The sequence below is a fragment of the Arthrobacter sp. ISL-48 genome, assembly GCF_018613805.1.
Classification (GTDB): Bacteria; Actinomycetota; Actinomycetes; order Actinomycetales; family Micrococcaceae; genus Arthrobacter.
On sequence record NZ_JAGGPL010000017.1, the window covers coordinates 1 to 48,893 of the forward strand.

A 48,893-nucleotide genomic window follows, 5' to 3' on the forward strand; every position below is an offset into this window, starting at 1 on the left:
GGCGACGGCAACGGCGACTGGGAAAACTCACGCCCATCGAATATGAAACAATCAACCGGACCGCGCTCACAGCGGCCTAAAACCCCGAGTCAACAAAAGCCGGGGCAGTCCCTATCGTCTAGCCGGCAGAGCGGCTACGTACCCCTGTGTAGGCGCAGCCACAAGGGGGGATGCGGACAGCGTCCGCATCCCCCCTTGTGATGACATTCGCGTTACTCCCCCCGGCCGTAAACCCAAGCTGCCATGAGCACTCGTCCAGATGGCAGAGAAGCTAGGCTACAAGGATTGAGACCACCGCTGCAGCAGAATCTCCACCAACCTGCCCACCAGAGTTCTGCGCTACGGCGACCTTTGCGGATTCCCGTTGCCGTGCACCGGCTTCTCCGCGCAGTTGTTGAACCAGTTCAAAAATTTGAGCCGTGCCTGTAGCGCCAATCGGGTGCCCTCTGCTGAGCAGACCGCCGCTCGGGTTTACAGAGATTCTGCCGCCAAGGTCCGTTGCTCCACTACGCAACAGTTCCGCCGCATCCCCGGGTGCACAGAACTGCATGACTTCGTAATTAATCAGTTCGCCAGGGGCCGATGCATCGTGAACCTCTGCCACATGGACTTCTTCGGGCCCGATCGAAGCTGACTCGTAGGCCGCTTTAGCGGCCCGGGACGAAGCGTTTGGCTTCGACGGATCCGCTGAGCCCGAAACAAGTGCTGAGCTGGCCACCCACACTGGCCTGGATCGAGACAACTTGGATGCCACACGCGAGGAACAGAGGATTACCGCCGCTGCTCCATCGCCGATTGCAGAGCACATAGGAAGCGTCAAGGGTTCGCTGATCATCCGGCTTGCCAGCACTTCCTCGACGGTCGTCTCTTTGCGAAACTGAGCGAAGGGGTTGAGCGAAGCAGCATGGCGACTCTTGACTGTTATCCGCGCAAAATCGGCTGGTGTCGTCCCCGTGGCGTCCATATACCTGCGAGTACGTTCCGCGTAGATGTCCATAAAGATCGAACCGCTGCCTGTGCCGACGTGCGAGGGCAGTTCTTCTTCCTTGTCTACCGCCCCTCCGAACGCTGCGATAGAGACGGTCTTATCTGCATGGCTCAGCTTTTCAGCTCCCACTGCCAATACGATATCCGCCTGGCCACTTGCCACCGTCTGCCACGCCAGATGGAACGCTGTGCTGCCGGTAGCGCAAGCGTTTTCCACGTTGATTATGGGCTTGCCCATGAGGCCGGTATTCCTCAGCGCGGCTTGGCCCCGGATCATCTCCTGCCCAGTGATGGTTCCAGACGCTGAGTTGCCAAAGTAGATACGGTCTACTTTGTCCGCACCGATTCCGGCATCCTCCAGCGCTATTCTCACAGCTTCCTCGGAAAGACTCTTCACCGATCGATCAAGAAACTTCCCAAAAGAAGTCATTCCAATTCCAGCGATCGCTACGCGGTCGGTCATAGTTACTCCCATTCACACTCTCGACAAAACGAAAAGGCTCCGCTACGGTGCGGGTCCTTTGCTCAATTAGCCTTGACCCACTCTAGCACTTACTGGTCAGCAATCAAGTGTCTTCAAGATTTGCTCAATACGAGGGGCTGCACCAAGGCGCCCTCGAGTCATCAGTTCTGATGCCAGGCGATGAAGCGTGTTTACCCTCGCCAGCGGCCAGGATCATCATGCTTCCCTGTGCGACGATCAAGGAAAGCGTTTCGCTTAGGCATCCTGGACGAGAGGCTCGGCTGCGACGCCGACAAGTGCCTGCTCGATCTGCGGCACACTCCAGCGGCTACCGTTCTCGAATGTATCTACGACCCGCCATCCTTCATACACTCCAATCAGATCACCCACCACGCGGAACATGTGGCCGGAGAAGGCGCAGCGCTCGGCCGCCAGGAACGCTACCAGCGGCGAGATATTTCCCGGGTGCCAGCTATCAAAATCCGTGTCGGATTCCGGCTCGGCCACCCGTTCACTGAGCCCCGGAGTGGACAGAGTCAAGTGGGTCCGCGCCGCTGGCGCAATACAGTTAACCCGTACGCCGTACCTCTTTAGCTCCTTCGACGCGACCTGCGTCATGGCAGCGATCCCAGCTTTCGCTGCGGCGTAGTTCGTCTGACCTGCCCCCGGCTGAAGCCCCGCGGCCGAGGAAGTATTGATAATCGCCCTGTCTGCGTCCAACCCCAATTTTGATTGGTTACGCCAATACGCAGCCGCGTGCCGGCTGACAGCGAAAGTGCCCTTAAGATTGACGTCCACCACCGAGTCAAACTCCTCCTCGGTCATGTTGATCAACGTCCGATCCCTCATGATGCCCGCGTTGTTCACCACCACGTGGAGGTCGCCGAATTCGCGTGTTGCGGTTTCGACCAGCCGCTGCGCACCGAGCCAGTCACTGACGCTGTCAGTGTTAGCCACGGCTTCCCCGCCCGCAGAGATGATTTCAGCAACCACATCATGCGCCGGACCATTGTCCGCGCCTGCTCCCCCGACGTCATTTACAACTACCCGCGCACCTTCCACCGCAAACAGCAGGGCGTGCTCGCGGCCGAGACCTCGCCCGGCGCCCGTCACGATCGCAACTCGTCCATCCAGAACACCCATAAACCGACTCCAATTCGTTCGATTGTTCTTGACCACTCAACTCTGAAGCGAGATGGTCTTTAAGCTAACCTGCGTTAAGACTAACTGTTAACACAATTGCGTCATCGCTGAACCAGCTCGACGGAAATCAATGCTGACTTGTCGGAAGTTGGTGCTGCGAAGTACATCCCAAAGTTGTAACCAAAATTCACTGTTTATCACGCCCCAATGACCTGCATGGGGAATTTCAATTCAAATAACGAAACATTATCTTCGCGGAATCATTTACGCATTACGATGGGTTTGGGCCCGTGTAATTTACCTGGTCGGCAGGAACGTGGCGCCACGTGTTTCCCTGTGCCACCTCCTCCAAGTAGTGGGCTGCAAGGCCGACCGACCGAGGTGCCACCAGGAAGATTCGCGTCGTCTCCCAGGTGAACCCGAGATCCAGAATGAGGGCTGCAATCGCGCCATCGACGTTCGCAGGAATCTTGCGCCCAACCGCTTGGCTCAACTCGTATTCCAGGTGAGTCAGCAATGACGAGTGATGGGAGAAGACCCCTTCCTCCTTGGCGATACCCATCAGAATAGGAAAGCGCGGATCCGCACCGTGTTGCGGATGACCAAACCCCTCAAGGGGGGCTCGCCGCGCCCTGCTGTCAGCCACAATCTCCTTGGCGGCTCGCTGCAGCGATTCGTCGGTGACCTCACCGTCTTCGGCTATCTGATGTACAACCGATTGCAACTTCAATGCCAGTTGTTGACCGGCGCCACCCTGGATGTCCCCGAAGGTCGTCACTCCGGCTGCAATCCCCACTTGAAGGGGAACCCCGTACGACGCGAGCATTCTGGTGACCGTACTCGACGGCGATATTCCGTGTTCCATCACCGAGACAAGTAGGGCATCAAGAACTCGAGCCTGACCAGGTGTTGCACGATTCCCGGTAAGGACCAGGTACATCATCTCAGAATATGAAGTATTCCCGATCAGCTGGCTCAGCCGGTGCCCCCGAATAATCACATCATCCTTCTCGACCTCCCCTATGGCAGTTTCCCAAGCGTTGGTATCCCGTGTAGTCATTCGATTTCCTCTGTTGTAGTTTTCCTGCAGTCCAATAGCTTGAAGTAACGAATGCTCGGACGCGACCGCTTTTTCGATATTGCGCACCGTCGCCAACGCGGAAGAATATCGCCTGCTCGGCCCACACTCCACCGTTCCGCGCTGCAATTCCCCTTCGCCGTCCTTGAAACGCGGACTCATGAAGCTCCGAGAAGGAGCCAGTCGCGCCTCGTGGACCTACCGCCCCTTCCGACCATGTTCCGACCGGGTTGGGAACGATGCTATTCAATGCAGAATATCACTTACTGATCAGCAATCAAGTGTTCGAGGGATGTGCAGGGCTTCACTATCCGGGACGGTTGGTTCGGCGAGCGTGTCATCAGGCCCAGGACGGAGTTACAAGGCCGGGACCAACCAAGCTAAATTGGGCCTCAATAGAGGCCACCACTGGAGGAGCGGTATTCACCGAACATCCGGTACGTGAACCGGGATGAGGCCAGCGCATCTGCCAACGCCACGGTTCCATGCCGGAGGTGCTCGCCTGCGGCACCCGGGACCCTCGGCCGGGCCATTCCGCCCAACAAGAACCTGGTCGCCAATAAAGACATACTGATCGCGGGAACTGCACGACCCACGCATTGAGTCGGCGAATGTCAACACCTACCCGACCCAGCTTGTCCTTCCCACAGGACTCAAAGGTCGAGCTGTGGAATTGGATCAGCGTCCAATCGGTAAATTTCTCCCGCCCGTAACGAATGTCGGAACCATAGGAAATGAAAGCTGCAGGCTATCGGGCGGGCCTGACTGAGAAGCCCATGAAACGGGGCTACTCCAAGAATCGCACAAAATGGGGAAGCTCATGTTGAGCATTGTCGGTGGCACGTTCGAAAGCTGCCTGTCCGATGACTACTACCATCTATGAAGCGACGCCGTCAGCCACGTCCCGGCATAGCTCCTCTTGAGGGTATCTTCACCATGGTTAGGCTGGATTCCGACAGTTGCCGGGTGGCGTTAACGACGTAGGCGGCCGGCCTACTCGCCCAGGTGTCAACTGTTCTCCACCTGCAGACTCTTGATGCCCGCCTTTCAACGCCAAGTCCGACCTTGACCTGGAAAATGGACTCTTCCTTGGCGGATACTGCGATATCTTCGTGGTATGGCTCCTTCAACGCCGGGCATCGACAAGTCCTCGCCAGGGGCCGCCCCTAACCCTGCAGCATCCCACGGTTCCGGAGTGCCCACCTCGGGACGCGTCGAGCGGCTCATGCGAACCAGACTGCGCGGCGCCGCAGACGGCACAGTACCGGAATGCACCGGATCGATGATCACTGGAGTCTGGTGCCTGGACCGCGAAGGGCGACCCACAGCATTGACAGCCGCTTCCTTGTTGGACCAAACTCTCGCTACGTCTCTCCGCGCTGCCGCCCCGGAGCTTACTTGGATGGTCACGACGGAGCTGCAACTGAACTTCCTGGTGCCCCCACCTATTGACGGCGTCGTGCTGGAGGCCTGGACCAGAAGCGGCTTCGTTGATCAAAGGGGAGGCGTGTCTTTTGGCACCCTACGTGGACCGGACGGAACGGAACACGTACACGCCGTTGGCTGGTTCCAAGCGGTGGGGCCGTCCCCAGCCGGGGCACTCGACCACTTCCACAGTATGGGCGCGTTACCATTAGGGCCCGAGTCCAACGTCTCTTTGGACACGTTGCTAGGCATGCGCAGTCAGGCGTGGAGCGCTGCAGACGAGAAGCCAGCGAATGACGAGGGCTTCCTCAGGGGGCCTGATTTCCCGGTGATCCATGAGTTCATGAATCGCAACGGGACTGTTCACGGAGGGGCAATCACCATGATGGCGGGACTTGCTGCCAAGGCGGCCATTCCGACGCCTGAGAATTTCGATCTCCAGTCCTTGCGGATGGTGTTTCTTCGTCCGTCCACTGGACCAATTGCTACGCGGGCACGAATCCGACATGCGGGCCGTTCCCTGTACATCGTGGATTTGGAACTGTTCAGCAGCCGTACGACTCCAGGAAGCACGACATCACGTGCATCAGACACTGACATGCGGGAGGACCTTGACAAGGCCTTCGAAAGCAAGCCAATCGCGCAGGCCCACGCAATCTTCCGTCCGGCCCGCTGAACGGCCCGGGGTCACGGCCTGACGGGCCACTAAGCGTCCGGATCTCGTTGAGCTCTACAAGTAGGGCACCGTGATTAACGGGCCACGAATGGAGATGGCCTTGGAGCGACACCTTATTGGGTATGTTTCATGCCCCGGGCGCCTCTTCTATTTGGTGACCTTGCCCATACGGCTTGCTATGGGCCTGGTAAACAGCGGTTTGATCAGGAACCAAGCCGCAGCGATGACGAGCAGGGAGATCAGGAAGATAACAAGGCCCCACCAGTCCACCATGTCCCGTGAGCCATACATGTGGTTTAGGTTCTGTAAAGCTCCGGTGAAGAACACCAGGAACACATGCACCACCGTAAACGCAACGAAATAGAGCATCACCGGAAAGTGCAATGCCCGGGCCCAATCCACCGGGTAGATCCTAGTGAGACGCTCAGCGCGCTCAGGCCACCAGGTGGACATCCGGACGCCGCTCACGACCGCCAAAGGGGCGGCGACGAACACAGTGACGAAGTATGCCATCACCTGCAGGGCGTTATAGTGCACCCAACCGTTTTCGGCAGGCCAGTCAAGCGAGGCATACTGAACGGCCGCTGAGAGCATGTTTGGGAAGACATCCCAGCTCATCGGTACGATTCGGGTCCAGTGCCCGCTGACAAGTAGCAATGCGACGAAGATCATCCCGTTCGCTACCCAGAGCACGTCCAAACTCTGGTGCAGCCACTGGGACAGTGATACTTTTTTTGGGCTATTGCCCTTCGGGGAGAAAAACGAGTTCTTCTTCGCCGTCCAGTAGCCAGGAGGCTTACGCTCCGTACGCACCTGGAGACCGGTGCGGATGATCAGCACGATGAAGAACATGTTGAAAAAATGTTGCCAGCCCAGCCATGCCGGGATTCCGACCGGAGCGCCTTCCGGCTGCCACGCGTGCCCGCTGTAAGACATGACGAACTGCTGCACACCCTCAAGGGTGCGTAGCCAGCGCGCGCCGAACACCACCAGTAGTCCCAGAATTATCAATACGGCGGTAACGACGGCGGGCTTCCGCCATCCCGGGCCAGCCACGTTCCCCTTACTGACGGGGCCGCCCCGGGCGGCTCCCTTCGTGTCGAGGAGACGAGTCGAAGAGGTCGCTTTGGCCGCCGGTGGGAACAAACTCGTCTGGGCGGCACCAGAACCGCCCCGTACCGCGGAATCAGTCGATGGCCGCGCGACCCCCTCCCCTCCGGCCGTATGGGGGGGAGCGCCCATCCGGCGCTTGCGTGCAGGAGTATCATCAGCAGCGGACTTCGATTGCTCGTTTTCCTGTGCAGCCCGCTCCGATGGCAAGTCCATTCCCTGAAGCTGCTTTTTGTCGATCAACGCCGTGACGTCATCGCGGGTCTTTGGCGACGTCATGGCCGTCTCTGCAACCAGCGAATCGCCCCGCTGTTGTTGCTGCAAATGCGTCTCTAAACGCTCCGCAGGCACGGGCTCGGCGTCTGCTCGCTCAGGGGCTAGCGGCGTGTATCCCGCCATGCGGCGCCGTTTCGGGGGCTGGCTGGGGTTTGGCTCGCTAGTCATAGATTTCGGTCCTCTAGCTGGGTATCAATTTCGGGTTCAGAAGCATGGAAGGCCTCCGTCGGACCACAATTTATGGTCCTGGGTGGGCAACTGCCGGTACTGGTCAGCTGCGTCGGTTGTTGATCTCTTCGATCAGCTGTGGGACCACAGTGAACACGTCCCCGACGATGCCGAAATCGGCGACGTCGAAGATCGGAGCATCCTCGTCCTTGTTGATAGCAACGATCGTTTTGGAAGTTTGCATCCCTGCCCGGTGCTGGATCGCCCCAGAGATTCCCAGCGCCACATAAAGTTGAGGGGTTACGGTTACGCCAGTTTGACCCACCTGGTAGGACTGCGGCACGTACCCGGCATCAACGGCGGCACGCGAGGCACCCACCGCGGCACCTAGCACGTCGGCAAGTTCCTCCACCACGCTAAACGCCTCCTTCGAACCAACGCCGCGTCCGCCAGAGACAACGCTCTTCGCCCCTCTCAACACTGGTCTGCCTGGTTTCCCCGCGGCCTCGGTGACCTCATCGATCGTGGCTCCGGTGGCCGTCTTGGTTGCTATCTGCGCGATCGTGATTACGGGAGATGCGACGGCCACGGCCCCGCCCTCAATGGAGCCCGGACGCATAGTAATTACCATCAAGCCACCTTCCACGGTCGACTCGGTTGTGAAGTCGCCGCAGAACACTGAATGGGAAGCAATGATTTCCTGGCTCTCCTCGTCGAAGCGAACCGCGACCGCGTCAGCGGCTACGGAACCGCCGGCCACAATTGCGAGCCTGCCTGCCACAGCGTTGGAATCGTTGGTCGCCGGTATCAACACCAAGCCAGCCCCGTACTTATGTACCGCGTCTGCCATGGCACCGACCTGCGCGGACCCCAGTTCGGTGGCCGCGTTCTCCGATTCGGCTAGGTACACATGGGTCGCGCCCAAGGTCCCCAAATCAGCGGCTAAGTCCCCGGACCGCCCTGAGGCAGTAACCGCCACCGCTACGGGCGTGCCGAGGTCGGCTGCCAGCCTGAGCAGGCCAGCGGCAGTGGACTTCGGCGATCCCTCGCGGGTTGTCTCGATCAGGACCAGAACGTTTCCGGTGTATGCCATGGTGTTTTCCTTCAGCTGTATGACTTCTGTATCAAAAGGGGGTCGCTCACGTTCAGATGAGGCGGTTCGCCGCCAGGAACTCGGCTAGCTGCGCTGCCGCGGTGCCGTCGTCGACAACCTTCGGTCCGGCCTGCTTGGCAGGGCGGGCCGACGCCGAGACCATCACCGATGCGACTTCCGGAGTTGCTGCGATTCCCAGATCAACAAGTGACCAAGTGGTTAAAGGCTTCTTCTTCGCCGCCATGATCCCCTTGAAGTTCGGAAAGCGGGCATCCGCGGACTTCTCCGTGACCGATACCACTGCTGGCAAACTCGATGACAAGCGAAAAGCGCCGCCGTCCACCTGGGCCCAACCCGACACGGCATCCGCGTCGATCACGACCTCGTCCAGACCCGGAAGTACAGGCCACGCCAGGATCTCGGCAACCATTGCTGGGACCATTCCGCCCCGACCGTCCGTGGCCGCGTTGCCGGCGAGGACCAGATCCACCCCTCCGAGCTTTCCGAGGGCGGCAGCCAGCACTCTCGCTGTCTGCACCATGTCGGAACCCGCCAGGGACTCGTCCGAGACCAAAACGGCGGAATCCGCGCCCATCGACAACAGCTTCCGGAGGCTCTTACCCGCGTCCTCCGGCCCCATTGCAACCACCACAATTTCGGTATCTTTGCGCGAATCCTTTAGCTGAAGGGCGTTCTCCAGAGCCCGTTCATTGATCTCGTCCGGCACGGGCTCTGACGCACCGCGGTCCAGCATTCCGGATTCAAGGTCGATCTTACGATCAGACCACGTATCCGGAACCTGCTTGGTCAACACAACGATCTTCATGGAGAACCTTCCTCGGGGCTATTGCTGCCGCTTTCGTAATCCAATTTACGGGGAGTTAGCGAAAAAAACTAGTTGTTCGACAACTATTTTCTTAGATCCAAAGGCGGTTTGTATCGAGTCGCCAAGGGGCGCGGAGGATAAACGGCCGCCAGCGTCAGGTCAACGGCTAAGGAAAGCCGGAATGAGGAATTGGGCCTCTTCGGTGGCCATGCGCTCACCGATGGTCGCAGCCTCGCGTGTGCCCACTTCCCCGCGCGAAAGGCCGCGGCTCTGACGCAGCAGCTTGCGGACATCGCCGAGTGCACCAGGCGCACCGGCAACCCAAGCGGCGACCACCTCTTGAGCGCGGGCAATTGGGTCTATAACGACTTCTGTAACAAGTCCCTGGCTGAGCGCCTGACTGGTGCTCAATGGCCGCCCGGATAGGGCAAAGGCCAAGGCGCGGTGCAGCCCCATGGCCTGCGGCAAGCTGGCGGAGGTGCCACAGTCTGGAGTCAGGCCAATGGAAGGGTAGGCAAACACAAAGCTTGTACCTTCCGCTGCGATGATAACGTCGGCGACCAGCATGATGCCAAGCCCACCACCGGCAACGGCCCCGTGCACGGCCGCCACCACAGGCTTCTGCAGTGATTCCAGAGCCTGAACAGCCCCATCAATTGTGGTCGCAAGCTCAGTCAGGAATTGACCTTGGTCTGAGGACTCCGCGAACGCGGAAATGTCTCCACCGGCACAGAAACGCTTGCCGTTACCGGTCAGCAAGACCGCCTTGACCGCGTCGTCCTCCGCCAAGCGGCTGACCGCCTCTCCGAGCGCTATGGCTAAGGGCATATTTATTGTGTTGGCTGCCTCCGGGCGATTGAGCTGCAGGTGTCCGACGCCACCGGCAATAGTCAGAGTTACTGGCTTTGGCATCAGATCCTCCGGAAGAGTGCTGCTAGTGCCTGTCCTCCGCCGATGCACATGGTGACGATTCCCAGTTCCAGGTCCCGGCGTGCCATGTCTTTGGCAAGACGTAGCGTAAGGATGGCGCCGGTGGCACCGACTGGATGCCCCAGGGCAATGGCTCCTCCGTAGGGATTGACCTGGGCCGGATCGAGGTCGGCGTCCCGGATGACAGCGACAGCCTGTGAGGCGAAAGCCTCGTTCAGTTCAATCGAGCCGATATCCTTCGGGGTGGTGCCGGTCTTCTCGAACAAGGACCTCAGAGCCAGTGTGGGTGCGTACCCCATGAGTTCTGGATCCATGGCGGCCGTGGCCACGGCCTCGAGACTAACCAAACCCTTCAGGCCACGCTCGGCGGCCGCTGACTCACGAGCCAGAACGAGGGCCGCGGCGCCGTCGTTGATACCGGATGCATTACCTGCCGTGACGGTTCCCCCAGCGGTAAAGGCTGGACGCAATCCCGCCAGGGTCTCCATGCTTGTCTCCGGCTTGGGGTGCTCGTCCTTCTCGGCTGTGAAGGGCTTTCGACCTGCGACAGTGACTGGCGTTATTTCCTCCGCAAATGCGGCCTGAGCCGCAGGCGCAGCGGCGCGGCGCTGAGATTCGACAGCGAACTCGTCCTGTTCCTGGCGTGAAACATTGTATTTGCTGGCTACGTTCTCGGCGGTGACTCCCATGTGAATGCCATGCAAGGGGTCTGTGAGCATCATGAGAGTGCCGTCGCTAAGGGAACGGTCGCCAAGACGGTAGCCCTGACGCGCGCTGAAGTCGTAGTACGGCATCCTAGTCATGGACTCGTTTCCACCAGCCAAGGCAAAGTCAAGCTGGTTCCACTGCATTTCCATGGCTGCCGACCAGATGGCCTGGAGGCCCGAGCCACAGAGCCGGTTGACGTTGAATGCCGGAACCCGTGTCGGCAATCCTGCCGACACCGCGACACGCCGGGCATTGTACGCATCGGCCCCCACCTGGCCGATGCAACCCATAACGACTTCTTCGATGTCGTCGCCGGTAACATGGGCCCGCTCCAAGGCTGCTTTGCTGGCCGTCGCCCCCAGCACGTGGCCGGGGACATCCTTGAAGATGCCGCCGAAGCTGCCGGTGGGGGTGCGGGCACCGTCCAGGACGATGATTTTCTCCACGATTCGTTCTCCGTTGCTCTTAAGATGAATTGCTGGTGTGACTATGACGGTGAAGACAAAGGGCACCTTGCCAGGATGGAAAAGTCACTCTCCCCGGAAGGAGCAGGGACAAAACTTTCGAGTTCAAACCCACTGCGTGAAACTGTCCACTGTTTCCCGCGGCGTAACGAGTGTGTTCACGGGCGCTGACTCGTCTGCGTAGCCAAGGGACATACCGCAAACCAGTGTTTCGTCCGCACCAGCGCCTATGATCGGCATAATGGTCTTCGCGTAGTAGTTCCATGCCGCCTGAGGGCAAGTGTGCAACCCCCGCGTCCGGGCCATGAGCATGATGTTCTGCAGGAACATGCCGTAATCGATGAGTGATCCTCGCCCCATGACCCTGTCGACCGTGAAAATCAGTCCCACGGGGGCATCAAAGAAGCGGTAGTTGCGCTGTAGCTGCGCGTGCATCTTGTCTTTCTCTCCCCTGCCGATGCCAAGAAGGTCATACAAGCTCCATCCGTTCTGACGCCGCCGGTCAATATACGGTGAGACCCACTCTGCCGGGTAGTAGTCGACCTTTTCGCGGTGTTTTGCTGCGAGGCCGGGGTCAGCGTAGACGGCGTCGTCCACAGCGCACACCTGTTCCACGAGGTTGTCCCGTTGATTGCCCTGCAGCACGTACACCTTCCACGGCTGCGTATTCGTGCCGGATGCGGCTTGACTAGCTACCCGGAGTATTTCCTGGATGTCGCTTCGGCCAACGGCCTTGTCCGGAAGGAACGCCCGGCACGAAAAGCGGCTCTCGATGGCGGCCTCAACGCTTGCTGGGTCCTGTACCTCGGCCGTGACGCGTGATGATATCAACGCAAATCTCCTAGCACCGTCTAGATTTTCGGTAACTCTTCCTGAACGCCCTTATGGGCGTTCAGGTGGAAGCTGGCGAGACGGGCCGGTACCGCTCCGGAAGCCGGCCCGATCTGCCACTTCAGTTGTAGTCTTTTCCCACATTCTTCATCTAAGCGCCGTTTCGGAACTTAGATGGTGCCTGCCTTGCGCAGTCCTGCGATCTGCTCGACCGAGAGGCCTAATAGTTCGCCCAGGACCTCGTCTGTGTGGAATCCCAGCTCGGGCGCTGGCCGCATCACAGGCGCCGGCGTCCGACTGAACCTAGGCTGCGGTGCGGGCATTTTCAGGGGACCGAGCCTTGGATTCTCGACGGTGGCGATGGTGCCCCGTGACTTGTACTGGGGATCGGCCACGATATCCTCGATAGAGTAAATGAGAGAGTAAGCTAGGCCCTTATCATCGAGAATTCGGCACAGTTCCGGAACCGGCAGAGACTTGATCCAAGCCCCCACGAGTTGATTTATCTCCTCGATGTTGGAGATGCGGTTCGCGTGCGTAACGAACCGCTCATCACCGATCAGTTCCGGTATTGCTTCGCATAGTCGGCGGAACATACGGTCCGAGGATACCGTCAGGACGATATGGCGCCCATCGATTGTTTCGAAGTGGTCCCCAGGTGCGGCCGCGAAATGCAGGTTCCCCGTGCGTTCCCGCGTGTGGCCGAACTTATCGTAGGCAGTCACCATCACGTCCGTGAACCGGAAGACCGTTTCAAACAGCGAAAGGTCTATCTGCTGACCTTGTCCGCCGCTGACGTCTCTGTTGTAGAGGGCCACCATCGTCCCGAAAGCAGCAAGTACTGCTGTCTGATAGTCAGCAATAGCAACACCGACCTTCACTGGAGCCCGGTCGGGGTATCCCGTAGCATTTAGCACCCCGCCCAGGGCGAGGCCCATCCGGTCATATCCCGCCCGGGGTGCGTAGGGGCCCGTTTGTCCGTACCCGGAGACGCTGAGCATCACCAGTCCGGGGTTCACCTTCTCTAAATCTCTCCAGGCAAGGTTCCATCGCTCCAAAGTTCCCGGACGAAAATTCTCCACCAGGACATCTGCGCTCTTCACTAACTCTTTGAGGATCCGCTGGCCCTCGGGTTGACGTAAATCGAGAGTGATCGATTTCTTGTTGCGTCCCTCGACGTTCCACCACAAGCTCTCACCATCGCCCAAGCTCGGGCCGATATGACGCAAAGTGTCCCCTTTGCCGGGTTGCTCGACCTTGATCACCTCAGCGCCGAAGTCGGCCATCAGAGTCGCAGCGACAGGACCGGCGACCATGGTGCCTACATCGATCACTCGTATGCCTGACAACGGCCCTTTGTCATTCAGTTCCATAGATCTCATTCCTCAAATCATCAATTCGCAGGTGATAGGGCACGGCCCGGGACGTACCACCGGCTATTTCCCCTGGAAATGCGGGGTTCGTTTTTCCCGGAAGGCCGCCAACCCCTCAACACGGTCAGCAGAGTGGCTATAGAGGTTTACCAACGCCCGTTCGTAACGCAGTCCGATGTGCGCTGGCTGATCCAGAGAGTCATTCAGGGCCTGCTTCATTTTTGCCAACCCCAAGGGGCTCTTACCGGCAAGCTTTGTGGCCAACGCCGAAACCTCGTCATTGAGGCTCTCGTCTGGGATCACTTGGCTCACCAGGCCCATCGCCAGCCACTCGCTGGCCGCCGGCATATCGCCCGTGAACATCAAATATTTAGCGTTATTGAGGCCGATCTTCCGCGGCAAACGAACCGTTGCTCCCGCCCCAGGGAACATCGCGTAATTCGAATGGGCGTCCCCGAGGACCGCGGACTCCGCCGCGACAACAACATCGCACGCCAACACCAATTCCAGACCACCAGCGATAGCAATACCGTTAACCGCCGCGATCACGGGTTTAGTGCACGCCTCGATCAGATTCGTGAGTTCACCGATTCTCTTTACAAATCGAGCGCCGCTCTCGGGACTACGCTTTGCGCTGTCCTTGAGATCCGCCCCCGCGCAGAAAGCCCTACCCGTACCAGTGAGGACAATGACCCGCACCTCTGGATCTTCCTCAGCGTCCAGTATGATCCGGGTCAGATCATCCACCATCGACGCGGTGAGCGCATTCAACGCCTGCGGCCGGTTTAGCCTGAGCCACAGAACGTGCTCGCTCTGATGCAGTTGAAGTTCGTCCGTCTCCGTTGACAGCTCTATTGACATTCTTTTGCCCTTCTATTTTAACTACTTTGTTTTCTTGCCCGGGCACTCCATCGGCGCGAGCCCGTTGGGTACGCTGAATCTTTCGGACATCAAGTTGTTGACGTCGACCCTACTTTTCGGTTGAGGACAGCGAAGGAACCGCGACGCCTGGACAGTCCCTGTACCGTCGCAAAGCGCCCCTCATCGAAGTCCCAACCCCTTCGCAACGATGCTGCGCAGCACCTCTTTGGTACCGCCGCGGATCGTGCAGGAGGGCGCGTTCAAGACCACATATGCCAAAGCCGCCCGGTACGAGTCAGCGGCGTGCGGATCTGGCTCGGCTTGCAGCGCGAGCCGCAGGATCTCCGGAATCTCTTGCTCGAAGCAGGTGCCCAGGTCTTTAACCAACGCGGCGTGCAGTGCGGCATCCTGACCATCAGCGATCATCGTCGCCACACTGCGCGACATCCGCCGCAGCGTGACGAGGTGGGCCACCAGGCGTCCGAGTGCTCTAGTGCCCACAGCAGACGGTTGACTCTTCAGGACGCGGACGAATTCTTCCAAGACACTCAGATGCGACAGGAAGCGCTCCGGACCGCTGCGTTCGAACGCCAGCTCACTCGTTACCTGTTTCCATCCATCACCCTCGACGCCGATGAGCGCCTCGTCGGGGAGAAAAGCGTCCTGCAGATGCACCTCGTTGAAGTCCTCAACTCCAGCAATGTTAACGATCGGCCTACACACAATTCCGGGCGTCTTCATGTCGACCAGGAATTGGCTCAACCCAGCGTGGCGTTCCTGGCTTGACGGCGAGGTGCGGCAGAGCAAGATCATATAGTGGCTGCGGTGCGCATTCGTGGTCCAAATTTTCGCCCCATTTACGAGCCAGCCTCCGTCCACCTTCGTGGCGCGGGTGCGAACAGAAGCCAGGTCCGATCCGGAGTCGGGCTCGCTCATTCCGATGCAGAAGTAAGACTTGCCGGCGGCGATGCCCGGCAGGATTTCCTCACGCTGCCGCTCGCTGCCAAAGCGCAAAAGCAGTTGGCCGCTCTGGCGGTCGGCTACAGAGTGCGCGCTGATCGGAGCCCGGGCCGCGAGTAGCTCCTCCAGAACCGCATAGCGTTCGACGAGGCCGTAGCCTCCACCGCCATAGCTCTTGGGAAAGCCCATCCCGATCCAACCGCGCGCACCGAGCGCCTCGCTGAATTCAGGGTCGAAGCCACCAAAAGCGCTGGCTGCATGTGGATCACCCCGCCAATCAAAGTCGTCGAGGAACTCGCGTACTTCTGTTCGCAGACGCTCACCGACCTCCGACTGCCGCGGTCGCGGAAAGGACAGGTTGCTCATCGCGTCGCTCCTATGTCGAGGCTGCTCCTCGTCGGCGCAAGCGTGCGCCAGAGGGTCTTCTCCGATTCATTGCCCAGAATGCTTTCCCCGATTACGTCAGCCCAGAACGCTTCACTGCCGTATTCGTCCCGCCAGGACCAAAGCCGTTTCGTGAAGCGGTGCAATTCGTGTTCCTCAGTGAAGCCAATAGCCCCGAATACCTGGTGTGAGATCGCAGCGGCTTCTCCGGCGGATTCCCCAGTGCGGATCTTTGCACTGGCCACTGCAACGCTGCGCATGAGTGACTCGTCCTCGCCAACGATCCAGACATCAATCGCCTCGCTGCCGGCTTCGGTTGCTGCCCGCGCGGCTGCTGCCTGCGTGGCAAGTACGGCAATGCTCTGCTGAACCGCCTGAAACTTGCCAATCGGCCTGCCGAATTGGACCCGCATATTGGCGTAATCCACGGTCAGGTCCAAAGCGCGTTCGATGGCACCCGCCATCTGAGCACTGCGCATGACTGCAGCGATCGCCAGCACCGAATTGGACTCAAACGGTGCGGGCACCACGGCAAGTGGGGCGACGCCTTCGAGGGTCATGTCATCCCGCGGCTCCCCCGCGAGGTTCTGGCCCGGCGTAACTGAGACGCCGGACGCACGGCGGGATACCACGATCAGCTGTGGAGCCGGGCCCTCACTGATGAACGCGACGTGCGTGCAGGCGCTGCCCCAAGGCACACGCACGAGAGCCCCGTCGACATGCCACTCGTCGCCAGATCGACTGAGTCGAACCGGTTCCAAAGGCGCAGAAAACGCAATTGTCGGCAGCTCTGCGTCTTCAATGCCCGCAAGGTCCAGGAGCCAATGCCCAATCATGGCTTCGGCCAACGGCACGGCGGCTGCATGCTTGCCAGCGATCCCCAGGAGCTCGCAGGCAATCGCCCAGCTCACTCCGACGCCGCCCTTACTCTCAGGCACCAAAGCCTTATCAATTCCTACGCTCCGGAGAACCTCCCAAAGGTCAGGGGGTCCATCGGCGAAAATGCTCTCCGCCGTTTGGTGGAGCATCTCTCGAGTTTCATCATCCATCGTTTGCTCCTTCCTTCTTTTCGCGTTCGGTGGGAGCCGCGAATGTATATTCGACCAATTGCACTACCTGATCCTTGATTCCACGTATGTCTGCAGCCGAGCCTTGTATAAGCCGTTGCGACGCAAGGCCACGGAGGGCACCCACAACGAACTCAGCCCCGAGCGCTGGGTTGATATCGCGGCGCACCTCGCCCTGCTCAATTCCTATGCGCAGGTTGTCCTCCAGCCACGCAAACATTTCACGGTTATACACAGCTACTACTTCGGCGGTCTCCGAGTTTTCAAGCAACGACTCCGCCAGCAGCAATAGGAGGGTTCGCGTGTTTGTCCACTTCGGATCGCTACGCCCCAGGTATACGCGGACATAGCCGAGAACCGCCTGCAGACCGGCAGGGGGCGTTGGCGCAGCTTGCATTTCCTGGGCGAACGATCGATTGATGTGCAGGGTTAGGGCACGTAACAGCGCGCCCTTGCTGCCGAAGTGATGAGCAGCCTGACCCCGGCTGTAACCAGCCGTGAGGCCGACCTCCGCAAGGGTCATTCCCACCCAACCTTTGCGCGAAAGCAGTGTCCGCGCAGCCGCAAGAAGTCTCGTCTCGGCTTCCTCACGTCGCTCTTGCTGAGTGCGTCGCTGCGGCGCCGACGTCTGGGCTTCCCTGCTTGCTACCTGCTTACTCACCCGGACAGTCTGCCGCTGCATTTCGGTCGCTTCTTGAACAGCCCAAATGGGTGAAGGCCATCCCGTTGCTTCTTCGACTGCTTGCCCTTTGTCCACGTCTTACTCCTTTGAACGCTCTCGTAGCCTAACAACTTACTGGTCAGCAATCAAGAACTTGTTTGTCGATTATCAATCAAAGGTGAATCTAGCAGCTCGCTGCCAGTATGCGGGCACGACAGCAGCGCACCCGATGGGATGGACATTGTGGAACTGGCAGCGGGGCCCACAAGGGCGTAGCCACCGCCGACGACCCATTGTCTGCAGGCCACGCGGATCAACTCAAGGTAATAATGAGCCCGACGGCGATTCACAGGCCCTAAGGCCAAGACTCGCCCCACGTTAGGACCTATCGCTTATCCAGGTGAAAGGGCTTGCCGTTGACTCGCTCTGAGGCACCCGTTCGGTCCAGGTACGGGGTGATGCCGCCCAAGTGCAGCGGCCAGCCGGCGCCGGCCATCATGCACAGGTCCACGTCCTCCGCGGAAGCGACCACTCCCTCGTCAAGCAGCAGCCCGATCTCTTGTGCCAAGGCGTCCTGGACCCGGTCGAGTAGTTGTTCCGAGGTGGCCGGGCAGTGAGCGAATTCCAGGAGGTCCATAGTGGACTGTGGGATATGCGGGTTGCCGTCGTGTCCAGCGGTCCAGAGCGAGGTCATGCCGTGGTCGATAAGTCTTTGTAGATTGGTAGAGATGGGGAACCGGTCACCGAAGGCGTTATGGAGAGATTCGATGACATGCTGTGCGACTGGAAGACCGATCATGGCCAACAGCGTGAACGGGGTCATTGGCAGGCCCATGGGCTTGAGTGCCTCGTCCGCGATCTCAGCAGGGGTCCCCTCATCAAAGGCCTTTAGGACCTCCGCCATCGAACGCAGCAGCACGCGGTTGACAACGAAGGCCGGCGCATCAAGGACGAGGACCGTAGTCTTCTTTAGCGCGCTGCCGAGAACAAACGCGGTGGCCAGGACTTCCTCGCTGGTCTTGGAGGTCCGTACGATCTCCAACAAGGGCATAGCGGCCACCGGGTTGAAAAAGTGAAATCCGATAACGCGTTCCGGGTGCAGGAGATCTGCGGCCATCTCGGTCACCAGCAGCGAGGACGTGTTGGTGGCAAGAATGCACTTCTCGGAAACGACGGACTCAACTTCTGCCAGGACCTGCTTCTTGATTGAAAGTTCTTCAAAAACCGCCTCAATCACGAAGTCAGCGTCGGCAAAGGCGGTCGTGGACACAGAGCCGCTAATAAGGGTTTTGAGGCGATCGGCCTCGTCCAGGGAGATGCGTCTCCGTGTGAACAGCTTGTCCACCTGGGCGTGGGCGTGACCTACGCCTCTATCCACGCGGCTTTGGTCGATGTCCGTCATCACAACGGGCACCTGCAGCTGTCGGGCAAACAGCAGGGCCAGCTGGCTGGCCATCAGGCCTGCGCCGACAACTCCGACCGTGTTGATCGGGCGGGCCAGCGCGGGATCGGGTGCGCCTGACGGGTTCTTGGCCCTACGCTGTAGAAGTTCAAGAAACGCGTACACGGAATCCTTGAACTGCGGCGTCAAGATCAGTTCACCGAGTGCGTCGACTTCCAACTCTGCGGATTGCGCCTGGTCCAGGCTCCTGCCCAGTTCGAGCAGATCCAGCAGACGAGCAGGGGCAGGTGCGGCATTGGACGTCTTGGACTCAACGATGGCCCGGCCCGCGGCCACGGCCGCGTCCCACTCTTCCGGAGACGAGCCGGCAATCGATGCCCGTCTTTGGTCAAGTTCTTGCCGGTGTGCCTCATCGGTGATAATCCGATCCGCCCAGGCCAGGGACTGACTCAGGAAATCGGGACTGTGGAAATCGGGACTGTCGAAAACAGTGTCTGCAATTCCAAGCTCATATGCTGACCTGCCGTCAAGAACCTTGTTGTTAGCCAGCGGGCTCTCGATCATTACCTTCACCGCATTAGCGGGCCCGATGAGCCGAGGAAGTCTGTACACTCCGCCCCAGCCGGGCACCAGGCCGAGGTAGGCCTCGGGCAGGGAGATCCCTTTCGCATCCGTTGAGACTGTTCGGTAGCGGGCTGCCAACGCGACTTCGAGCCCGCCGCCTATGGCCGCACCATTGATGAAGGCGAAGGTTGGAACGTCCATAGCTGCGAGTGCGCCAAACACCTGATGACCCAGGCGCGCAATATCTCGGGCCGCCCCCATGTCCTTCACGTCTATCAGGGCCTTCAAGTCTGCGCCGGCCACGAAAAAGCGTTTCACACCGGTAATGCCAACGCCGGCCACGCGCCCGGACTCGACTCGCTTCGCGACTTCTACAAGGATCTCCTGGAGTGCCTGCAGCGACTCAGTGCTAAAGGTGGCGGGCTTGCCCTCTCCCCCGGTAAGAGTGATCAGCGCGAAGGTGCCTGCCCGAGGCAGTTGGACTTCTGTCAGTTGTGCATAGGAAGCGAGGCCGCTTACAGCGCGTGCCTCAGGATCACCGGATTGAGTTTCTGTGCGAAACGGGTCTGTCATGGGTCATTCCTTAGTCGAGGGAATCAGTAGCGGTAGCGGCGGTCCGACACTGTTAGATCGGGCCCTCTACAAAAAGGCCCTGCGAGGGCATCAGCAACTCGGTGAGCGAGTTGGAATGGCTTCACCAGAATCGATTGCCTGATCCGGGCCCCCACAGGTCCACTTGCGGTGGGGCCTTTCTGGGAGGGTTACCGGACCATCTCGCGTTCAGACCTTGCGCCTCCTGAACACATAATACTTGTCAGTCAACTATTACGTTATCCTGCAACCTTTGGCAAGATGATGTCGCTTGGCCCCAGGCCCGACGCCCAAAGAGGACTCTCTCGTGTCAATCTCGAGGCCATAGCGATGAAGCCGCGTAGGACGTTCGGGATCCAGGGTGCCCCGTGACGGTGCGGCCCCGGCTCCGGGACCGACCGCCAAACCTTGGACGAAAGTCACACCCAGAGTTCAGTCGATTGTCGCCTCGGACGCCAGTTTCCTGAGAACGGGAATGACTGCTTCGAGCGCCTTGCGGTCTTCCGGAGTCAAGCGCTCCCTGACTGTCCGGTCCAGCCAGCCGTACCCGACAGACACCTCCTGAGCAAGTTTTTGGCTGCCCTCCGGCGTAAGTTCGATCCAGACCCGGCGACGATCCACGTCATCGGGCACGCGCGTTACCAACAGCAGCCGTTCCAGCTCACGCGCAGCGAGCGAAATGCCCTGAGGGCTAACCCGTCCAGCGAGCGCAAGTTCCGAAGTGGTCGCCCGTCCATGCTCAGACAAATATCGGAGAACCCCCAGTTTTCCAGGCGAGAGAGTCCGTTCCACGTTCAAGCGCGCCAGCAGAGGGTGCAGTGCCTCGAAAAAGGCGTGTGTCATTTTCTTCTGGTCGATCATTCCTCGAATATACAACCAGCTTGATCAACTTAGTTGTTCTTTATGTGAAAAGGCCTAAATAGACCCTTCTCTGAACGAGTTCGATTCGACTTCCTCCTCAGAAGGGAAACGATCGTAATGCCGGCTTGCCAGGCCAACCGCGCTGACGATTCCGGACACGGCTGGCGGGGAGGCCGACCGTGTCCGGAATAGCGCGTCCGTCAACGGAGGACCCGCATTACCCCTGGGCGTCGCGGATGGCTCGATTCACGGCGGAAATGACAGCTTTGAGCGCGGCCGTGCTTGTGTTGGCGTCGATTCCGACGCCCCACAGCACGCGCTCCCCCACTGCGCATTCGACGTACGCAGAAGCCATCGCGTTACCACCCTCTGAGAGGGCGTGCTCAGTGTAGTCAAGCACCCTGAGGTCGACACCATCCTCCCTGAGGATGCTCAGCAGGGCCGCGATTGGGCCGTTGCCGGCGCCGGTGCGCTGAACCTGCACGCCGTCCACGGTGAGTGAGGCACGAAGCGTCATGCCGCCGTCGTCATCTGTTTCTGTTTTGACCGCGCCCAGCGAGTACCGGCCCCACTGCCCGTCACCCCCGCCGGAGGGCAGGTATTCGTCCTGGAAGATCTGCCACAGCTGCGCGCCGCTGACCTCGCCGCCCACTGTGTCCGTGCGGCGCTGGATCACGCCGGAGAACTCGATCTGGGCACGCCGCGGCAGATCCAGGCTGTGCTCGGTCTTGAGCAGGTAGGCCACTCCGCCCTTGCCAGACTGGGAGTTGACCCGGATGACCGCTTCATAACTGCGGCCCAGGTCCTTGGGGTCGATGGGCAGGTACGGCACCTGCCAGGTGAAGTCGGAAACGTCCTTACCCGCAGCGGCGGCGTCCCGTTCGAGTGCTTCGAAGCCCTTCTTGATGGCGTCCTGGTGTGATCCGGAGAACGCTGTGAAGACCAGGTCGCCACCGTAGGGGGAACGCTCCGGGACTGGCAGTTGGTTGCAGTACTCCACCGTACGGCGGACCTCGTCAATATTGGAGAAGTCGATCATGGGATCGATGCCCTGGACGAAAAGGTTCAGGCCCAGGGTGACCAGGTCAACGTTGCCGGTACGCTCGCCGTTTCCGAAAAGGCAGCCTTCGATCCGTTCGGCGCCAGCCATGTACCCCAGTTCCGCCGCGGCAACACCCGTTCCGCGGTCATTGTGTGGGTGCATGGACAGGATGATGCCCTCCCGAGGGTGCAGATGCCGGCTCATCCACTCGATCGAATCGGCATACACGTTGGGGGTGGCCATCTCCACGGTGGCGGGCAGATTAATGATGACCTGCCGGTCAGCGGAGGCTTCAAAAACATCGGCCACGGCATTGCAGACGCGCGCGGCGTATTCCAGTTCCGTACCTGTAAAGGATTCCGGCGAGTACTCATAGATGACGTGCGTGTCCACGAGCGTTTCCTCGTACTTCTTGCACAGCCGCGCGCCCTGCAGTGCGATGTCCAGAATCCCATCCTCGTCCTGGTTGAACACCACGCGGCGCTGCAGCACGGAGGTGGCGTTGTAGAGGTGGACGATGGCCTGCTTGGCGCCCACCAGGGATTCGTAGGTTCGCTCAATCAGGTGTTCGCGTGCCTGGGTGAGGACCTGGATGGTGACGTCGTCCGGGATGTGATTGCCCTCGATGAGCTGGCGGACAAAGTCGAAGTCTGTTTGGGAGGCTGACGGGAAGCCGAGCTCGATCTCCTTGTAGCCCATGTGGACCAGCAGGTCGAACATCTTCATCTTGCGGGCCGGGCTCATGGGATCGATCAGCGACTGATTGCCGTCGCGCAGGTCCACCGCGCACCAGCGCGGTGCCTTGGCGATGATTTTGTCCGGCCAGGTCCGGTCTGGCAGTTCCACCTTAATCTGGTCCTGGAACGGCATGTAGCGGTGGGCGGGCATTCCTGAGGGCTTTTGTGCGTTTCGCATGATGTGGGGCCTTTTCTAACGTTCTTATCTGAAAGGGTGGCCGGGCAACACAAACTCCGCGACGAGGATGGGCCTTGCGCTAGATTGCGCCTGAGGCCTCGCCGCGGCAGCTAAGGAGAAGGAGCTCTGCACGCACGTTCCGAGAGTAGCACGAGTGCCGAAGTGAAAGGGCCGTGCTGCTGGTTGGCCTGGCACCAAGGGCGTGCAGGTCATTGACGACCAAGCCGATCTTGGCGCTCCTGTCAGTTGACCTGTCGCGGGACCGGTTCCAAGGTCGTCCGCGTCGCGAAGCTGACTTCTTAGGGTCGGCAAGTTCAGATTGCGGACTCCAGGACGGGCGGTGTGTTGTCAGCTCCACCAAAGGGTCGAAAAAGAGTGGCAAGTATGGGTTGTCGGGTTCGACTGCGGCGGGAAAGCTTGCAGCTTGATCGTATTTATTCATTGCATTTCACCACTTGGGGGGCGTTGGTCGAGTAGCTCGGCTAAGTGCAGGCTCTTTCGGTCCGGGTCCAGCTGTTTGACCTGCATGGCGCAGCTGAAGCCGTCAGCAAGGACGGGGACGTCGGAGGCTGTTTTGGCCAGGGCCGGAGCGAGGGCTTGTTCGGCAACCTTCATGGAAGTGTCGTAGTGGTTGGCTTCAAAGCCGAAGTTTCCAGCGACGCCGCAGCAGCCGGTCGCCTCGTTGACGTTGGCGACGCCGAGGGCAGCCAATGCCTTGCGTTGGACTGTAGCTCCGAAGGTGGAGTATTCGTGGCAGTGGGTTTGCACGGTGACGTCCGTCGGTACGGCATGTGGTGTCCAGCCGCCGTCGACCCATTCCTTCACAGCCTCGGCGAAGCTGCGGATCCTGTGGGAGACGCGTTCGGCCGCTTCGCTGCCGAGCAGCTCGGGTGCGTCTTTTTTCAACGCCGCGGCGCAGCTCGGTTCAATCACCACGATGGGGGTATCGGTCCCGTCGTCGAGCTTCGCTACCGCTTTGCCCATGAGTTTCTTGGCGGTGTCCAGCTGGCCGGTGGAGATCCAGGTCAGGCCGCAGCAGGCGTCGGATTCGCAGCCGACGGTCCGTCCGGTGCTTTCCATGACCCGGGCGGCAGCGCCGGCCACTTCGGGCCTGAAGCCCTTGGTGAACGAGTCGACGAACAGGACAGCATCTGCCGGGGACGATGGATTGGCGTAGGGCGCCAGCTCTTTGCGGAGCATCGCGCGGGAGGCAAACTTCGGCATTTCCCGGTGCGTCGTCAGCCCGCCTGCTGCAGCCACAACCTTGCCCAGCGGGCTGGCCAGGACCAGGTTCACCAGCGGGCTGATCAAAGTGGTCAGTTTCAGCCAGCGCGGCAACCAGCCGAGCGAGAAGTGCGACATGGGGCGGAGCTTGCCCTCGTAGTAGTGGGAAAAGAACTCCGACTTGTACGTGGCCATGTCCACCCCGGCGGGGCAATCGTTGGAGCAGGCTTTGCAGGCGAGGCAGAGGTCCAGAGTTTCCCGGACGTCCTCGGATTTCCAGCCTTCGTCGATGCTTTTGGCACCGCGGACCATGTCCTGCAGAGCACGGGAACGGCCGCGCGTTGAATCCTTTTCGTCCCCTGTGGCCCGGTAGCTCGGGCACATGACGCCTCCGGCTTCGGACCGGCACCTGCCCACGCCAATGCAGGACTGGACAGCGTGGACCCACGGGTCAGCCCCGGCAGCCGCGGCTTCGACCGGACGGAGTTCAAAGTGGGTTCGCCACTCGCGCTGGGGAATACCTTCGTGCGCCAAGTTGGCATCAATGGGGTCCGCATCTGTCATGGATCCTGGGTTCAGGATGCCGGCAGGGTCCCAAAGTCCACGATAGGTCTCAAACGCTCTAATCATTTTTGGGGAATACATGACCGGCAGAAACTCTGACCGGGCGCGTCCGTCGCCATGCTCACCAGACAGTGAGCCACCGTGCCGCACTACGAGTTCAGCTGCGGTCTGGGTGAACTTGCGGAAGACGGCGCGGCCCTCCTCGCTACGCAGGTCATAAGTGATGCGGATGTGCATGCAGCCTGCACCAAAGTGCCCGTACATAATTCCGGTCAACCCGAACTCAGTTAAAAGGTCACGGAAATCGGACAGGTATGCCGCCAGGTTCTGCGGCGCAACAGCTGAGTCTTCCCAGCCTGCCTGTGATTCCCCGCCGCTTGCCGGCCGGGAGGAAAGTCCCGCCCCGTCTTCCCGGACCCGCCAGAGGGTGGCGCGCTGCACGAGGTCTGGAACCGCGCGCCCGTCCACCATCCGTCCGTTTGCCGCCAGCCGTTCGAGGAGCCGTTCCGCTTCCCCCGCTACCTGCTCAGGGTTGTCCCCGTCCAAGTCCACATAGAGGAAGGCCTTGCCTTCGGGCAGGCCAAGGACTGAATCGGGTCCGCGGCGCAGCTTCATCGTGTCCACGATGGCCTCGTCGATGCCCTCGACGGCGGCGGGGGAAAATTCCAAGATGGTTTCGATATCCCTGGCTGCGTCAACGACGTCGGAGTACCCGAGGCACACGAGGAGCGCGCTGGGTGCTTTGGGGACGAGTTTCATGCGGGCTCGGACGACGATCGCGCAAGTGCCCTCGGTGCCCACGAGGGCTCGGGCCACGTTGAAACCATTTTCGGGCAGGAGGTTCGCCAGGTGGTAACCCGAGACCTGGCGCTGGATTCGTCCAAGTTCTAACCGGAAACCTGCCAGGTTGTCCTTGGCGAGTTGCTTGAGGTCTTCACCCAGCTCGAAGGCGCGTGAGACCGAGAACGCGTCGGCTGGGTCAGTTGCCCGCAGGCCGGTCGCTGTAGCGGTCAACTGTGCACCGTCGGAGGTGACGACGTCGATCTCCAGCACGTGATCGGAGGTGCGACCATAGCGTACGGAGTGGTTGCCGCACGCGTCGTTCCCGAGAGAGCCGCCGATGGTTGCGCGGTTCTTTGACGAAGGATCAGGTGCGAACGTGAGTCTTCCGCCGGTGACCCCCTCGGTCTCAAGGGTGAGGTGGGAGAGGATGACGCCGGGGTCGACGTCGGCGTTTTTAGTTGCCTCATCGACGCTAATGATGCGGTTCATGTAACGGGAGAAGTCCAGAACAATGCCGGGGCCGATGGCGTTGCCGGCCATGGATGTCCCGCCGCCCCGGCTCACCAGCGGCGTGCCGGTTTCCCGACATGCGGCCACTGCAGCGACAACGTCCTGGCCGCTTCGTGGGAAGACCACGGCAACAGGCGGAACTCTGTAATTGGACGCGTCATAGGAATATGTGGCAATGCGGTGGCCCGTAACTTCGGCAAGCACGCCCGCCGCTTCCAGCCGGGCAAGGACCGGTGCACGTACCGGGGTGGAGAGGACATCTTGGGTCATAGCGTTATCAGGCTCCAGTTTCGGTCCCGACAAAGACAGGCACGCACGTCGAGATATGCAGTATTGAAAGAAATTTTAAAGGTGACAAACCTGTCCAGTTGGAGAGGACCATCTCCCTGAAAGAGCACGTCTGCCCGCAGCAACCTTGGCGTGGTCTGGCGAGTATCCGGTCATCAGGGCGTGCGGATCACCAACGTCGACCATGCCTACTCCTTTGCACATATGACAGTTTCATCCGCTCTGCGGCCCATGCGCCACGCTATGACGACTGCTCCAGCGACGCTACTGGAATTGCACCAATCCCCTCACACAAACTCTGGTGAAAGTCTTGGTAGTGGGTTGGCCCATGCGGCATGAGCGCATCCCCGGATTAGCAGCGTGTAAGGGCGAGCGAAGCTCTATCAAGGAAGCTTCCCGGTATCCCCCGCGATCCGTTGTCGCTGGCGATGGAACTCCTCTATTTCATCAAGGCGGAGGCACACCGGCTCAATTGGCCGTTTCACCGAAAGCACTTGCTCGGTGGTATCCAATTCCGCAAATTCGTCGAGAATGGCCAGCGTTGGGGGTAGGAGCTTAAGTCTTCCGGCGGCTTCGTCCAGCTGGAGCTTTCGGACCGGCATCCATCGCGACGACGTTGCCTCCGTCGTGACATGCTTGGGCTCAAGTTCAGGCCCAATGGCAGTGACAAAGAAGAAAGTATCGAAACGTTTGGGAAAGCCTTCAGGTGTGATCCAGTTTGCCCATGGGACAAGAGCTTCGGGTTGCAGGACAACTTCGCATTCTTCTGCCACTTCACGCACGGCGGCGGATAAGAGACAAGCGGTAGTGTGACGCGCCTTCGTTACATCGGCGCCAACGCTGGTCCGGCTCCAGGCGAATGCCTGAGAGTCCAATAGCTTTCGGCTGAGCGCCGAAGGCAAGGAGTCAACAGCGTCGAGCCTGCCTCCTGGAAATGCGACCACACCAGCAGCGAAATCCATGGTTAGGGCCCTGCATTGGACAAACACTTCAATTCCGTGCAGGGAATCCCGCATCAGAACCACGCTTACCGCAAGCCGCGAAGCCGGTGGTTCTGTTGAGTTCACCTCCTCAGCCGCGGTACCGCTCATCGATTCCTCCGTCTTCATGGCGTGTACGCCGCCGATCGATACAGCAGCACAACCCAGAATCCCTCTTGGCAGACTTCACCTCGCTGATTGAGTATCTGAAGTCTGGTTTTCACAATGCCCCGGTCCGGCTTAGTCGCAGAAGGTCGGAGCTCTACTACTTCTTCCCGTACGGCAATGGTGTCGCCGATGCGTACAGGGGCAATGAGGTTCCAGTCATGAATGCCCAGAAATGCTATGGCCGAACGTTCCTTCCAGCCCATTCGCATTTCCAAGCCAAAAGCGATCGCAAGAGTCCCCGGACCATGGAAAACCCGTTCTCCAAACTGAGTACCACGGGCATACTCCTGGTTGGTGTGCAGGGGGTGCATATCCCCCGACCACGTCGCGAAGGTGACCAGGTCCGTCTCTGTAATCGTTCGCCCCTGAGACGACCACGAATCTCCGGTTTGGAGATCCTCAAAGAATCGAGTTGTTGAAGGGATCAGACGATTCTCCGCTCCTGCATCCATCTTTGCTCCTGTTCGGTTACCGCCTAGGATTTTGAAGGCTCCCAGCCAGCTTCGAGTCGGTCCGCTTCAAAATTCCGGCCAGTGATCCCCTCATATGATGCTGAATCTCTCGGGACAATCCGGATTGGCTTCCCGGCGGAGAGTTCTTCGGATACGTGTGCGATAACACCAGGGAGGGTCGAAAGCAGGGCAACGCCTGTTCCTTCTTCGGGTGTGAAGCCAAGCCCCAGCAGTATCGCGGCCATCACACCAACGTCATTTATCGGGATGTCCGACTTACCTGGGAGTTTCGTGAAGGCCCTGTGCACTGCCTCGTACACTTCAGCCGCCTGATCCCACAAACCTTCCTGCAGAGCAATCGACCGGAGCCGTTCAGCGCGGGGATCAACAACCTTGAAAACAGGATGTCCCAAACCTGGGATGCGTTCCTTTGCTTCACGCATGCGGTTTACCTTTTCCTCGGCGAAACCTTCGAGTGAGAGGCCGGATCCCAGAAACTCGGCATGCGTAGCGAGGATGAAACGGCCGCTGTCCTCAGTCGCCAGCGTGTGCTTCCCCACAGAAAGACAGGCAGCTGACATGCCGATAGCCATACTTGGATTGGCGGAGACGGCAAACCGCGCAGCCACTGTCCCCGGCTTTTCAAGACCATAATCCAGGATCCCGCTGAGGACCGCGTCCAGCGCCCGTATCTCATGCGGGGTCGGAACCCGACCGCGAATCAGCAGAAAGATGGCTGCGGTGAAAGGGATTTGTCCGATTAGGTCTTCAAGGTCATAGCCGCGAACATAGACATTGGTGTCAGTGACCTGGCTGACAGAGGATGACCAATAAGCCCCAGGCTGGTCTGCAGTATCCGTTTGCAATGTTTCTCCCGAACCGTCAAGTGTCTCAAAAGGGCCTGCGGGGCAAGGCAAGAGACGAGCCAAGCTCCAAAGTATGTCGGCCATGTCATTGAACTTTAGAATCCACCGCATCATCCCGGCATTGGAGATTTTCTGAAGCCGTGGCGTCTCGGCGTAGAAAATACTGAGGCATCTGCGCAACCGCTCTCACGGATCGATCAAGCAACGAAAGCCCGTGCCCCCGATTGGTGCCGGGGTCCTCCAGCGTACGGTCAGCCGGAGGACCCGGGGTTTAGGGCCGGCACAACCGCTACGCCGCAGGGTCTGTTATCTGAGCGCGTTGATTTGCCGGTATCTGCCGACTGAACCGAGTAGTTTTCGGGATCGAAAGATCAGTCAAGTAGCGCGATCTGGCGCGGCCTTGGCTTGAAATGACGTCAGTTCCTCGTGTTGCGTGCCTTCTCAGAATGGAAGAGTCGTCCCTGCGACCTTAGAACGAGGAGGCGGCTACCGGCTCCAAAATTATTTCAATGGCGTGTACGCAACCCTAGTCAAAGTACAAACGAGGGGTGGAGTGGCCCGTGCTCTTCCACCTTCCGCGAGTCCAAAAGTGGAAGGCTCAGATTGCCGAACCTGCAGCTCAACTCCTGTAGCTTCCACGACATCGATGGCAAAAAGCCGTGAAGATGACAGTTCTATTCGGACGATCCCAACCGTAATTTGTAAGGCATGGGAAGCAAAAGTGTAATTATCACCGGATCCGGATCTGGCATCGGCCGGGCTATTGCCCAGGCATTCGTCGAAGCAGGCTACGAAGTCTATGCGAGTGACGTTTCAGAGGAACGTCTAGCGGAGACTCGGCAAGAACTCGGCTCTCCGGACTCACTCCACACGAGGGTCGTAGATGTTAGCGACTACCACTCTGTGTCTGCCTTGGTGGACGAGGTTGTGGACAAGACGGGCAAGCTCGACGTTATGGTCAATAGCGCGGGAGTCTTCGACGGGTATGCGGACGTGCTCGAGACGACGCCCGAGTTGTGGGCCAAGATTATTGGAGTCAACCTGACCGGAACCTTCTTCGGCTGCCGCGCGGCAGCACAGGTTATGACGAAGCAGAACTCCGGCCGAATTATTACAATCGGCTCCGTCGCCGGCCAAAGGGGTGCAGCAGACGGTATCTCCTACGTCGCATCCAAGGCTGGCATAGAGGGTCTTAATCGACGTCTCGCCATCGACGTTGCCCCTCACGGGGTAACGGCCAACGTTGTCGCCCCAGGAGTCATCAAGACAAACCTTCGTGCCACTTCCGAGGAAATTCTAGGTGATCTCGTCTCAACGCAGCAGCGGGGCATCGGAGTGTCTCCCGAAATCATGGACTTCCTCATTCCAGCAAAACGATCGGGTGAACCCTCAGAGGTGGCGAGCGTAGTACTGTTCCTCGCGTCCGACGCTGCCGGTTATGTAAACGGTCAAACTATCCAGGTCGATGGAGGCTGGAACGCGACGTAGTTCTGCCGGCGACATGGCCTGCTAGCAACAATTACCCCACCAGGGCCCCTGTTGGGGCCAACATGACTAACCGGAAGCCAAGATGAACTTGGACTCCGAAAGTGAAAGGTGTCTTTGTGATCAAGACAGCATTGACGGAGGCCCTCGGCCTCAAATACCCCGTCTGCTCAGCTGGCATGGCGCGTGTCGCTCAGGCCGGACTCGTCACCGCGGTCAGTAACGCGGGCGGCTTGGGATGCCTGGGCGGCGTCAGCTTCATGCCGGATGACCTTCGGGCCGAAATCAAGAAGATCGAAGCTGGAACCGACAAGCCCTACGCAATTAATCTCCTGCTGCCGGACTCACTCACCACCGAAGATGAAACACAATGGGCGCCAGTGCGCGAACTGTGGAAATCACTTTCCGGAGCCGACCAAGAAAAGATGGCAGGTGTAGAAGCGCTTTTGACGCCGGGGGCCGTAGCAGACCAGGTGCAGATCGTTCTGGACGCGGCACCTTCCGCGGTTGTTTTGACGTTCGCTACACCGGATTGGTTCATCAAAGAGTGTAAGGATCGCGGAATCACGGTGTTCTCGCTTGTCGGCTCAGTGGGCAAGGCACAGGAAGCTAGTGCAGCGGGTGTTGACTTTATTGTCGCTCAGGGCAGTGAGGCCGGCGGGCACACAGGATACGCATCTACTATGACCCTCGTCCCTGCCGTTATTGATGTGGTGGATCAGCCAGTCCTGGCCGCTGGCGGCATCGCCGATGGCCGCGGGCTGGCCGCCTCACTCGCTTTAGGTGCAGCAGGAGTCTGGGTGGGAACGCGCTTCATTGCCAGCCCCGAAGCTTACGGGCACGACAATTTCAAGAACCGAGTGGTGGGAGGATCCTTCAAGGACAGCACCATCACCTACTCATACAGCGGTAAGCGTATGCGTGCATTCGAGAACAAATGGACCTCGGAATGGGAGTCTTCGGATAAAAAACCCGCAGGCTTCCCCGGACAATACGCCGTCGCCGGCACGCGCGTCGAAACAGGATATCTGGACGGAGACATGGACTTCGGGATGATGCCGGTGGGCCAGACCATGCAGCTTGTTCACGAAATTCTGCCTGCTGGTGAGATCGTCGAGAATATGGCATCAGATGCAGAAAAAATTCTCCGTCGACTTGCGACTGGAAACTAGCAAGCATCTCAATCGTCAAATCCAAGAGGCCCGTTGAGTCCGGCCAAACCGGCTCAACGGGCCAGTTGGAATCTTCCAACCATTAAATGAGAGTAGAGCGGATATGAATAAATCGTCGCCTGAGCTAACGGACTGTGTCTCCGCGCTGGAATACATCGCCGATCAATACCCTGAGAAAACAGCGATTGTCGACGGCGACACCTTCACCAGTTATAAGGATCTCCAGGCATCGATCGAGCGCCGCTCAGCCGTACTGCTTGCGGCCGGCCTCAAGCCGGGTTATCGGGTTGCCCTCGTTGCAGAAAGCTCAGCCGATTATCTTTCCACAGCCCTCGCTGTATGGCGCAGCGGCGGCGTACTGGTTACTGTCTATCCTTCCAGTGGTCCAGAGGACCTGGAATATTCCATTGCCACGAGTGACCCTGCGCTCATAATCATCTCCGAAGGCGTTGATCGTGCGCATATCACCACTGCGGCACGAAATGCCCCAATTGTCGATATCGTTGACTTCCACGTTACTGAGGTTCGGCACGACGCCCTACCCAACCCTGAGGGTCTTCGCGAACCCCTGTTCATGATCTGCTTCTCGTCAGGCACCACGAGCCGTCCGAAAGCGATCATGCTCTCAGCGGCAGCCATATACAACTGCGCAAACACCTACGGCGAAGTATGGCACCTTTCGCCCGAAGACAAGGCAATAATCTGTCTGCCGATGGCCTGGCTCTATGGGCTTGCAAGCACATCCCTGGCCGTCCTACTACGCGGCGGGACAGTTGTGATAGTCCGGCGGGCTCGTCCAGACATGATAGCTCCCGCCATTGAGGAGCATTCCGCTACATTCCTCGCCGGTGTGACAGCGACTTTCGGAAAGCTGGCGCAATACGCTGAACTCCGAGGCGGTGATCGGCCGGCTTTCCCATCACTTCGACTTTGCATCTCAGGCGGAGAGCCCAGGAACGAAGTGGCTTTCAGCCGCTGGGAGGCCCAGACTGGACTACCAGTCCTGGATGCCTATTGCGCCTCCGAATGCCTGCCCCTGGTGACTTACGACCCCGTCGCGAACCCAACTCCCCAACCCGGGTCGGCAGGCAAGCTTGTGCCGCGGTCGAAGCTAAAAGTTCTCGACGCCGACGGGGCGGAAGTTCCGGTCGGGCAGGTTGGGGAAGCCTACTCGACTGGACCGGGGTTGATGCTCGGCTACTGGCGTGACGAAGAACAAACGCGGACAGTCATCACTGATGACGGCTGGTACCGCACCAAAGACCTTGTTCGCGTGGATGAGGACGGTTTCGTCTACGTCGTTGGGCGTCTCTCAGACGTCATCATCCGCGGCGGAACAAACATCTCGCCGGCGGAAGTTGAGCGTGTACTTCAGCAGCATGCCTCTGTTGGCGAAGTGGCAGTTGTTGGTCTTCCCGATGACGTGTACGGCCAGCGCGTGGTAGCCGCCGTCGTCCCCAGGGGCCTGGCGCCTCTTGACGAAGCCGAACTGAAGGAATTCGCCGCGGCCCGCCTGTCGTCGTACAAGGTCCCAAGCGAGTTCATCGCCGTCGACTCCCTCCCCGTGAATTCGACAACCGGCAAAGTCAACAGGCGGGACGTGGCCACGCTGTTGACAACGGAAAAGAGCCAGGGCCGGGCATAAGAGCCAGCTTCATACGCCGGCGATTCACGATTCGGAACCCCTCATACGTGTTGCATCAAGACGAAGTTAGGACATGACGAAATGAACCTCGACAAGGCCGGTGTGGTCGTTGTGGGCGGCGGAATAGTGGGCGTATCAACCGCCTATTTTCTTGCTTCAAAAGGGCACGATGTTGTGCTTCTCGAGCAGCGGGAACTTGGTCACGGGGCTTCCGGGCGAAATCTCGGATTCCTTCACATGCAGAATCGTCACGGAGACTACGCCGTCGAACTGACCCGTGCAGGTAGGGCCCTGTACGACGACTTTGCAGATATCCTCGGGCCATCTTTCGAATATAGAAGCAACGGCGCCATGACGTTCTTCTACACGGATGATCAGCGGCGGGTCTACAAGGAATTTGTAGAAGCTCGGATCGCTGACGGATTCAAAGCCGAACTCCTGGACGACCAAGCCGCTCACGAAGCCGCCCCGATATTGCCGCCCGATGTTATTGGGGCAACGTTCAGCCCGGAAGATGGACAGATTCGTACGCCGAAGTTTGTCCGCGCCCTTGCGCAGGAATGCCGAAGGCTTGGCGTTCGAATTCATGAGAACACACCGGTCCTCGGACTCCTAAGGAATGGCTCGAAAGTCGTCGGAGTACGAACAGTCGGCGGAAGCGTTCCAGCGGACAAGGTCGTTTGGGCGGGTGGTGTCTGGTCTACGATGCTCGAATCAGAGGGCGTAACCGTACCCATCAAGCCACACAGGCTGGGTGCTGTCCTTCTGGCTCCTGTAGAAGAGAAGCTCGATAAAATCCTGAATGGACCGCTTGCTGCGAAGCAATACGCCCACATCCGGAACCTCCCCAGTTACAGGGACGAGTACTTCACTTCCCCTTCAGAGGACCAATCACAGGGCCTCGAACACATGGAGTGTGTGGCCAAGACCGAGGACGGGAACCTATTCATAGGCTGCCCGATGGACTATCCCGACCAACTCGACGACAAGATGCCTGCCGCCGGTCTAAAGCTGGCCATCGATTCATTGCTGACAACTTTCCCTAACTACAGGTCGCTTGGTATCGAACGGGCCTGGGCTGGCCTCGTCCCCGCCACGGCTGACTCCCTCCCAATCGTTGACGAGGTGGAGGAACTTCCCGGGCTGATTCTGGCCACCGGGCACGTCTACGGCAACTTGGCCGGCCCGATCACGGGAAAGCTGGTAGCCCAACTGATCTCAGGCGACCGCCTCAGCCACTCCCTCGAGGAACTTTCCCTCTACCGGCCGTCCCTGACGACCCCGGTAGACGGAGTCATTCGCTATTAGCTCTGGCACTCACCCCGCCACCAGAGCACCAGAGCACCAGAGCACCAGAGCACCAGAAACTATACGGAAGTGAATCAAACATTGACTACTCACCTACTCGGCACGACCAATCAGTCAGCCGTGCGCTACCTGGAAGAGCTGGATCTCGGACAGCAGTGGACCTCCGCAGGAAGAACCGTCACGGAGTTCGATGTCGTAACCTTCGCCACATGGTCTGGAGACATGCACCCGCTGCACACCAACGAGGAGTACGCCAAAACAACAGAATTTGGCACCAGGCTCTTTCATGGTCCCGGCGCACTTTCAATTGCCTTTGGGCTGGAAATGGCACTGGGATGGAAGAACGGTTCAGCAATCGCCTTTCTGGGGATAGACAACTGGAACCTCCGCGCCCCAATCCGTATTGGCGACACCATCAGTGTTCGTGAAGAAGTGATTGGCATTAAGCCGTCTGCCAGCAAGTCTGACCGGGGAGTTGTAACTACCCGTGTTCAAATTCTGAACCAAGACGGTGTGATCTGCCAGGAAGGCGACTGGATTGTCCTCCTATCCCGTCGCGCAGTCTAAGCAGCCTTTACCTAACATGACATTCGGCGAGGTTGAGTTCCCCTTGCCTGCAATAGAAAGTTGCTCGTAGTGCCTCTCCATCTACCTGACGGCAAACGACTCGCCGTTTCCCTAAGCCCCGATTTTGATGCCCAGAGCGTATGGCTAGGCACTTTTCGCTCAACCTCCCAGTCCTTGATGTCCCGCGGTGAATTCGGTGCCCTCGTCGGCGCGCCCCGACTTCTCGACGTCTTCCGGCGCTATGGAATCACTACGACATGGTGTGTGCCCACACACACCATGCAAACATTCCGCAGCTCAGTGGATGCAATTGTCGAGTCCGGCCATGAGATCGGCGCTCACGGCGTCTACCACGAATATGTGCCCTCGCTCGATCGAGCCGAGGAAGAGCGGCTGCTGGAACTGCAAATATCCCAGCACGAACAGCTCCTGGGTATGCGTCCCCGCGGATACCGCTCACCCGCACTGGACGTTACCGACAACACCCTCGATCTCCTTGCCAAATACGAGTTTGATTGGGATTCGTCACTAATGGGTAGGGACTTCGAGCCTTACCGGCCCCGGATGGTCGTGGGCGTTAGCGAGGAAGCGGGAAACACCTTCGGCCCAGAGAGCAGCGTACTTGAGTTCCCTGTGTCTTGGTTCCTCGACGATTTCCCGGAACTTGAATCCTTTAAGGGCAGCCCGCTTATGCAGAGCAACGAGACTGTTCTGGCTCGCTGGATTGACAGTTTCAATTTCGCATACGAGCGATGCGCCGGGGGCGCAATGACCTGGACACTGCACCCGCAGACCATTGGACGAGCGCACAACCTAGTAATGCTCGAAAAGTTCCTCGACCACGTCACTTCATTCGAAGGTGTATGGTTTCCCACTCTTTCCGAACTCTTTGACTGCTGGCAAGACGACACCGCGGCAGCGACGACTTCCTCGCCCGCCGCTTCCAAGCCTGCTCGGAATGACCACGCTCCGCTAGATAGGATGCTTCCTTGATCAGGATTCTTCTCATAGGTCCCCCGGGAGCTGGCAAAGGTACGCAGGCCACCTACATTGCAAAGAAGTTCGGGATCGTCAGCATTTCCACGGGAGACATCTTTCGTGAAAATGTCAAAAATCAAACCCGGTTGGGCCAAATTGCTAAATCGTACCTCGATGCAGGGCAATTCGTACCGGATTCGGTCACGAATGAGATGATCCGTGTGCGTTTGGGGCAGAACGACGCACACAACGGATTTCTGTTGGATGGATATCCGCGCACCCTGGGTCAGGTGGACTATCTCGATGAGGTGCTTGCAATTAAGGGCCATGTAATTGACCTCGTATTACAGCTCACTGCTGAAACGGAAGAACTGGTCCAGCGATTGCTGTTGCGGGCCGAACGTGAAAACCGCTCCGACGACACCGCGGAAGTCATAAGAAGCAGGATGGAACTGTATTTCGACCAGACAACCGCCGTTACGTCCCGGTACAGCGAACGCGGCATCGTGACGGAGGTGGAGGGGCTCGGCAGTATCTCGGAAGTATCCGGCAGGGTTTCGACCACCCTGGATCTTATGCTCGGATCGTCGTCAAGGCAGACCACCGTGGCGGCCGGTCGCGGCGTCGAGCGGACGCTGCTGGTCTAGTTGCCACCCCAGTTCGCAAAAAATTGGGGACCTACTCTCCGTGAGACAGGCCCAGCCTCCCGGAATCAACCACGAAGAGCCGCCTTTTCCGGCCCAGCCGGCCTGGTCGGAGAGCGTGACTGTGACAGGTTTGGATGGCCCCGGTAGGACGGTTATTTTTGGCCCCACCCTGTGACTCGCCGGTGCGGTTGTGACGGCTATAAGTGGCCCCGGCTGAGTCTTGTTCCATCTGTTGGGATCAGACTGCTGGAGGGCCGGATGGGTGCACGGGTGGAACTGTTCGCGAGGATTCGCAGGGACGCCAGGATCGAGGATCTTTCGATCCGTGAGCTGGCACGTCGCCATGGCGTTCATCGACGGACCGTGAGGATGGCACTCCAATCAGCTGAGCCTCCGGAGCGGAAGCCCGTCAAGGTGTCTCCTATCGGTTGACGCCTTATCAGTCCGCAATTGACGCAATGCTGACCGAGGACACGACGGCGCCGCGGAAGCAACGCCATACGGCGCGCAGGATTTTGGCCCGGCTTGTTGAGGAACACGGGGCAGAGGACTTGTCGTATTCAACGGTGCGGGACTATGTGCGGGTGCGGCGTGCGGAGATTGATGTTGAGGCCGGGCGCCGGGTGGAGGTGTTCGTTCCGCAGGAACATGCCCCAGGGGCTGAGGCGGAGGTGGATTTCGGTGAGGTCTGGGTAGTCCTGGACGGGGTGAAGACCAAATGCCATATGTTCGTCTTCCGGTTGTCCCATTCCGGCAAGGCCATCCACCGGGTTTACCCCACGCAGGGCCAGGAAGCATTCCTCCAAGGCCATATCGAAGCTTTCGAAGCGTTGGGCGGGATCCCCACCAGACACATCCGGTATGACAACCTCACAAGCGCTGTCACCGCGGTCGTGTTCGGTAAAGGCCGACAGCGTCAGGAGAACGAGCGGTGGGTGCTGTTTCGCTCTCACTTCGGCTTCGATGCGTTCTATTGCCAGCCAGGGATCGCCGGGGCCCATGAGAAAGGCGGCGTTGAGGGAGAAGTGGGCTGGTTTCGACGTAACCATCTTTCGCCCATGCCTGCCGCCGAGTCCCTGGATCAGCTCAATGACCGGATCTGTGGATGGGAAGCGAACGACGACGGCCGGCGGATCAATGACAGGATCCGGACCATCGGCCAGGATCACGCCTATGAAAAGCCGTTCCTGGCTGCTTTGCCGGCTGAGGCTTTTGATCCGGGTCCGGTGTTGAGTCCTCGGGTGGACAGGTCCTCGATGATTACCGTGCGGATGGTGAAGTACTCCGTGCCGGTGAGATTCATCGGCCGGAGAGTCCGGGTTTCCCTTCGGGCCTCTGAGGTTGTGGTGTTTGAGGGCCGCACTGTTGTGGCCAGGCATCAGCGCGTAGCGGCCAGGTCCGGCCACGTGATGCAGCTGGATCATTATCTGGAGGTCTTGAAGAGTAAACCGGGTGCGTTCCCGGGCTCGAGTGCTCTGTCCCAGGCGAGGGCTTGCGGGACGTTCACAACCGCTCATGAGGCTTTCTGGGCGGAATCGCGCAAAGTCAACGGGGACGCCGAAGGGACCCGTGAACTCGCGGCGCTCACAGAGAGTTGAAAGTGCAGCGAGTTGTCAGCCTCACTCAACGCCGCCTCGTGGATCCGGCAGCGGTTATCGCTGGGCTCCCCCCTGACAGTCGGCCGGTGCCCTCAGTCACCGCCTATGACGAGTTACTCGCCAAGCGCACCAAAAACCCTGAGCCCGCCGCAACGTCCTCGAAGGAGAACATCTCATGAGCCCGACAGCAGCATCAGCGGCGGTCACTCCCACTCTGCGCCGTCGGCGCGGCCTGACTGAACAAGCCGCTGTTGCGGCGGTGGACCAGGCGTGCCGGCGTCTGCGTCTGCCGACTGTTCGCGCGGTTCTTGATGAGGCCCTTTCCGTTGCCGGCAAAGAGCAACTGAGCTATCAAGGATTCCTGGCCGAGCTGTTGCTGGCAGAGTGTGATGATCGGGACCGGCGCTCTTCCATCCGCAGGGTCAAAGCGGCGAACTTCCCGCGGGACAAATGGCTCGGAGACTTCGACTTCGACGCGAACCCGAACATCAATCCCGCCACCATCCACACCCTCGCGACCGGAGACTGGATCCGCAAGGGATCACCGCTCTGCCTGATCGGCGACTCAGGCACCGGAAAATCACACCTGCTCATAGGCCTCGGCACTGCAGCCGCGGAGAAAGGCTACCGGGTCAAATACACGCTGGCCACACGACTGGTGAATGAGCTGGTGGAAGCCGCCGACGAAAAAGTCCTGGCCAAGACCATTGCCAGATACGGGCGCGTAGACCTGCTCTGCATCGATGAACTCGGCTATATGGAACTGGACCGCCGCGGCGCCGAACTACTCTTCCAGGTCCTCACCGAACGAGAGGAGAAAAACTCGATCGCGATCGCCTCCAACGAGTCCTTCTCCGGCTGGACCAAGACCTTCAGCGACCCACGCCTCTGCGCGGCCATCGTGGACCGCCTCACTTTTAACGGCGCCATCATCGAGACCGGCACTGACTCCTACCGGCTCGCTCACACCAAAGCCCAACAGGACCGGTAGGCGCAACAAGGGAGGCCGGGTTGACCTCGATATTGCCGAAGGACGGGAAGCTTCACTGAGCCCGGTTACCGTTTCCGAGCCTTTCCCCCACCCCGGTTGGTGCGTGCCGGGAAAAGGAGTCTCTCACGCCCGGCACGCACGACTACTCAGGACTGGCGGTTAGCCTTTCGATGAACTCGTCCGCCTGGACCAGGTTCCGCGCCATCTTTGCCCGCTGATGGACGGCCCTCTCCAGGAATCCAGCCAGCGTCACTGATCGTTCAGGGGTGGCGATGCCCGGGGCCGCAAGGAGGGCAAGGATTTCAGCCATTTCCTCGAGTGAGAAACCCAGGGGCTTCATCTGCTTGATGACCATGAGGCGTTCGAGATCATCTTCGGAGAACACCCTGAACCCGCCGTCCGTCCGCGCCGTCGCCGGGAGAAGCCCCACATCGTCGTAGTGGCGGATGGTCCGCAGGGACAGACCTGTCCGCTCCGCCAGTTCACCGATGTGCATGGTGTTGGTGCTGCTGGTCTTAGCCGTCATCAGAGCTCCGTCCTGTTCAAATTTAAACCCTACCATCACGTTAGGGTAGGGTTGAGTAGCAGGGTGAGACCTTCAAAACTAATTCCCCCTCTTCCCGGCGCGGCGCTGCGCCCCCTCATTCATTAGCAAAACGAAGCCGCAGACGCGCGTCTTCTTGACCATGAACGGAGCCAGCAATGGCCGTCACCAAAGCCGAACACCCGCCGGCGTTCACCCCCGAACAGCTTCAATCGGTCCGCGGAACCCTGATGTCACCGCGCCGGCTCAAGACCGAGGTCCTCGCCGGCCTCGTCGTGGCCCTGGCCCTGATCCCGGAAGCGATCGCTTTCTCGATCATCGCCGGCGTCGATCCGCGGATCGGGCTCTTCGCATCCTTCACCATGGCCGTCACCATCGCATTCGTCGGCGGACGCCCTGCCATGATCTCCGCGGCCACCGGCGCTATCGCCCTGGTCATAGCCCCACTGGTGAAGTCCCATGGCGTGGACTACTTCGTCGCCGCCGTCATCCTCGCCGGCATCTTCCAGATCATCCTGGGACTCTCCGGAGTCGCGAAGCTCATGCGGTTCATTCCCCGCTCGGTCATGGTGGGCTTCGTCAACGCCCTGGCCATCCTGATCTTCATGTCCCAGGTCCCCGAACTCCTCGGTGTTCCCTGGCTGGTCTACCCCCTCGTCGCACTGGGCCTGGTGATTGTCTTCGGCCTGCCCAAGCTCACCAAGGCCGTCCCGGCCCCGCTGGTAGCAATCGTGGTTCTAACCCTCATCACCGTCTTCGCCGCCGTCGCGGTCCCGACCGTGGGCGACAAGGGCGACCTGCCCGATTCCCTGCCGACACTCTTCATCCCGAACGTACCCTTCAGCCTCGAAACGCTGCAGATCATCTTCCCGTTCGCCCTGGCCATGGCCTTCGTCGGCCTGCTCGAATCCCTGATGACGGCCAAACTGGTCGACGACGTCACCGACACCCGGTCCCACAAGACCCGCGAGGCCTGGGGCCAGGGCGTTGCCAACATCGTCACCGGGTTCACCGGTGGCATGGGCGGCTGCGCGATGATCGGCCAGACCATGATCAACGTCAAAGCCTCCGGCGCCCGCACCCGGATCTCCACTTTCCTCGCCGGCGTCTTCCTGCTCATCCTCGTCGTCGCCCTCGGCGACGTTGTGTCGCTGATCCCCATGGCCGCTCTTGTGGCAGTGATGATCTTCGTTTCCGTGGCCACTTTCGACTGGCACAGCATCCGGCCACGTACCTTGAAGATGATGCCCAAGAGCGAAACCATCGTCATGCTCGCCACCGTCATCGTCACCGTAGCCACCCACAACCTGGCCATCGGTGTGGGCGTCGGTGTCCTCGTCGCCATGGTCATGTTCGCCCGCCGGGTAGCTCACTTCGTCACCGTCGAACGTTCAGTCAAGCCCATCGACGGCCACGAAACAGCCACCTACGTCGTGGACGGCGAACTGTTCTTCGCCTCCTCAAACGACCTCTACACCCAGTTCGAATACGCCCTGGACCCCGAGCACGTCGTCATCGACATGCACGCATCCCACCTCTGGGACGCATCGACCATCGCGGCGCTGGACGCCATCACCGAGAAATACCACCACCACGGCAAAGACGTAAAGATCATCGGCCTCAACGACGCCAGCGCCCTCATGCGCGAACGCCTCGGCGGCAAACTCGGCGCCGGACACTGAACCAGCGCGTGATCCACAAGAGCTCCCCTTCCAACGTAGAAGGGGAGCTCTTTACATGTGGGGATGCAGATCACGGCAGCGGACATAATCCGCGCAGACGCACGATACAGCGGCGCACTCAAGCTTGTCAGGAGAGTCCGTGGTCTTGGAATGCCTGTTTGATCTGATCCACAGTTGGCAGACCTGCGAGCCCCTGCGGCGTCTGGTAGATACGACACGACAAATCGCTTACAGGTGCCGCTCCAGGAAAAATATCGACGCCATCGAGGGTGATGGTGGGTGAACCACCAAATGGCATCCCCTTTGAATCCGAAGCCGTCTCGACCACCGTGAGGATCACCTCGACGCCAGGGAGGTCCAATTCCGACAACGCAGCCCTGACGCGTTCGCCAGCTTCCACTGAGTTTGGACATCCATCGATACACAGCAACTCAACCTTCATGAATTTATTGTCCCCGTCCGAGGGGATTTGGCTCACTGAAAAGCGACTTGCCGGGGCCAACTACGACCGTCACGCCGGGGCCAAAAAGACTTGACACGATCATTAGCGTTTGACCCGGTCGTAGACGCCATTCATCTGCCAGGTGCACGAACTACGCCGGCTCGTTCGGCGGATGGCCTCGAGTAGGGCAGGACATCGCTTGCTTCGACGTCCGATGGCCTACGGCTTCGTCCAGTGTCACCCGACGACTTGGGCCGCGGCTGCTGAATCCGTCCAAGCTCAAGGGCTGTCAGTGCCAAGAAGACGGAAGAAACGGCACCAGGTTCCCTCAAATTGATGCCCAGGATTTCTTCAGCTTTAGCTATCCGGTAGCGCAAAGAGTTGTGGTGGATTTGCAGAAAGTCGGCCGCGGCATTGATGTTTTGAGCATGTTCAAAGTAGGTCTGAAGACCCTCAACAAGCAGTTCCCGTCCCTCCAGGGGCTTCAGGAACTCCTGGGCCCATTTGATCATCTTGTCGAAACCCACGTCAGCGAAAAGCCTCGTTGCGTAGTTGAAGTCTTCGTAGGCCATAACTTTAGGACCCCGCGAATTGCGGCGAAGGGTCCGAACCGCCAGCTGCGCATCCTGGTAAGAGTCCAGAATGTCTCCTAAAGCGTGCACACTCCGGCCAATGCCAATGAGGGCGCCTGGGAGTTTCGAGCCTTCCGCCACGATCACACGCCGGAAGGCCTGAACGCTGCACTGCGCCGCTATGGTTAATGTCTTGTCCTTGGCGGTCATGAGGTACGCGATGGACTGCGACTCCAGCGCTTTGCCCAAAATTTCCGACAGATCCTCAGTCGCTGGCAACGATCGCGATCCAACTGCAGGACGAATGGGCCGAAAAACAATGGTCCGCAAGTCGTCCGCAAAAGACAGACCGAAAGCCGTGATCCGGGCAGCCAGTTCGGGATTGTGAGGCTCTCGGCGCAATGCCAGCGCTTCCTCAAGCACTGCAGTGCGTATGGCTCGTTCTTGCTGTCGGGCTGCTACGGCCATTCGCTGGCTGGCCTCCACTAGGGTTGCCGCCACGTGGGCCGCGGAGGTTGAATGGCTATCCGGAAAATTCGCCCGCCGGGCTGTGACGACGAGCCAACCGAAATGCGAGTCAGCCTCGTCAGGAGCCGAAATTCTGGCTGCCACCCCCCGCCATCCGTCCACGTCCACGTTCTGGGAGTCGGCCGAGGTGCGGCCGATCTCTTCAAACAGAAGCGACATAGGTGTGGGACCGGTGGCATGGACAGTCTTACCGAATCTGTCGATCAGGACTGCGGTGGCATTACACACGTGCGCCAAGCGGGATAGTAGCGCCGGAATCGGCTCAGTTTCCGTCATCGCCTGACTGAGGGCCCTCTGCAAGGAAGCCAACCTACGGGAAACAGACTCCTCAGGCATCTGCATCGATCGGGAAAATGACATCACGACGTCAGCGACGTTCAGGGCTGGATCAACGGCGATGACAACGTGCTGCTCCCCGACGGCTTCGATCCCTTCAGAAAGGGATGACTCGGACGCCGTAACGAAAATTACTCGTCCAAGCCCGTGGTGGGTGGCCGCAGCCAGGTCACTAAAGCTTTCGGCACCTGGGCATATGACAACCACATCCATGTCGGCTGGTAAGTCTTCCGGCTTCAGCAAAACAACAGCGCCGCGAACCTGCCTTGACTGCTGGGAAGCGGCCCCCGCGACGAGCTTCGCAGCAGGACCCAAGTCGGCGAGAACAGCTCCAAGTGGAATGGAGGTCGGATCATCTATCATAGGGAACTCTTTCGGGAAGAGACCGGGACGGGCGGCTGGCCTCGCCTACCGCTTTCGCCCAGACTAGACCAGAAATTTAGCCCTCCCCCTGTAAGAATTCTAATGCTCTTCGAGGAACGTTGGACAAGAAACAATTACACCAGTGCCGGTGGGCTCCTAACGTCGCAGGTAGAGACTCGAACACCATACGGCTGGCATATGGGGCCTGCTTGCTTTCCCTGGCGTGTAGGTCATGTTGCATGGGCTTGACCTCTGGAAAATCAAGCGTCAAGGACTTCTCACCCTGCTATCGGATTCGTCTATCTGGAAGACTAACGAAGAGGGCCACAGGACAGCCCCGAGGAAGAAGGTATCTTGCCATGAGCGCTGACACACTTGCGACAGGTGACATTGTCGTCATAGGAGCAGGAATTGTGGGGCTTTGTACCGCTTGGGAGCTGCGCAAGCGGGGATTCGACGTCGTCGTCGTGGAGCAGCGGTTTCCTACCTACGGTGCTTCCGGACGAAACCCGGGCTCCCTTTGGCTGCAGACGCGGCGCACAGGGGACGAACTGTCACTCGCTAAAGCCGGCAAGGAAAAGTACCAGGACTACTTAAGCGAACTTGGCGACGTGTTTGACTATCGCAACCAAGGCGGCCTTTTTTTCTTTGAAAGTGAAGCACAGGGCCGTGTTCTTGAAGACTACGCTGCCGACCGTCGGGCAGCTGGCCTGGATGCAACCCTGATCAGTCGGGAGGAAGCTCAGAAACACTGCTCCATCCTTCCGGACGGTGCTCTCGGAGCCGTCTTTTGCGCCGATGATGCCCAAATAGATGGTGTGCAGTTCGTCAACGCTCTGGCTAGCGCCTGCGTGCGGGCCGGCATCCGCACTTTTGAAAACACCTCTGTTCTTTCGACCCTGCGAAATGGCGAAACCGTAACAGGGGTCCGCACTGTCCGGGGCGAAATTCACGCATCAGGCGTGGTGTGGGCAACGGGCGCTTGGTCAACCAACCTCAGGGCCGAGGGGATCGATGTTCCGATCGGCACCGCCAGAGTAGGTCAGATGCTGACTCAACCCGTAGACACGCACTTGAACGCCATAATGCATGGACCCAGGGGAGTTTACGGATGCGGGGCGCTTACTGACCTTCCAACTTATGACGCCGCGGTTTTTCCTCGCCCAAGCAGCTCCAGTGCTGGAAAGGGCCCGGGCGGGACGTCTGGGTCCTCGTTCGTTGACTATGACGACTCGATCGCCCAAAACCGCGGAGGATCAATATTCATTGGCAACAGTTTTGACGGACGAGGCTCCCTCAATCCCCACATCAGCATTAACGCTACAAACGCGATGGTTTCCACAACCTTGGACAGATACTCAACCCTGGCTGAATACGGCGTCACCGGTCTTTGGGCCGGTCTCGGAAGCGAAACAAGTGACAACCTGCCCATCGTCGATCGCGCTGACGGCGCCTATATCAATGTCGGTCACGCATGGGGCATCGCAAGCGGGCCCATCTGCGGCCAGGTAATGGCGGAGGTCATCGCCGGGGAGGCCAGCGTCTTCGCTGGTGCCTTGAAAATGAACCGGCCGGCCCTGAGAGTCGCGGGAGAGTAGCCTTCCAGTACTCGATTCCCTGTCAGAAGCCCTAGCGGCTGGCTCAGTCGTCCTGACCTTTGGCCTAAGAACCAAATCATTGACCACCCTTTCGGAATCCTTCTAGTGTTCAGCCCTTCGACGCTCCATTAGCGTCTATTGCATGAGTCGGCCCGGCACATGGATAGCCACAAAAACGCCATGCACCACCTGAAAGTTGCGTCTACGACCTGCCGACCAACTCGTCCGCGACCGCGGGAAGAACATAAATGGAAAAATCGCCGATCAGAGACGGCCGACTTCTCAGACAGGAGATTCCTATGACCAAGGCGTCACTAAAGGTAGCCACCGTTCAATTCGAGCTTCGGCCGGAGAGGACCCTCCAGCAATATCTGGATCATATGGAGGGGCTAGTAAAACGCGCTGCGGAGCAACAGGCCGAACTCGTGCTTTTCCCCGAGCTCGCAAGTACGGGGCTTCTCGCAGCTGTCACCGATCATGAAGTCACAACCGCCACAATCACATCGGACTATTGGAAGTTCCTACCGGAGTTCACGGATGACATCGTTGAGGGCATGCGCAGGATGGCCCGGGATTACAACATCGTGGTTGCTGGTGGAAGCCACAACCGGGTCGCCGAAGACGGCTCGCTGCGCAATACCGCGTACATCGCGCACCCGGACGGTCGCATCGAATCCCAGGACAAAATCCACCTCACACCTCAGGAGCATGCTCTCGGCGCCCGCGGCGGCGATGAACTCCTAGTGACAAAGGTTGGGCCGTTTACTGTTGGCCTCCTGATCTGCGCGGACATCCAGTTCCCTGAGCTCTCACGCTATCTTGTCCACAAAGGCGTCGACATGATCCTTTGCCCTTCCCTCACTTGGAACCGGCGGGGCGTCCACCGTGTACGTACCGGATGTCAGGCGCGTGCTATTGAGAACCAACTGTACGTCGTGATGTCTCCGCTGTTCGGTACAAGCGGCATTCCGACCGATTCCCCGATGTTCGCTGTGGGCAGGGCCCTTATCGCCGGGCCCGTGGACAAGACAGTGGGAGTCAACGACGGGATCCTGGCCACCACAGCATCAGCCGACGAAGAATTGCTGGTCGCCGACTTGGACCATGACCTGTTGGTTGACTCACGGGCGAAACCCGAAGCACCCGGCCTGGCACTTCGTAGGCTGGATCTGTACGCCAAGCTCCAGGCAGAAATGGGAGCCTGATGCCGCTGTACCAGCATCGTGTGAGGAACCACGAGGTGGACTCTCAGGGGTTTCTCTTTAACAGTCGCTATCTTGAGGTCGCCGACGTAGCAATGACGGAGTTCTTCCGCAGCATTGGTTGGCCCTACCCGAAGCTGGTCGCTGAAGGGACGGATCCCTCGGTTGTCAGTGCAGTTCTTTCTTTCAAATCCCCCGCCTACTTCGACGACATTCTCAACGTTGATGTCAAGTGCCGAAACGTCGGGAATTCCAGCTTCGCGATCGACGTATCGATTGCTCGTGGTGGAACGGAGGTGGCGAACGTCGAACTCGTATACGTCAACGTCGACGCAGCTCAGGCCCGTTCTCGACCACTTCCGGAAGCCGTCGCGCTGGCACTCCATGGCGCTTTGCAGGGCTGATTCACGTCTCTGACCTGAATTTCTCCGCCCTTTTTATCAATCCAGCACAGCCAGATACTACGTCTCGACACGACGAGCTGGCCATCGAAGCACGAACTACAGCGTTAGGAGCCCTCCATGGCAATCTCTTTGAACCACAAACCCGGATTTAATCCCAAAAACGTGAACGACTTTGGTCCGGCAAAGATCGAACATCGAACGGCCGGCAGCCAGCTCCAGCAGCTTGGAACATACATCATGACCTTTGAGGAAAACGGCTTCAGCGACCCCTGGACCGTTCAGTACGAGGAAACAATCTATGTCATCGAGGGCCAGGCCCGGCTGGTCATAATCGATGGTGAACACAAGGACACCCTGACAGGCGATGCCGACGAATTGCTCGTTCTTCCCAAGGGAACCACTGTCCAGTACAGTGCAACCCCCGGCACCCGGCTCCTTCTTTCCATTAGCCCCGTCCACTGGCGCGACGCAGGCGTTGAGACTGAATCCCGATGATGGAAGATACATCCAATACAGGTCTGGCCGCGATCAATAGGGGAACATCTCCCCGGGCTGGGACACCAGCGTCTAACACTCCCTGGGGACTGTTAGAAGAAGGGCAAGACGTGGTTCTCGGAAATGGGAATCACCGTTTTGCCGGAAAAGTAGATGCATTGAGTTTGGACCGGAATATCATCTGGGTTACATCATGTATTGGGGGAACGGCGCCTCTTCCATGTAGCTGACGGTTACGAAGTGTTTCTCTTTAACATCGCTACTGAGCATCGGACAACGGCTCAGGGATGACTGTGATGTGTTTGTGTATGTCAACATCCTCAAGGGTCCCGTCATATTGCCTAAGACAGGATCCTGCCGTCCTACCCCTGTACCTCTACCGAACCTTTGCAGTCGCATTTCTCGCTCGTCCGCTCTGCGGCATGTTCTTCGGATAGCTGGTGACTGAACCGTCCCGGGAATCATGCCGCCTGTTTGTTGGCGGCGTCGTCGGCTGACGGGCCGGTTTGTAGATCATAATATGTTTGCTCATGTTCCTCTGGCGTCTGGTGGTCCAGGGCGGAATGCAGGCGTTCGTTGTTGTACCAGTGGACCCACTCGAAGACGATCTCCATCACGTCGGTTTCGGTCTTCAGCGCTCCGGTGCTGAACGGTGAGTCCTTTGCGACGGCCTCGTTTTTGAATTGCCCCATCACGGTCTCGGCGGCTGCATTGTCATAGGCATCGCCCACGCTTCCAATGGACGGCTGCAGGCCCTCCAGGGCCAGGGTGTCGGTGTACCGGATGGAGGTGTACTGGCTGCCGGCGTCAGAGTGATGGATCAGTCCTGTCGGCGCCGGTCGGCCGGTGTGTTCGCGCCGCCACAGGGCCATCCGCAGGCAGTGGTCGACGAACGCGGTGTCCTTGATGGTTGAGGCTTCCCAGCCGACGATCGCCCGGGAGTACAGGTCGATGACCAGGGTGACGTAGACGAATCCGGAGTAGACCGGGATGTAGGTGAAATCAGCTACCCAGATCCGGTTCGATGCCGGGGCACAGTGAAGTCCCTGTTCAGCAGGTCGCCTGCGCGGCGGCCGTCCTTGGGGAAGCCGTTGCGGCGCAGCGACTGCGTCATTTTCCGCCGTCCGTAGATGATCTCGGGCCGGGGACGTCCCTTCGCATCGGGGACTTTCAAGGCCCGGAGCGCGTCGGTGATGCGGGCGTCTTCGAGGGTGCGCAGGGCTGGCAGGCGTTTCTTCCGCGCCCGGTAAGTTCGTGCGGCGACCTGCACGCCCTGCTCCCGCAGGACGGCACAGATCGACTCGACCGCATAACCAACAGCGCGCGCATTTCGTCGATGAATCGACAGATCAGCGGCGGCGAGGGTCGAGCTCCCTCGCGAAGAGAATCGAGGCCTGTTTGAGGGTCTCGTTGGACTCTTTCAAGTCCCGAACCTCAGCCCGGAGCCGCTTGATTTCCTCCAGCTCGTCGCTGCTTGGTCCGGTCTTCTCACCGGCGTCTTCCTGGGCTTGACGACCCAGCGGCGCAGCGATTTAGGACCGACCCCGAGCTTCGGCGCCAGCGCCTTGCAGGCAGCATAGACAGACGGGTACTCGGATAACCGATCCACGTTCATGCGCACTGCTGTCAGTGATGGTCGAAA

At 59.4% G+C, this 48,893-nt stretch carries 38 protein-coding genes and 2 pseudogenes; 15 read left to right on the forward strand and 25 right to left on the reverse strand.

Features of this window, described 5'->3' with window-relative positions:
- Nucleotides 1–271 precede the first annotated feature (271 nt).
- The 3 genes from J7E83_RS14895 to J7E83_RS14905 form a co-directional block, all read right to left on the reverse strand.
- Nucleotides 272–1,450 carry a thiolase family protein gene (locus J7E83_RS14895; RefSeq protein ID WP_214963556.1) on the reverse strand — a complete coding sequence of 393 codons (1,179 nt, stop codon included), beginning with the start codon at nt 1,448–1,450 and terminating at the stop codon, nt 272–274.
- 255 nt (nt 1,451–1,705) lie between these two features.
- Nucleotides 1,706–2,593, reverse strand: coding sequence for an SDR family oxidoreductase (locus J7E83_RS14900; protein WP_214963559.1), 888 nt, complete (start codon nt 2,591–2,593; stop codon nt 1,706–1,708).
- Between the two features lie 271 nt (nt 2,594–2,864).
- Nucleotides 2,865–3,833, reverse strand: a complete 969-nt coding sequence (locus tag J7E83_RS14905; protein WP_214963562.1) for a citryl-CoA lyase — start codon at nt 3,831–3,833, stop codon at nt 2,865–2,867.
- 955 nt (nt 3,834–4,788) lie between these two features.
- On the opposite strand from J7E83_RS14905, the gene J7E83_RS14910 reads away from it, so the two are divergent.
- On the forward strand, nt 4,789–5,772 hold the full coding sequence (locus tag J7E83_RS14910) for an acyl-CoA thioesterase domain-containing protein (protein ID WP_214963565.1): 984 nt from the start codon (nt 4,789–4,791) through the stop codon (nt 5,770–5,772).
- Nucleotides 5,773–5,919: 147 nt separating this feature from the next.
- On the opposite strand, the gene J7E83_RS14915 is transcribed toward J7E83_RS14910, so the two are convergent.
- The 18 genes from J7E83_RS14915 to J7E83_RS15000 all read right to left on the reverse strand — a co-directional run bounded on the left by J7E83_RS14915 (nt 5,920) and on the right by J7E83_RS15000 (nt 28,808).
- Nucleotides 5,920–7,326 (reverse strand): cytochrome b/b6 domain-containing protein, encoded by a 1,407-nt coding sequence (locus tag J7E83_RS14915; RefSeq protein WP_251043912.1) that lies wholly within the window; start codon nt 7,324–7,326, stop codon nt 5,920–5,922.
- A gap of 103 nt (nt 7,327–7,429) precedes the next feature.
- On the reverse strand, nt 7,430–8,419 hold the full coding sequence (locus J7E83_RS14920) for an electron transfer flavoprotein subunit alpha/FixB family protein (protein WP_214963568.1): 990 nt from the start codon (nt 8,417–8,419) through the stop codon (nt 7,430–7,432).
- 52 nt (nt 8,420–8,471) lie between these two features.
- Nucleotides 8,472–9,245: an electron transfer flavoprotein subunit beta/FixA family protein gene (locus J7E83_RS14925; RefSeq protein ID WP_214963571.1), complete on the reverse strand. Its 774-nt coding sequence runs from the start codon at nt 9,243–9,245 to the stop codon at nt 8,472–8,474.
- Between the two features lie 159 nt (nt 9,246–9,404).
- Nucleotides 9,405–10,157, reverse strand: coding sequence for an enoyl-CoA hydratase/isomerase family protein (locus J7E83_RS14930; RefSeq protein ID WP_214963575.1), 753 nt, complete (start codon nt 10,155–10,157; stop codon nt 9,405–9,407).
- Nucleotides 10,157–11,332 carry a thiolase family protein gene (locus J7E83_RS14935; protein ID WP_214963654.1) on the reverse strand — a complete coding sequence of 392 codons (1,176 nt, stop codon included), beginning with the start codon at nt 11,330–11,332 and terminating at the stop codon, nt 10,157–10,159. The genes J7E83_RS14930 and J7E83_RS14935 overlap by 1 nt, the downstream gene beginning before the upstream one ends.
- A 120-nt stretch (nt 11,333–11,452) precedes the next feature.
- Entirely contained in the window at nt 11,453–12,178 is a 726-nt protein-coding gene (locus tag J7E83_RS14940; protein ID WP_214963578.1) for a nitroreductase, read from the reverse strand.
- Nucleotides 12,179–12,348: 170 nt separating this feature from the next.
- Complete coding sequence (locus J7E83_RS14945) at nt 12,349–13,551, reverse strand: CaiB/BaiF CoA-transferase family protein (RefSeq protein WP_214963581.1); 1,203 nt, start codon at nt 13,549–13,551, stop codon at nt 12,349–12,351.
- Between the two features lie 63 nt (nt 13,552–13,614).
- The gene (locus tag J7E83_RS14950; protein WP_214963585.1) at nt 13,615–14,412 is read right to left on the reverse strand and encodes an enoyl-CoA hydratase/isomerase family protein; all 798 of its coding nucleotides are present in this window, start codon (nt 14,410–14,412) and stop codon (nt 13,615–13,617) included.
- Between the two features lie 180 nt (nt 14,413–14,592).
- Nucleotides 14,593–15,738 carry an acyl-CoA dehydrogenase family protein gene (locus J7E83_RS14955; protein ID WP_214963588.1) on the reverse strand — a complete coding sequence of 382 codons (1,146 nt, stop codon included), beginning with the start codon at nt 15,736–15,738 and terminating at the stop codon, nt 14,593–14,595.
- Nucleotides 15,735–16,805 (reverse strand): acyl-CoA dehydrogenase family protein, encoded by a 1,071-nt coding sequence (locus J7E83_RS14960; RefSeq protein ID WP_214963590.1) that lies wholly within the window; start codon nt 16,803–16,805, stop codon nt 15,735–15,737. Before J7E83_RS14960 ends, J7E83_RS14955 begins: the two co-directional genes overlap by 4 nt.
- Nucleotides 16,798–17,580: a TetR/AcrR family transcriptional regulator gene (locus J7E83_RS14965; protein WP_214963593.1), complete on the reverse strand. Its 783-nt coding sequence runs from the start codon at nt 17,578–17,580 to the stop codon at nt 16,798–16,800. Before J7E83_RS14965 ends, J7E83_RS14960 begins: the two co-directional genes overlap by 8 nt.
- A 289-nt stretch (nt 17,581–17,869) precedes the next feature.
- Complete coding sequence (locus J7E83_RS14970; protein ID WP_214963596.1) at nt 17,870–20,023, reverse strand: 3-hydroxyacyl-CoA dehydrogenase NAD-binding domain-containing protein; 2,154 nt, start codon at nt 20,021–20,023, stop codon at nt 17,870–17,872.
- Between the two features lie 450 nt (nt 20,024–20,473).
- Nucleotides 20,474–20,902, reverse strand: a complete 429-nt coding sequence (locus tag J7E83_RS14975; RefSeq protein ID WP_214963599.1) for a MarR family winged helix-turn-helix transcriptional regulator — start codon at nt 20,900–20,902, stop codon at nt 20,474–20,476.
- 217 nt (nt 20,903–21,119) lie between these two features.
- Complete coding sequence (gene leuA, locus J7E83_RS14980; protein WP_214963602.1) at nt 21,120–22,859, reverse strand: 2-isopropylmalate synthase; 1,740 nt, start codon at nt 22,857–22,859, stop codon at nt 21,120–21,122.
- A 438-nt stretch (nt 22,860–23,297) separates the two neighbouring features.
- On the reverse strand, nt 23,298–26,210 hold the full coding sequence (locus tag J7E83_RS14985) for an FAD-binding and (Fe-S)-binding domain-containing protein (RefSeq protein WP_214963606.1): 2,913 nt from the start codon (nt 26,208–26,210) through the stop codon (nt 23,298–23,300).
- A 401-nt stretch (nt 26,211–26,611) separates the two neighbouring features.
- Nucleotides 26,612–27,337, reverse strand: a complete 726-nt coding sequence (locus tag J7E83_RS14990; RefSeq protein WP_251043913.1) for an NUDIX domain-containing protein — start codon at nt 27,335–27,337, stop codon at nt 26,612–26,614.
- Entirely contained in the window at nt 27,334–27,828 is a 495-nt protein-coding gene (locus tag J7E83_RS14995; protein ID WP_214963609.1) for a MaoC/PaaZ C-terminal domain-containing protein, read from the reverse strand. Before J7E83_RS14995 ends, J7E83_RS14990 begins: the two co-directional genes overlap by 4 nt.
- Before the next feature lie 23 nt (nt 27,829–27,851).
- Entirely contained in the window at nt 27,852–28,808 is a 957-nt protein-coding gene (locus J7E83_RS15000; protein ID WP_214963612.1) for a citryl-CoA lyase, read from the reverse strand.
- 594 nt (nt 28,809–29,402) lie between these two features.
- Here J7E83_RS15000 and J7E83_RS15005 point away from each other — a divergent pair.
- The 9 genes and pseudogenes from J7E83_RS15005 to istB all read left to right on the forward strand — a co-directional run bounded on the left by J7E83_RS15005 (nt 29,403) and on the right by istB (nt 39,085).
- Nucleotides 29,403–30,182, forward strand: coding sequence for an SDR family NAD(P)-dependent oxidoreductase (locus J7E83_RS15005; RefSeq protein ID WP_091423005.1), 780 nt, complete (start codon nt 29,403–29,405; stop codon nt 30,180–30,182).
- 116 nt (nt 30,183–30,298) lie between these two features.
- Nucleotides 30,299–31,351 (forward strand): nitronate monooxygenase family protein, encoded by a 1,053-nt coding sequence (locus J7E83_RS15010; RefSeq protein WP_214963615.1) that lies wholly within the window; start codon nt 30,299–30,301, stop codon nt 31,349–31,351.
- A 103-nt stretch (nt 31,352–31,454) separates the two neighbouring features.
- The gene (locus tag J7E83_RS15015) at nt 31,455–32,996 is read left to right on the forward strand and encodes a class I adenylate-forming enzyme family protein (protein WP_214963618.1); all 1,542 of its coding nucleotides are present in this window, start codon (nt 31,455–31,457) and stop codon (nt 32,994–32,996) included.
- 81 nt (nt 32,997–33,077) lie between these two features.
- Nucleotides 33,078–34,304, forward strand: a complete 1,227-nt coding sequence (locus J7E83_RS15020) for an FAD-binding oxidoreductase (RefSeq protein WP_214963620.1) — start codon at nt 33,078–33,080, stop codon at nt 34,302–34,304.
- Between the two features lie 69 nt (nt 34,305–34,373).
- Nucleotides 34,374–34,871 carry a MaoC/PaaZ C-terminal domain-containing protein gene (locus J7E83_RS15025; RefSeq protein WP_214963625.1) on the forward strand — a complete coding sequence of 166 codons (498 nt, stop codon included), beginning with the start codon at nt 34,374–34,376 and terminating at the stop codon, nt 34,869–34,871.
- A 177-nt stretch (nt 34,872–35,048) separates the two neighbouring features.
- Nucleotides 35,049–35,864 (forward strand): polysaccharide deacetylase, encoded by an 816-nt coding sequence (locus tag J7E83_RS15030; protein ID WP_214963628.1) that lies wholly within the window; start codon nt 35,049–35,051, stop codon nt 35,862–35,864.
- A gap of 5 nt (nt 35,865–35,869) precedes the next feature.
- The gene (locus tag J7E83_RS15035; RefSeq protein WP_214963658.1) at nt 35,870–36,496 is read left to right on the forward strand and encodes an adenylate kinase; all 627 of its coding nucleotides are present in this window, start codon (nt 35,870–35,872) and stop codon (nt 36,494–36,496) included.
- Between the two features lie 258 nt (nt 36,497–36,754).
- Nucleotides 36,755–38,273, forward strand: a pseudogene (gene istA / locus J7E83_RS15040) (IS21 family transposase).
- Nucleotides 38,270–39,085, forward strand: coding sequence for an IS21-like element helper ATPase IstB (gene istB, locus J7E83_RS15045; RefSeq protein WP_214963631.1), 816 nt, complete (start codon nt 38,270–38,272; stop codon nt 39,083–39,085). Before istA ends, istB begins: the two are co-directional and overlap by 4 nt.
- A 142-nt stretch (nt 39,086–39,227) precedes the next feature.
- On the opposite strand, the gene J7E83_RS15050 is transcribed toward istB, so the two are convergent.
- The gene (locus tag J7E83_RS15050; protein ID WP_214963634.1) at nt 39,228–39,611 is read right to left on the reverse strand and encodes a MerR family transcriptional regulator; all 384 of its coding nucleotides are present in this window, start codon (nt 39,609–39,611) and stop codon (nt 39,228–39,230) included.
- Nucleotides 39,612–39,787: 176 nt separating this feature from the next.
- Here J7E83_RS15050 and J7E83_RS15055 point away from each other — a divergent pair, with 176 nt between their 5' ends.
- Complete coding sequence (locus J7E83_RS15055; protein WP_214963637.1) at nt 39,788–41,311, forward strand: SulP family inorganic anion transporter; 1,524 nt, start codon at nt 39,788–39,790, stop codon at nt 41,309–41,311.
- A gap of 127 nt (nt 41,312–41,438) precedes the next feature.
- On the opposite strand, the gene J7E83_RS15060 is transcribed toward J7E83_RS15055, so the two are convergent.
- Together J7E83_RS15060 and J7E83_RS15065 are read right to left on the reverse strand one after the other, a co-directional pair.
- The gene (locus J7E83_RS15060; RefSeq protein WP_214963640.1) at nt 41,439–41,753 is read right to left on the reverse strand and encodes a thioredoxin family protein; all 315 of its coding nucleotides are present in this window, start codon (nt 41,751–41,753) and stop codon (nt 41,439–41,441) included.
- 131 nt (nt 41,754–41,884) lie between these two features.
- A complete protein-coding gene (locus J7E83_RS15065) occupies nt 41,885–43,552 on the reverse strand; it encodes a CdaR family transcriptional regulator (protein WP_214963642.1) in 1,668 nt (555 codons plus the stop codon).
- 359 nt (nt 43,553–43,911) lie between these two features.
- Here J7E83_RS15065 and J7E83_RS15070 point away from each other — a divergent pair, with 359 nt between their 5' ends.
- From J7E83_RS15070 to J7E83_RS15085, 4 genes are all read left to right on the forward strand, one after another.
- Nucleotides 43,912–45,150, forward strand: a complete 1,239-nt coding sequence (locus tag J7E83_RS15070; protein ID WP_214963645.1) for an FAD-binding oxidoreductase — start codon at nt 43,912–43,914, stop codon at nt 45,148–45,150.
- A 299-nt stretch (nt 45,151–45,449) separates the two neighbouring features.
- A complete protein-coding gene (locus J7E83_RS15075) occupies nt 45,450–46,355 on the forward strand; it encodes a nitrilase-related carbon-nitrogen hydrolase (RefSeq protein WP_214963647.1) in 906 nt (301 codons plus the stop codon).
- Nucleotides 46,355–46,756, forward strand: coding sequence for a thioesterase family protein (locus tag J7E83_RS15080; protein WP_214963649.1), 402 nt, complete (start codon nt 46,355–46,357; stop codon nt 46,754–46,756). Before J7E83_RS15075 ends, J7E83_RS15080 begins: the two co-directional genes overlap by 1 nt.
- Nucleotides 46,757–46,873: 117 nt before the next feature.
- Nucleotides 46,874–47,251 carry a hypothetical protein gene (locus J7E83_RS15085; protein ID WP_214963651.1) on the forward strand — a complete coding sequence of 126 codons (378 nt, stop codon included), beginning with the start codon at nt 46,874–46,876 and terminating at the stop codon, nt 47,249–47,251.
- A 461-nt stretch (nt 47,252–47,712) separates the two neighbouring features.
- On the opposite strand, the pseudogene J7E83_RS15090 reads toward J7E83_RS15085, so the two are convergent.
- Nucleotides 47,713–48,866, reverse strand: a pseudogene (locus tag J7E83_RS15090) (IS3 family transposase).
- Between the last annotated feature and the right edge of the window lie 27 nt (nt 48,867–48,893).

Excerpts from the sequence above, each read along its gene's own strand:
- J7E83_RS15075 (WP_214963647.1), top strand. The coding sequence starts at position 45,450 with ATGACCAAGGCGTCACTAAAGGTAGCCACCGTTCAATTCGAGCTTCGG.
- J7E83_RS14955 (WP_214963588.1), bottom strand. The coding sequence starts at position 15,738 with ATGAGCAACCTGTCCTTTCCGCGACCGCGGCAGTCGGAGGTCGGTGAG.
- J7E83_RS14895 (WP_214963556.1), bottom strand. The coding sequence starts at position 1,450 with ATGACCGACCGCGTAGCGATCGCTGGAATTGGAATGACTTCTTTTGGG.
- J7E83_RS15060 (WP_214963640.1), bottom strand. The coding sequence starts at position 41,753 with ATGAAGGTTGAGTTGCTGTGTATCGATGGATGTCCAAACTCAGTGGAA.
- J7E83_RS14950 (WP_214963585.1), bottom strand. The coding sequence starts at position 14,412 with ATGTCAATAGAGCTGTCAACGGAGACGGACGAACTTCAACTGCATCAG.
- J7E83_RS14930 (WP_214963575.1), bottom strand. The coding sequence starts at position 10,157 with ATGCCAAAGCCAGTAACTCTGACTATTGCCGGTGGCGTCGGACACCTG.
- J7E83_RS15085 (WP_214963651.1), top strand. The coding sequence starts at position 46,874 with ATGGCAATCTCTTTGAACCACAAACCCGGATTTAATCCCAAAAACGTG.
- J7E83_RS15030 (WP_214963628.1), top strand. The coding sequence starts at position 35,049 with ATGTCCCGCGGTGAATTCGGTGCCCTCGTCGGCGCGCCCCGACTTCTC.
- J7E83_RS14905 (WP_214963562.1), bottom strand. The coding sequence starts at position 3,833 with ATGAGTCCGCGTTTCAAGGACGGCGAAGGGGAATTGCAGCGCGGAACG.
- J7E83_RS14925 (WP_214963571.1), bottom strand. The coding sequence starts at position 9,245 with ATGAAGATCGTTGTGTTGACCAAGCAGGTTCCGGATACGTGGTCTGAT.
- J7E83_RS15005 (WP_091423005.1), top strand. The coding sequence starts at position 29,403 with ATGGGAAGCAAAAGTGTAATTATCACCGGATCCGGATCTGGCATCGGC.
- istB (WP_214963631.1), top strand. The coding sequence starts at position 38,270 with ATGAGCCCGACAGCAGCATCAGCGGCGGTCACTCCCACTCTGCGCCGT.
- J7E83_RS15055 (WP_214963637.1), top strand. The coding sequence starts at position 39,788 with ATGGCCGTCACCAAAGCCGAACACCCGCCGGCGTTCACCCCCGAACAG.
- J7E83_RS14910 (WP_214963565.1), top strand. The coding sequence starts at position 4,789 with ATGGCTCCTTCAACGCCGGGCATCGACAAGTCCTCGCCAGGGGCCGCC.
- J7E83_RS14915 (WP_251043912.1), bottom strand. The coding sequence starts at position 7,326 with ATGACTAGCGAGCCAAACCCCAGCCAGCCCCCGAAACGGCGCCGCATG.
- leuA (WP_214963602.1), bottom strand. The coding sequence starts at position 22,859 with ATGCGAAACGCACAAAAGCCCTCAGGAATGCCCGCCCACCGCTACATG.
- J7E83_RS14900 (WP_214963559.1), bottom strand. The coding sequence starts at position 2,593 with ATGGGTGTTCTGGATGGACGAGTTGCGATCGTGACGGGCGCCGGGCGA.
- J7E83_RS14990 (WP_251043913.1), bottom strand. The coding sequence starts at position 27,337 with ATGAAGACGGAGGAATCGATGAGCGGTACCGCGGCTGAGGAGGTGAAC.
- J7E83_RS14970 (WP_214963596.1), bottom strand. The coding sequence starts at position 20,023 with ATGACAGACCCGTTTCGCACAGAAACTCAATCCGGTGATCCTGAGGCA.
- J7E83_RS14985 (WP_214963606.1), bottom strand. The coding sequence starts at position 26,210 with ATGACCCAAGATGTCCTCTCCACCCCGGTACGTGCACCGGTCCTTGCC.
- J7E83_RS14920 (WP_214963568.1), bottom strand. The coding sequence starts at position 8,419 with ATGGCATACACCGGAAACGTTCTGGTCCTGATCGAGACAACCCGCGAG.
- J7E83_RS15065 (WP_214963642.1), bottom strand. The coding sequence starts at position 43,552 with ATGATAGATGATCCGACCTCCATTCCACTTGGAGCTGTTCTCGCCGAC.
- J7E83_RS15000 (WP_214963612.1), bottom strand. The coding sequence starts at position 28,808 with ATGATGCGGTGGATTCTAAAGTTCAATGACATGGCCGACATACTTTGG.
- J7E83_RS14960 (WP_214963590.1), bottom strand. The coding sequence starts at position 16,805 with ATGGATGATGAAACTCGAGAGATGCTCCACCAAACGGCGGAGAGCATT.
- J7E83_RS15070 (WP_214963645.1), top strand. The coding sequence starts at position 43,912 with ATGAGCGCTGACACACTTGCGACAGGTGACATTGTCGTCATAGGAGCA.
- J7E83_RS14975 (WP_214963599.1), bottom strand. The coding sequence starts at position 20,902 with ATGATCGACCAGAAGAAAATGACACACGCCTTTTTCGAGGCACTGCAC.
- J7E83_RS15080 (WP_214963649.1), top strand. The coding sequence starts at position 46,355 with ATGCCGCTGTACCAGCATCGTGTGAGGAACCACGAGGTGGACTCTCAG.
- J7E83_RS14995 (WP_214963609.1), bottom strand. The coding sequence starts at position 27,828 with ATGGATGCAGGAGCGGAGAATCGTCTGATCCCTTCAACAACTCGATTC.
- J7E83_RS15020 (WP_214963620.1), top strand. The coding sequence starts at position 33,078 with ATGAACCTCGACAAGGCCGGTGTGGTCGTTGTGGGCGGCGGAATAGTG.
- J7E83_RS14945 (WP_214963581.1), bottom strand. The coding sequence starts at position 13,551 with ATGGAACTGAATGACAAAGGGCCGTTGTCAGGCATACGAGTGATCGAT.
- J7E83_RS15050 (WP_214963634.1), bottom strand. The coding sequence starts at position 39,611 with ATGACGGCTAAGACCAGCAGCACCAACACCATGCACATCGGTGAACTG.
- J7E83_RS15015 (WP_214963618.1), top strand. The coding sequence starts at position 31,455 with ATGAATAAATCGTCGCCTGAGCTAACGGACTGTGTCTCCGCGCTGGAA.